The following is a 57,671-nucleotide window of genomic DNA, read 5'->3' as shown; positions in this document are numbered from 1 at the left end:
TCCTGCGACTGATGACGTCATGCTGGTCCGCTCGCGCCTGTCTCGTATCTATTACAATAAAACGTTTTTTGACTACCCGCTCAAACTCACACCAACAAATCTGGCCAAGCTTGGGTGGCGTAAAACCCTTGTTTTCGGCCTGAGTTATCTCTGGGTCCGGTTCCATAAAATTACACCTGAACTGACACTGGAAGAGTTTTTCATAAATCGGTTTGGTCGCAAACTGTACCAACAGTTTTTTAAAGATTATACAGAAAAAGTCTGGGGCGTTCCGTGCTCTAGCATTAGTGCAGACTGGGGCGCTCAGCGGGTTAAAAGCCTGTCTATTTCCAGCGCAATTCTGCATGCCTGTAAAAAAGCTCTTGGTCTGCAGAAAGACACGAGTGTTCAGACTTCCCTTATAGAGCAATTCATCTACCCCAAATATGGTCCGGGCCAGATGTGGGAAACTGTTGCGCGGCATATTACAGATATGGGAGGAACAATTCTCCTCAATCATCATGTCAATGAGATTACTTTTGAGAATAATCGCGCCGTATCCATAACTGTTACCGATCAGGATGGCGGACAAGAGCGCCAGAAGTGCGATGTTCTGGTATCAACCATGCCGATTAAAGAGCTAGTCTCTGCCAGCGGAAATTACTTTTCCCCCACGGTAAGGCAGATTGCACAAAACCTGCAATACAGGGACTTTATTACAGTTGGTCTGCTCTATAAGTCTTCGGACATAACACGCCAGTTAGAAGACAACTGGATTTATATTCAGGAACCCGGCGTCAATGTCGGACGGGTGCAGATCTTTAATAACTGGAGCCCCTATCTGGTTGCCGACCCAAAAACCACATGGCTTGGACTTGAGTTTTTCTGTTCCGAAGGAAATGAACTCTGGACTCTGAGCGAGCAGGATATGATCAAGCTCGCCTGTTTTGAAATGCAGAAAATCGGCCTTGTTTCAACGCTTAACACATTAGACAGTGTTGTGGTGCATGTGCCCAAAGCGTATCCTGGTTATTTTGGTGAGTCCTACAAAAGTTTTTCCACAGTCCGCAATGCCTTGGACACTGTGGAAAACCTCTATCTTATCGGACGGAATGGGATGCACTGTTACAATAATCAGGACCATTCCATGCTAACGGCCAAGGAAGCGGCTGACCAGATTATCTCTGGTCAGCAGGATAAGAGCAAAATCTGGGAAATTAATATTGATGATGAATACCACGAAGAAAAATCAAACTGAGGCATTTTTTCAAGGCAGGTTAGCGCCCTAACACCGCCCCCTCATGACCGCCTTATGGAAAGCTGGAATGCTTGAACGGATAGCGGTCAACCATCATGCGCAGCGGAGCAAAGTCTTTGTTGGAAAATGTTTCCGTGCGCACCCATGACCCATCGGGTGATTCCACAAAAACCGTAGCATTCCAATCGGCTGCACTAATCCCGGTCCACAGCGTTAGAGTCAGAACATCCTTGCCCTGAGCATCCTTGAGCTGCACATGCGAGTCCCCCGAAGACGGTGGCGTGCGGCTAAGTGGTCCCCAGCCGGACTTGTGGGTTGAAAGCCACTTGTTAACATCTGCCACTTCATCCGCTTCCAGCGGGCGCTGGCGGTGCATTGGCCCCACATCAATAACGCCACTGGCAACCTGCGGAAAAGAAACAGGTTTGAAATTAGGCAGGGCAAAGGTCCAGATCACAATCGTGGTGCTTATGGTCAAAACCAGAAAGCCAATAATAAACGCCGTTTCTTTCCGCATGATATATCTTTCTTACCCTCTGACTGCGGCAATCACGCGCGCTACGTTTTGGTTTGTCAGTTCCGGGTGAATGGGCAGTGCCAGAATACGCTGCGCCAGGTCTTCGGAAACAGGAAGGGCCGTACCATCATGGTGGTCACGATAGGCAGGCTGTTTATGCAGTGGCAGGGGGTAATAAATGGCCGAAGGCACCCCTTTGCCTGCCAAGCGGGCCTGTAGGCCGTCCCGCTCCGCTGTGTCTGCCAGCAATATGGCGTAAATGGCCCACGCACTGCGGCTGTCGGCCACACGTACCGGCACCTGAACACACCCGCCAAGCCCTACATCATATTGTGCAGCTATGGCATCGCGCCGGGCCAGTTCATCTTTGAAGCTTTCCAGCTTGGCCAGCAGAACTGCTGCCTGCAGGGTATCAAGCCGACCATTCATACCTGTGCGCAGGACCTCGTACCGACTTGCTCCTTCGCCATGGGTGCGTAGGGAGCGGTACAGGGCAGCGCGCTCGGGGTCGTCTGTCAGAATGGCTCCACCATCCCCATACCCACCCAGTGGTTTGGACGGGAAAAAGGACAAAGTGGTTGCCGTGGCCTCGCACCCCAATGGTTTGCCCGCCAGTTCCGCCCCAAAAGACTGGGCGCAATCCGCCATAAGGAACAGCTCTTCCGCCGCAGCAATGGCACGCAGTTCCGGCCACGGAGCGGGCTGGCCAAACAGGTCCACCCCCACAATAGCACGCGGCCGCAGCTTGCCCGCCGCCCGCACGGCCTGAATCCGGCTTTGCAGATGCGCAGGATCGATCTGGAATGTCTTGGGGTCCACATCCACAAAAACGGGCGTTGCCCCCAGCAGCAGAGGCACCTCCGCCGTGGCGGTATAGGTGAAGGCGGGTAGAAAAACCGCATCCCCCCGGCCAATACCTTCAGCCATCATGACAATCTGGAGTGCATCCGTACCGGAAGACACCCCTACGCACTCCCGCGCACCAGCCCATTCCGCCAGACGGCCTTCCAGTTCCGCAACCTCTGGCCCCATAACAAAACGGCAATGGGCCAGCACGGCATCCAGACGCTGGCGCAGCACAGGCCCCAGCCGCTTCTGCTGGGCTGCAAGGTCAAGAAATGCAATGGGCCTGCTGTCTGAACTGCTCATGGTGCCATCTGCTCCGTGCCGTCGGCCTTTATCTGCTCGTCTTTTACCGCACCATGGGATTTTGCACCAGTCGGAGCCAGTTCGCGCACATCCCCGTTAGGGTTATGGTCAAACTCGGGCACCAGCAGGCGCAGGGCCTGCAAGGTTGCAGCGACATCACCACGCCGGGCATGGGCGGTAATCTGGTCCACAGCTGCGCGCACCTCATCCATTTCCACCACACGCGGCGTTGCCATGAGCAGGCCGGGCGCATCGGTCGGCACCGAGGTCTCACGCCCATGGAACAGTTCCTCGTACAGTTTTTCCCCTGCACGCAGGCCGGTAAAATGAATGGCAATATCTTCATCCGGCTTAAGGCCCGCCAGACGGACCATCTGCCGGGCCAGATCCACAATCTTAACCGGCTCCCCCATATCCAGCACAAAAATACCGCCCTGACGGAGCAGAACCTCCATATCCGTCCCTGTTGCACAGGACATGCCGCGCACACATGCCTGCAGCACAAGCCCCACGGCCTCAGGCACGGTCATGAAGTAACGCCGCATTTCCGGGTGGGTTACGGTTAGCGGGCCGCCCCGCTCCAACTGCCGCTGGAACAGAGGAACGACAGAACCGGTGGACCCCAGCACATTGCCAAACCGCACCGTAATGCAACGCATGGCCTTAGGCCGCCCCGAAGAGCGGGCCTGCACATCCAGCGCCTGACAGTACATTTCTGCCGCCCGCTTGGTCGCCCCCATCAGATTGAAAGGATTAACTGCCTTGTCGGTGGAAATCACGATCATGGCGGCCGCCCCATGCCGGGCTGCGGCATCGGCCACCACACGCGTGCCGTGCAGGTTGGTCAGAACACCTTCCGCCGGATTGGCCTCCACAATCGGAACATGCTTGAGTGCTGCCGCATGGAACACCAGATCGGGCTTGTACTGGGCCATAATGGCGTTAATCCGCTCCGCATCCCGCACATCGGCCACAACCACCTTGCGCGTAATGCCCGGAGCACACTCCGCCAGTTCCACATCAATCTGCCACAGTGCGAACTCGCCATGGTCCAACAGAACAAGGCAGGCGGGCGCGTGACGGGCAATCTGGCGCACCAGTTCGGAACCAATAGTCCCCCCAACCCCCGTTACCAGAACCGAGCGCTGGTTGATCAGGCGATCCAGCCCGGCCTGATCCAGCGGTACCTGCGGGCGGTTCAGCAGGTCCTGCGGCTGCATTGGCTGCAAACGCACCTGTTCTGCCGGGGTCATGTCCAGCATGGCTGGCGGTCGCAGCACAGCCAGACCGTATTCTGCCGCCACATCCAGCATCTGGCTTAATGCACGGCCCCTGCAATCGGGGTCCAGCACCACCAGAGCTTCTGGCAGATGCCCCGCCGTGTTCATCTGCGCCAGCACACGGGCCAACTCTTCCCGGTGTCCCAGAATAGGCACGTTACGAATCCGGTGGCCCGTTTGTGACCGGTTCCCCCCCACCAGCCCGGCAATACGGACATTCATGTGCTTGCCGCGTTCTGCCACCTGAATAAACAGATCCGCTGCGGTATCCGACCCAATCAGCAGCACGCTTTGTCCATCGGCCCGTGGGCTGCCTGCTCTGTGCGCCAGACGGTGGAACACCCGCACCCCGCCGAGCAGGACCAGCAGCACCAGAGCGTAAATAAAGGGGAACGCAACACTGGGCAGGGGCAACCCGGCCCACACCACACCTGCAAAAAGCAGCAGAGCGCTACTGAATGATGCACCGGCAAGCCCCAGCAGGTCCGACATGCCTGCAAAGCGCCAGTATTGCTGCGGCAGCCTAAAGGGTAGCCCCCCCACCACCAGTGAGGCACCCCCTGCAAGGGCAAACCACACTGGATGAAGCTGCACCCCATAAGGGGCCGCCAGCCAGCAGGCCAGCACTGCCGCCAATGCTGCCAGCCCGCCGTCGAGCAGGATATTCAGGGCAATCCTGTTCAGCGGCCAAAATCTTGCATATTGATGCTGGAGCTGGGAACGTTGCGATACCATGATCGTGCGCTTATAGCCCAGCGCCCGACATCCTAGAAGCAGCCTAACCGGACAACCCTCTCTTTCATGTCTTTTTTTCCCGCCGTTCTGGCTTTTTCATGCCTGCCTTGCGCTGCCCTGCTGTGTGCAGCCCTTGTGCGGTGCATGATCAGGCTGGCGGTTATGGACCACCCCGACCACCGTAGCGCCCATGCCACCCCCACACCCAAGGGGGGAGGAATCGGGGTTATGGTGGCATTCGGGCTGTTTTTTCCTGTTCTGCAGGGGGTGGCAGGCCAGCCAGTTTTCTCTTTCCCATGCTTTATGGCGGCAGTGGCTCTGGTGCTTTTGTGCAGTGTCTCGTGGCTGGATGACCTGTACCAGTGGCACCCCGGCCTTAAGTTTGCAGCGCAAACCATAGCCGCCAGCCTGGTTGTAGGGGGCGGTGTGCATCTAACCGGGCCAACGCCGCTGGCGGGTGCGGCCCTGTCTGTTCTGTGGCTTGTTTTTATCACCAATGCCGTCAACTTCATGGACGGGTTAAACGGGCTTATTGCGGGGTGTCTGGCCTGTGCCGCCCTGTGCGTGGGCCTTGCTGCCCCGTTTTTTGGCGTGCCGGCGCTACAATGGCCTGCCTTGCTGCTCAGCGCCTGCCTTGTGGGTTTTCTGCCCTTTAACTTCCCCCATGCCCGGATTTTTCTGGGTGATGTTGGCAGCCAGGGTTGCGGCCTGCTGGCGGGAATAGCCAGCCTGTATATTGCCAGCCATACCACCCTGCCACGCGGAGGAATACTTGGCCCTGCCCTGTTGTTCCCACTGGTTTATGATGTGCTGTTCACGCTTATCCGCCGCCTGTACATGCGGCAGACGCTTGTGCAGGCGCACCGGGGGCACCTTTACCAGATTATCTACCGTAGCGCCGTAGCGGTGCCCGTTGTCTCTCTGCTGCAATGGGGGCTAACCCTGTGGGGTGGTGGCGTTGCCTGCCTTGTAGCGCCCACAACAGGGTTCTGGAGCGGCATGGCGGGCGCAGCCCTGCTTATATTACCCCAGCTGGCATGGACCCTTTGGGGTGTGCTGCGTGCACGCCAGCGCGCAATTGGCCCGTGGTAAGCCACACACCCCGGCAAGCGGTTATTTGAGTGTTAACGTCAGCCCCTGAGCAGAACCGGCAAGCCGCGCCCCCTGCGAGATGGTCTCGATCTTGATCCGGACGCCATTCTTGTTTTCCAGCACAGCCCCACCCAGGCCCTGACCCAGCGTGGCCTCGCCGTGGGCTGCAGCATAGGTGCCGCTAAAATCCTTCAGGCGGTGCAGGTTATAAACCGTGCCTGTTCCCTCGATCTTGGAAAAACCGACAGCGGCAATAGTCCCGCCGGTAATGGAAAAGGCATGCGTTTTGCCGCCATAGGTCAGCTTACCCTCACCCCACGTATAACCCAGCCCAATATCGGCCGATTTGGCGGTCAGGGTAATTTTGGCGGTGGGTGCGCCCATGGCATCGGCGGCGTATGCGGCAGGTACGCCCGCAACAGAGACAGCCAGAGTGGCCGCGGCAACAAAAGAAGAAAAACGCATGGAACAGCTCCCTTTACAGGCGTGTCCAGAAGACTGTTAGCAACCTGAAGGTTGAAAACATCTGACACAAGTCAGGAACAACAACGCCCTCCATGCAAAAAGGTTGCCGGTTACAGCCCCGCCCCCTTTCTGGAAGGGTACGAGGCCCGCAACACGGCAACCTTTATACGTGCGTGTATAAAACGTGCAGGCTGGCTGATCAGGCAGCCGCAACACGGCGCAGGCGACGCACTGTTGCCACTTTTTCTTCCTGCTGGGTGTTCTGGGCCACATCATGCGCGGTCGTGCCCATGATGGAGCGAATTTCCTTCAGGTAGGAAGCGCCCTTAGGGGTACGCTGCACCAGCACGGAGCGGCGGTCCAGCGGGTCCACCTTGCGGCGTGCCAGATCCAGTTCGGTCAAACGGTCGAGTGCCCGGGTAATGGCAGGCTTGGACACGTTCAGGCTTGCCGCCAGACCGCGCACCGTATGCCCGCTTTCATCCAGATAGCAGGTCAGGAACACAGCGAGCTGACGGGCGGACAGGTCCGGCCCTTCTCCGCGCACCAGTGCAACAATGGTATCCCGCAGGGTCTTGACCAGATCCTCTGCCTTTTCTGCGGCCTGTGCCATGACGTTCAACTTCCTTTTGTGCCGGGGACCAGAGCTTTGGCCCGCCCGGCTGTGTTTTTCCGGCCCATATGCAAACCGGAATGAATCTGATGCGCTTTATATAGACACCGAAACGATTTTTTAAAGCGCTGTCACAAAAAAATATTACGCCAGAGTGGTCTGTAAAAACCCTAACTCTTTTGCGCCCGATTCGTTCCACAAAGAGAACGTATTACACGAAAAAGTGCACGAATCCCGGGAGTATCCCCGCCTTCTGGCCGTCCGGGTCTGCTGGAATCATTCCAGGCATAACTATCGATATGCACCCAGCGCTGGTCTGGTTTTACAAAATGTTCCAAAAACAGCGCGGCTGTAACAGCTCCTGCCATGGGCCGGGAGGCAATATTGTTCAGGTCCGCCACCGTGCTTTTAAGCCAGCCTGCGTAACCCTGCCAGAGCGGCAGACGCCATAGAGGGTCGGCCTCGTGCTCCGCCGCCTCCGCGAACAGCATGGCCGTGGAGTCGTTATTGCAGAACAGGGCAGGCAGGTCTGGCCCCAGCGCCACGCGGGCAGCGCCTGTAAGGGTTGCCACATCCACCAGCAGGTCTGGCGCGCTCTCACCTGCCTCGTGCAGCAGGTCACTCAGCACCAGCCGCCCTTCGGCATCGGTATTGCCAATTTCCACCGTTAAGCCCGAGCGGCTCCGAATAACGTCCAGCGGGCGCATGGCATGGCCGGATACGCTGTTTTCCACACATCCCAGCCGCAGTTCCAGCCGCACGGGCAGGTCCTGCGCCATAACCAGATAAGCCAGCGCCAACACGGTCGCTGCCCCGCCCATATCCTTTTTCATGCGCAGCATGCCGCTGGAGGGTTTGATGTCATACCCCCCGCTATCAAAGCACACACCTTTACCAACGAGGGAGATCAGCGGTGCATCCTTGACAGCGTGTGTGCCGTGCCAGCGGGCCACGACCACTCTGGGCCCACGCTGCGAACCATTACCCACATGCGCCAGTAGCGGATAAGCCTCGTCCAGCGCTGTGCCCTTGATGACCTCGACCTCAGCCCCAAGCGGGCGGAGTGCCGTTTTGGCCTCCCGTGCGAGCTCGGATGGCCCCAGCAGGTTGGCAGGGGTATTGATCAGGTCACGCGCAAAGCAGATAGCCCGTGCCATCTGCGCTGCCAGCCCCTTGCGCTCGGTCGCCGTCACCACAAGCCGGGGCTGCTCACCCTGCTCTTCGGTTTTCAGGCTGTAGCGGTATGCGCCCAGACAAAAACCCAGAATAACATCATCCCGCGCCACATCATCTGGTGCCTGCACGGTCCAGTCCCCTGCGGGCAGGTCTTGTGCCAGCTTGCCGAATATAAACGGGTCGCGCGGCGTGGTCTTTTTTTCAGGCAGGCCAAAAAGCGCCTGCACCTTGCCCCCGGGACCGGGCACCAGCACAAGCTGGCCTGCCCGCGCGACAAAGCCGCAGTTTTGGGCAAAGCTGACCGCGGCCTCCCCTGCCAATGCCACCCATGTCTCTCGCTCACAGGCCCGCACGGCATAAACGGTGCACAGAGTCTTCCGCCTGCGCGCAACGCTCAGACAGTCCAGATCATGAATAGGCATGGCATTCCTCCTTCTGCCCGCACCCTGCGCCTCCCTTTTGCATGATGCAACGGGGGAGGCTGCACGCATTGCCGACTTGCTTTTCAGGCGCGGGCAGCGGACCATACACGGCATGAAGGTTCCCCCCCGCCAGATGGCTCCTGCCCTGCACGCAGCCCAGTGCGTAGATCAGGCTCCGGTCCGTGCCATTCTGGGCCCGACCAACACCGGCAAAACACATCTGGCGCTAGAGCGGATGCTGGCACACGCGTCCGGTGTCATCGGTTTTCCACTCAGGCTGCTAGCGCGCGAGAACTATGACCGCATGGTGCGGCTTAAAGGGGTTCGCTCGGTTGCGCTGATTACGGGGGAGGAGAAAATCATTCCTCCGCAGGCGCGCTGGTTCTCCTGCACGGTTGAGGCCATGCCCATGCACCGCCCGGTGGACTTTGTGGCGGTGGACGAAATCCAGCTTTGTGCCGACCCCGAGCGTGGCCATATTTTTACCGACCGCCTGCTCAACGCCCGCGGCCGGTCCGAAACCCTGTTCCTTGGGGCGGACACCATTGCCCCGCTCATGCGCAGCCTGATCCGCGACATCAGCATTGAAACCCGCCCGCGCCTGTCCAGCCTGAGCCATACTGGCCACACCCGCCTGTCGCGCCTGCCGCCCCGCACGGCCATTGTCGCTTTTTCCATGGCCGAGGTATACGCCATTGCCGAACTGATCCGGCGCAAAAGGGGTGGGTGTGCGGTGGTCATGGGCCAGCTCTCCCCCCGCACCCGCAACGCGCAGGTCGCACTGTACCAGAACCGCGAGGTGGATTATCTGGTCGCCACCGATGCCATTGGCATGGGGCTGAACATGACGATCGACCATGTTGCCTTTGCGGGCCTGTCCAAATTTGACGGACAGCGCCACCGCATGCTGGCTCCGGCGGAAATCGCCCAGATTGCCGGGCGCGCAGGCCGTGGCACGCGCGATGGCACATTTGGCACCACCGGGGAGTGCCCCCCTCTGCCAGAGGCCATGGCCGAGGCAGTGGAAACCCACAAGTTTGAGCCTCTTCCTTTTTTGTGGTGGCGTAGCAGCAAGCTCGATTTTACCTCCCCGCAAGCCCTGTATGCCAGCCTGTGCCAGAAGACCCCACACCCCAACCTGCGCCCTGCCGAACCCGCAGCCGACATGCAGACACTTAGCGCACTTATGCAAACCCCTGCCGTGCGCACACTGGCCACAACCACCGCACACACCCGCCTGCTGTGGGAAATCTGCCAGATACCGGATTTTCGCAAACTGGGACTGGACAGCCATATCCGCCTATGTGGCCAGTTGTTTAGCATTCTGGCCAAAGACGGGCAGTTGCCTTCCAGCTGGCTCAAAGGGCGGCTCGCCAGTCTGGAGCATACAGGTGGCGAGATAGAAGACCTGATGCACCGCCTGATGGGTATTCGCACATGGTCCTATGTTGCAGCGCACCCCGACTGGGTGGAAAACGCCCAGCACTGGCAGCGCCATACCCGCATGCTCGAAGACACACTCTCCGATGCCCTGCATGAGCGGCTAGCCAGCCGGTTTGTGGACAAACGCGCCGCCAGTCTGGCCCGCAGGCTGGAAGAGGCAGATGGAGCCCCCCTGCTGTGCGCCATTAACAAAGCCGGGGAAGTGCGCGTGGAAGGGCATGACGTAGGGCATATGCGCGGCTTTGCCTTTGTGCCCGACCCCGAAGCCGCACGCTCTGATCAGGCCCTTATTCTCAAAGCCGCACGGCGTGCTGCCCGGAGTGAGATCCCCCGGCTTGTTGCCCGTTTTCTGCAAGCCCCTGAGAGCGAGATCACGCTGGACAACCAGACAGGCCACATCCTGTGGCGTGAGGAGCCAATCGCCCATTTACGCAAAGGCCCTTCGGTCCTGCACCCGGTGATCCATATTGATGATGCGGAGTTTCTGGAATCCACCCATAAAGCCAGAATACGCGAGCGGCTGACACAATTTATGACCTCGGTCCTTGCCCACACCCTTGGCCCACTCTTCCGTGCGGAGCAGGCTGTGGCAGACCACCCCCTGCTCCGCGGCATTGTGCATGCTGTTACTGAAAATGGCGGCGTTGCCACCCTGCCCGCACCGCCTGTTCTTCCCCCGGCGGAAGCACTGCTGCTCCGGCGACAGGCTATTTGGCTCCATGGCCCGCTGGCTTTCTGCTCGCCATTGCTCAAGCCCCATGCCATGGCGCTCCGCAGCCTGCTGCTCCGCATCCACACGGGCCAGTCCATAACGCAGCCTTTGCCCGGTGGTGCGGTTTCCGTGCGTCTGAGCGCACCACTAGCCCCCCCGGCACAGGCACTGCTGGCCAGCCTTGGCTGGCTGCTCAGCCACAACACGCTGGTTCGACTCGATATTGCAGCCAGCCTCATGCAGGATATGCGGGTTTTGTGTGCCCGCACCCCCAAACCTTTGCCGCTCTCTCTGGCATCCCGCCTAGGGATCAGCAAAAAAGAGCTGCCCCATGTGCTCAAAGGGTTAGGAATCCGCCTGCAACCTCCCGCCCCCTTACCGCCACGTTATGCGGGGCCACCGGCACCTTTTATGGTTTTACCAACACGCCACGCAGAAAAAAGAAAACAGCGGTCCAGCCGTCCAAAACACGGGGCACATCTACAAAGTGCCCAAAATAACAGTCCTTTTGCCATTCTGCGCACGTTACGGAGCCAAATGTAGGAGCAGCCCTGCGGGCATTGAAGTGCCCCCTTTCGTCCAAGCGGGTTGCCATAGTGCAAAAAGCCCATCATATCTGCGCCATCCTTGGTGGCACGACCGGCTGGTTGGCCATCTGACCCCACGCGGCGAGCCCCACTCGACCGCCAGATAATTTCGGAGATGGCAATGACCTACGTGGTCACTGAAAACTGCATCCGCTGCAAATTCATGGACTGTGTGGAAGTCTGCCCCGTTGACTGCTTCTACGCCGGTGAAAACTTTCTGGTTATTAACCCGGATGAATGCATTGACTGCGGCGTATGCGAACCTGAATGCCCGGCCGAAGCCATTTTCCCCGACAGCGACGACCGGTCAGCAGCGTGGGCGGAAATCAACACAAAATATGCCAGCCAGTGGCCCAACATTACACGCAAGGGCACCCCACCGGCTGATGCGCAGGAATGGAAAGACAAGCCCAACAAGGCTGACCTTCTTTCCCCCGAACCGCACAAGGACTGAAACCCCACCTGACTTAAGGGGTTTTACCAACAAAAAAGGCACCGGTTTTCCGGTGCCTTTTTTGTTGGGCGCAGTACAACCTTCGCAAAAGATAACAGGCGGTGCAACGCGCAGCGCCCCAGCATTACCCGGCAACAGGCCCAATAAAAAACCCCGGAGCCTGAGCCCCGGGGTTTTTTATTGCTGACCGCCGCCCTGACCTAAGCCAGAGCAGCGAAGCGACATGATATCAGCGAGACATCATGTTCATGGACGTGTTCGCCATGACAAAGACCGTGCCGACAATAAGGATGGACACGAAAGCAACGGTGAAAACAAACGCAATGTTGTTCCAACGTGCTTCAGAACCACCACCCATGTGCAGGAAGTAGTGCAGGTGCACCAGAACCTGAACAAGTGCCAGAACAGAAAGCACCGCCAGCGTGCCGGTTGGCGCAAGGCTGTGGCTCATGACCACACCAAACGACAGAACCGTCAGGATAACAGCAAGAACAAAGCCGATAAGGTACGAAGATACGCTACCGTGGCTCTCGCCCGAGGAGGATGTGTTCGGATTGCTCATCAGATCATGCTCGCCAGATAGACATAGGTGAAAACACAGATCCAGACGATATCCAGGAAGTGCCAGAACAGGCTCAGGCAGGTGAGCTTGTTCATCATGCGTTCCGGAATTTCAGTTGTCCCCATCAGCTGAACCATCAGGGTAACAATCCAGATCAGACCACACGTCACGTGCAGACCGTGGGTGGAAACCAGCGTGAAGAACGCAGACAGGAATGCACTGCGATCGGGGCCAGCACCATCCGCGATCATGTGCGCGAATTCACGCACTTCCAGACCAACGAACCCAAGACCCAGCAGGAATGTGACGCCAAGCCACATGATAACCGAGCTGATCTGGGTCTTATGGGCGGCAATCATGCCAAACCCATAAGTAATGGAAGAGAGAAGCAGGAGGGCTGTTTCCAGCCCAAGCCCACCAAACTCGAACAGTTCGTGCGGGGTTGGCCCACCGTTGAACTGGTTACGCAGGACTGCAAACGTGGCAAACAGGGAGCCAAAGATAATGCAGTCCGTCATCAGATAGACCCAGAACCCGAACACCACCGTATTTTCGTGGTGATGTTCGTCGTGGCCTGCGGTCGGAACAGTTGTGTTCTGTGCCATTATTCTGCTGCCTGTGCCATCAGTTTACGGGTGTGCTCGTTTTCGATCCGGGCAACCTCTTCGGCAGGGATATAGTAGTCAATATCCTTGTTAGCGCTGCGTGCAATGATCGTAGCGATCACACCCACAAGGCCAATGGCTGCCAGCCACCAGATGTACCACACGGCGGCGAAACCGAAGATCAGGGCAAAAGCACCAGCCGAAATACCAGCTGCCGTGTTTTTCGGCATATGGATTGCTTCGTACTGACCGCCAGCCTGACGGGTATCAATGCCGTTTTCCTTGTCGTGCATATAAGCGTCAAGCGAGCTGACATGCGGGACAATGGCGTAGTTATACACCGGCGGAGGAGAGGAAGTGGACCATTCCAGCGTACGGCCGTTCCAAGGATCGCCCGTGAAGTCACGGTTTTCAGGCTTGTTGCAGTCGCGGATGGAGACAAAAATCTGCATCAGCTGGCAAACAACACCGAACAGGATGAGCACTGCGCCAACTTCAGCGATCAGCATCCAGGGATGCCAGGCCGGGTTGTCATAGTGGTTCATACGGCGGGTCATGCCTTCGAAGCCGAGAACATACAGCGGCATAAAGGCAAAGAAGAAGCCAACGAGCCAGAACCAGAAGGCGCGGATGCCCCAAGCTTCGTTCATTTTGAAGCCAAGAACCTTCGGAGCCCAGAAGTTCATGCCGCAGACGTAACCGAAGTACACACCACCGATAATCACGTTATGGAAGTGAGCAATCAGGAACAGACTGTTGTGCAGCACAAAGTCGGAACCGGGGATGGCCATCATAACACCGGTCATACCACCGATGGTGAACACCACCATGAAGCCAACAGCCCAATACATGCAAGCATGGTACTGGATGCGACCTTTATACATGGTGAACAGCCAGTTGAAGAGCTTAACACCGGTCGGGATGGAGATGATCATGGTTGCGATGCCGAAGAAGGCATTCACGTCCGGACCAGCGCCCATGGTGAAGAAGTGATGCACCCACACAAGGAAGGACAGCACCATGATGGAGCAGGTTGCATAGACCATGGTCTTGTAACCGAAGAGCGGCTTGCCGGAGAAGGCAGGCACCACTTCGGAGAACACACCAAAGGCAGGCAGAACAAGAATGTAAACTTCCGGATGGCCCCAAGCCCAGATCAGGTTCAGGTACAGCATCTGGTTGCCGCCACCATCATTGGTGAAGAAGTGCATACCGAAGTAACGGTCCAGACCCAGCAGGGCGACAGCAACCGTCAGCACGGGGAAGGTTGCCATGATCAGGATGGAAGAGCAGAAAGCCGTCCACGTGAACACGGGCATCTTCAGCCAGGTCATGCCTGGAGCGCGCATCTTAACAATGGTGACAAAGAAGTTCACACCGGTCAGCAGCGTGCCAACACCAGAGATCTGGATTGCCCAGATATAGTAGTCAACACCCACGCCAGGGCTGAACTGCATTTCGGACAGCGGGGGATAAGCCAGCCAGCCGCACTGCGAGAACTCACCAATGAACAGGGATATGTTCACCAGCATGAACGCAACAGCCGTCATCCAGAAGCTCAGGTTGTTCAGGAACGGGTAAGCCACGTCACGTGCGCCAATCTGCAGCGGCACAATGAAGTTGAACAGACCGGTCATGAACGCCATGGCCAGGAAGAAGATCATGATCGTCCCGTGAGCGGAGAAGATCTGGTCATAGTGATGCGGGGGCAGATAACCGGGGTTACCCGCATAAGCCAGCGCAAGCTGGGTACGCATCATGATGGCGTCCGCAAAACCGCGGGCCAGAGCAACCAGCGCCAGTACAATGTACATGACAGCCAGACGCTTGTGATCGACAGAGGTAAACCACTCTTTCCAGAGGTAGCCCCATTTGCCGTAATAGGTAATCAGTCCCAGTACCGCGACACCGACAATGAGAACGCCGATGAACGTACCTACTAGGATCGGCACATCCAACGGGATGGCCGAAAGCGATAGTCTCCCTAGCATAGATCCTATTCCTTCATATTCATGTCGGACATCGCGGACTGCTGCACCTGAATCATTTTACCAGTGCTTTTGTCCATGACCATGCCGTTGTTGTATTTGGCAACGATCGTGTTGAACATGCCGGGTTCAACATGCGCGAAATATTCGACGGGGTTCGCTTCGCTCGGTGCAGCCAGTTTAGGATAGGTCTGGCTATCCAGCTGTTCGGAAGATGCACGCACCTTTTCGACCCAAGCATTGAACTCGTCATTGCTCATGGCCAAGGCATGGAAGTGCATGTCCGAGAAACCACGCCCACTGTAGTTGGCGGATTCACCCATGTAATCGCCCGGCTCGCTTGCCAGCAGATGAAGCTGGGTCTGCATGCCTGCCATTGCATAAATCATGGAACCAAGACGCGGGATGAAGAACGAGTTCATCACGGAATCAGAGGTGATGTCGAAATCAACAGGCGTATTGACCGGCATAGCCAGCTGATTAACTGTTGCAATTCCCTGTTCGGGGTAAATGAACAGCCATTTCCAATCCTGCGCCACAACCTGAACATGCAGCGGCTTGGTATTGGCTTCTGCCTCAAGCGGCTTGTAGGGGTCCAGAGAATGACAGGTCTGGTAGGTGATCACTGCCAGAAACAGAATAATCAGAGACGGAACGCCCCAGATCACCACTTCAATCTTGTTGGAATGGCTCCATTTCGGCAGATATTCGGCACTCGTGTTGGACTGGCGATACTGCCAGGCAAACCAGAGTGTCAGAATAATGGTCGGAACCACTACGATCAGCATTGCGATCACAGAGGTGGTAATAAGAGTTTTAACCCCCTCTCCCACCGGGCCTTTCGGGTCCAGAACGTCTAGTTCGCACCCGGCAAGCAGCAACGCTGACGATAGGCCGCCCAATCGCGCCGTTCTCGCCAGTAACTTGTTTTTCATCGCACGCCTCTTGGTTCTGACATCAACTTAGCCTCACAAAGACTTTTGCCCTGCTGCCACAGAAGCCTGACAACAGCAAGAAAAACCGCGTCCCGGCATGGGGAGCCCTTTCTGTTCCGCACCAGCAACACATTCTGGCCATCCAAGATGAATACCCCGAATATGTTGCTTACGGCGCAGCCCCCCATGCACGGCGGAAACGCATTGCGCCTACTTTATTCCTTACGCGGGGATTCTCAAACGTCAGAAAAGTTCCATCTGCCTTTCGTCACAATCAGTTAGCCGCTGTGAGCATGGCTTTTGCCTACTTTTGAGGCGGCTGGATGACCCAAATAGCATATCACGGAATGTTTCGTAATATTTCAAAAAATTCAATAATGGCAAAATTTAGTCTGAAATTTCATATTGTTAGAGAGCACACAAAATCTCACATCCCTGTTACAACTTAAAGAATTGAAATCAGGACCATTTTTGCACCCATTCTTGATTTTCATGCCATCATTCGGACCAAGCATAACTGCCCATACAAAAAAACCCGGCCATACCTGGCCGGGCTTTCCTCTGGCAGGACCAAGAGTGCTGCTCTGGAGCTCTCAGTCGCTGGAATTGCGGACACCCATGAACTGCAGCAGGAACTGAAAGAGGTTGATGAAGTTCAGGTACAGGCTCAGCGCATCATAAACACTGCGCTTGGCGGTCATTTCCGGGCCTTCGTATGCGGCAAACTGCGGGTAGGTAACCCGAATCCGCTGGGCATCAAACGCGCTGAACGCCGTGAAAACGAGCACACCCGCAATGCTGTAGAGGTAATACACAGTCGGGCTTTTGAGGAAGAGGTTGACCAGAGCGGCAATGACCAGCCCGAACAGCCCCATCATCAGGAACGACCCGAACTGCATGAGGTTAGCCTTGGTCACGTAACCCCAGAGGGAGGTCGCACCAAACATGCACGCCGTTACCAGAAACACGCGGACAATGGAGGTCCCGGTATAAATAACGAACACGCTGGCCAGACTGGCCCCCATAGCCGTACAGAACGCCCAGAACAGCGCCTGCGCCCCCTGAAGAGACAGCCGGTTGATCCCGAACGACATGACCAGCACAAACGCCAGCGGGGAGAGCATGGCCAGATCACCCAGCAGAGTGGGGCGCGGCAATGGACCCGCAGCAGTCAGGTAGATCTGAAAAAACAGGTCGCTCAGACCGGTATTGGCAATGACGTACGCCACAATCCCGGTCAGCAGAAGGCCAGATGCCATCCAGTTATAAACACGCAGCATATAGCTACGCAGACCAGCGTCCAGACTGGCCTGATCGTTCCAGCCTGACGCTGATGCGGGGGAACGGTAGTCGTTACTAAACGACATGGTTTTCTACACTCCTTACCCAGACAAGCTGGCTTTGCTTTATACTTGTGGCTGCCCTGCCTTTCCGTCAAGGGTATCACACGTCATATAATATAAGGCCGGCCGACAATCTGCTCGGGTCACGGCCTGCTTCCTCCCCCACCCTGTCACAAGGCCCGGATATGCACCTTATTGCCGGTCTTCCGCTCCCGGTGGAGATGCGCCTTTTCCTCCATGGTTTTCAGGACTTCTTTCCCTCCCGGGAATGGAAGGCCATGCCACTGCTTTACCTGCCCCTTGTGTCCTTCGGGCGCATGCAGCCGCAGGTCTGGGAGGAACTGGACCAGACCCTGTACACGCTCCACCTGCCTGCCCCGGCAACGCTCCGGCATACGGGTTTTGACGTGAGTCTGAAACGGAACCGAATCATGCTGGAGGCCACTGTAGAAGCCTCTGTTATAGATCACCTTTCCGTGAAAATCAGGAACCAGGCGCGGCTGGCTGGCGTCTCCTCGACACACTCCCTCCTCCCCTCGGGCGTTGCCCTGGCAGACATTACCGATGTGGACCCGAATGTGTGCAATTTATGGCTTGCAACCCACCGCCATCTCTTTGCCCAGACAGAAGAAGTTTGCGAATTCACCGTGTTCAAGACTGGAAAAAACCGTGAAAACCCTTTTTGGGAGGTGATGGCGGAATACCAGTTTGCTGATGGCTTCCCACACACCTCCAATTTGTTATAACATGATCTTTCCGCAGTTCCGTTCCCGCTCCTGCATGCGCCGGAACCGACCTTTTGCACCCCTGATCTCTACAAGGAACGAATACGTGGGGATGCAGCTATTCTCTTGGCGTGATTGACATACAGCGCCCGCCTTGGCTGATGTGTGAGAAACCGGATTTCCGGCTCTATTTTTCCTCATCTTGATACACAGTCGAGGACATGAACGCATGACCCGCCCCGCCTCCGCCAAGAGACGTTCGCTGCTAGGAATTCTCGCGGCTGGAACAATCTGTGCCGCTGCCCTACCTTACGCAGCAGCCCCTGCCCGCGCCGACAGTCAGGGTGACACGGGACAAGCCATCATCCATGCCGATGAGCACCCCGAGAACTGGCTGTCCTATGGACGCACCTACTCTGAACAGCGCTACAGCCCGCTGGATCAGATCAACCGCTCCAACGTTGGTAACCTGAAGCTGGCCTGGTACTACAATCTGGACAGCAACCGCGGTCAGGAAGGCACGCCTCTGATTGTGGACGGCATTATGTATGCCACGACCAACTGGTCCAAAATGAAAGCCCTTGATGCGGCAACCGGCAAGCTGCTGTGGGAATACGACCCCAAGGTGCCCGGCAACATTGCCGACAAGGGCTGCTGTGACACGGTTAACCGTGGCGCTGGCTACTGGAACGGCAAGGTCTATTTTGGCACGTTCGATGGCCGCCTGATCGCGCTGGATGCCAAAACCGGCAAAAAAGCGTGGGAAATCAACACCATTCCTGCCGATGCCTCTCTGGGCAAGCAGCGCTCCTATACGGTTGACGGCGCTGTGCGCATTGCCAAGGGCCTTGTCCTTATCGGCAACGGTGGCGCAGAATTTGGTGCCCGCGGCTTTGTCTCCGCTTTTGATGCGGAAACCGGCAAGCTGAAATGGCGCTTCTACACGGTTCCGAACAACAAGAACGAACCCGACCACGCTGCGTCGGATAATGTTCTGATGACCAAAGCCTACCGGACATGGGGCCCCAACGGGGCGTGGGTCCGTCAGGGCGGTGGTGGCACCGTGTGGGACTCCATTGTGTATGACCCCGTGTCCGATCTGGTCTATCTGGCTGTCGGTAACGGTTCCCCCTGGAACTACAAATACCGCTCCGAAGGTGTTGGCAACAACCTGTTCCTTGGCAGCATTGTCGCCGTCAAGCCAGAAACGGGTGAATATGTCTGGCACTTCCAGGCCACCACCATGGACCAGTGGGACTACACCTCTGTCCAGCAGGTCATGACCCTTGATGTGCCGATCAATGGTGAAATGCGCCACGTTGTGGTGCAGGCTCCCAAAAACGGCTTCTTCTACATGCTCGATGCCAAGACGGGTGAATTCCTGGCTGGCAAGAACTACGTGTACGAAAACTGGGCCAGTGGTCTGGACCCGCTGACGGGCCGCCCGATCTACAAGCCTGAAGGCCTGTGGACCCTGAACGGCAACTTCTGGTACGGTATTCCCGGCCCGCTGGGTGCCCATAACTTCATGGCCATGGCGTACAGCCCTAAGACCCACCTGGTCTATCTGCCTGCACACCAGATTCCATTTGGTTACCAGAACCAGGCTGGCGGCTTCAAACCCCACCCCGATGCCTGGAACCTTGGCCTGGACATGACCAAAACCGGTCTGCCTGACTCGGCCGATGCCCGCTCCGCTTACCTGAAGGACCTCAAGGGCGAGCTGCTGGCATGGGATCCCGTGAAAATGGAAACCGTGTGGAAGATCGACCACAAAGGCCCATGGAACGGTGGCGTTCTGGCAACGGGCGGTGATCTGCTGTTCCAGGGCCTGGCCAACGGTGAATTCCACGCCTACGACGCAACCAACGGTGCCGACCTTTACAAGTTTGACGCACAGAGCGGCATTATTGCTCCGCCCGTGACCTACAGCGTAAACGGCAAGCAGTATGTTGCAGTTGAAGTGGGCTGGGGTGGCATCTACCCGATCTCCATGGGTGCCATGGGCCGTACGTCGGGCTGGACCGTCAACCACTCCTACGTGGCCGTGTTCTCGCTCGATGGCAAAGCCCAGCTGCCTGCCATGAACGAACTGGGCTTCCTGCCCGTCAAGCCGCCTGCGGAATATGACACCAAGGAAGCTGCCAAGGGCTACTTCCAGTACCAGACCTACTGCCAGACCTGCCACGGCGACAACGGCGAAGGTTCGGGCGTGCTCCCTGACCTGCGTTGGTCCGGTGCCATCCGCCATGACGATGCGTTCTACAACGTTGTGGGCCGTGGTGCGCTGACCGCTTACGGCATGGACCGTTTTGACACGAGCATGAAGCCTGAAGAAATCGAATCCATTCGTCAGTACCTCATCAAGAGGGCGAACGAGACCTATCAGCGCGAAGTGGATGCCCGAAAGAACGCTCAGGGAGTTCCTCAGACCCCTGTCGTGGGCATTACGCCCCAATAAAGCGGCAGTCATAACGTCATTCGGTACACAAGCGATACAGTGGTAAAAATGATGATGAACAGACTAAAAGCCGCTCTTGGAGCGGTCACTGTCGGGCTTCTGGCAGGAACCTCCCTGGCACATGCGCAGGGAGCGGATGAAGACCTGATCAAAAAGGGCGAATATGTCGCCCGTCTTGGTGACTGTGTGGCTTGCCACACAGCACTGAATGGTCAGAAATTTGCAGGTGGGCTGGCAATCAAAACCCCCATCGGCATGATCTACTCGACCAACATCACGCCAGACCCCACCTACGGGATTGGCACCTACACGTTGCAGGAGTTCGATGAAGCCGTGCGCCATGGCATCCGCAAGGATGGCAGCACGCTTTATCCGGCCATGCCTTACCCGGCCTTCTCCCGCATGACGCAGGACGATGTGAAGTCGCTCTACGCCTACTTCATGCACGGCGTGCAGCCTGTTGCCCAGAAGAACCGCGAGGCAGGCATTAGCTGGCCTCTGTCCATGCGCTGGCCGCTGGCCATCTGGCGCTCCATGTTTGCCCCCACACCCAAGGACTTTACGCCTGCTCCGGGCACGGATGCAGACATCGCCCGTGGTGAATACCTGGTAACGGGTGCAGGGCATTGCGGCATGTGCCATACGCCGCGTGGCTTTGCCATGCAGGAAAAGGCTCTGGATGCCTCCGGTGGTCCGGACTTCCTTGGCGGTGGCGCTCCGATCGACAACTGGATTGCGCCCACACTGCGCAACGACCCGGTTGTGGGTCTGGGTCGCTGGTCTGAAGAGGACATCTTCCAGTTCCTCAAATCCGGTCGTACCGACCACTCCGCAGTCTTTGGCGGCATGGCCGACGTGGTTGGCTGGAGCACCCAGTACTTCACGGACTCCGACCTGCACGCCATTGCAAAATACCTGAAGGCCCTACCTCCGGTTCCGCCGTCACGGGGGGATTACACGTACGATCCGTCCACGGCTCAGGCTCTGGATTCTGGCAACACGGCCAACAACCCGGGTGCACGGGTTTATGTTGAGCAGTGCGCAGCCTGCCATCGTAACGATGGTGGTGGTGTAGCCCGGATGTTCCCGCCGCTGGCTGGCAACCCGGTTGTTGTTGGGGATGACCCGACCTCCATTGCCCATATTGTTATGGCTGGTGGTGTTCTGCCGCCCACCAACTGGGCACCTTCCGCCGTTGCCATGCCGGACTACAAGAGCGTTCTGTCCGACCAGCAGATGGCTGATGTGGTCAACTTTGTCCGCTCCGCCTGGGGCAACAAGGCCCCGGCTAACGTGACGGCTGCTGATGTTCAGAAACTCCGTCTGGACCACGCTCCGATCCCGACCACCGGCTGGGCTGACCCCACGTCCGCTACGGCAACCTGGGGCCTGTTCATGCCGCAGCCCTACGGCGCTGGCTGGACCTTTGCTCCGCAGACCCATAACGGGGTGGACGCAGAACAGTAAGGTCTAACCAACCTTACCTCTGCCCCTCACCAGATGGGCTGGATTACAAAAAACACCGCAGTGGCAACGCTGCGGTGTTTTTTTATGGCGTAAAGCCAACATTACCAAACTGCCCGTCAGCCACCTGCCACAACATACGGCAGAACGGCTTGGCTCTTTCTCCTATGCCCTTGCAGGTCTGCCGTCAGATGTACGGAGTAAAGCACCAAGCCCCAAGCAGGGTTGTTACAGCCACACTGACACTGGCACTGGCACTGGCACTGGCACTGGCACTGGCACTGGCACTGGCACTGCTCAGACCTATCGCGTGGTTCTGCCCAGCATTTATACAAACAACCATAAAGCAACAGACTTCCATTCTACCCCTTATGGCATCGCCTATATCCAGCAGAACTACACACACCCCTGTTTGCCTGACATCCAAACGGGCGGGTTAAAGCGAGCACAAACACGCTGGAGCAAAGGGAAAGAGAATGGGAGAAAGAGGTCAAAGACCATCTTGCATCAGATATATGCTGCACTGTACAGCATGTATCTGGATAAGGCAGCGCGTCACCCACCATGCATCAGGCGCGGCAATGCCATAAAGATTTAAAATATAAAAAATTCAGGAATGATCATCTTATATGAGGATCATTACCCCCACGCGAAGGATCCAGACCTCTTCCTTCATACGATTATTCTTATGGCTCCCCAGATCAGGAAGGCCATAGATACTCCACGCATGGAGTGAATGAAAAATTATTTCTAAAAACTATTATTTTATCAAAGAGTTTTTCGGTCCACTCCAAGAGTGTCACACACCTAAAGTGGACCGGAAAAACTCCAAGTGTTCTTTTAACCAGCTTTATCCTGCTTGAAATGCGACGGGAAAACCAGAGGGTCCTGATGCAGGACATGCTTGCCAATTACGCGACGGGCCAATACTTCCGGGTCATGGGAAGACAGGGTTCTGACATCCCGCCAGTACTGGTCAAAATCTGCTTCCCGTGCGGTTGAACGCCCCCCCAGCAACTCAAAAACACGCGGTGTAATATGCAAAGCCGTGCGTGCGGCAAAAGTGCGGAGCGAGAGCGTTTCCAGCGCAATAGCGCCATAGTCTTCTTCCGTCAGGGAGAAGCGCCTGTCCCATTGTTCCTGCACAAAAGCAATGGTTCTCTCAAAATACGCCTGAGCCGCCTGTACCTGCACCCAGTATTCAGCAAATTCGGCCTGAATGAACGGGTCATCCGCCGAAATACTGACACCCCCAAAGCTGCCCTGCCTGCGCCCTTGCAGCACCCACTTGCGCGCATGCTCCAAAGCCCCCAGCGTGCGGCCGATGAACACAGCCGTATAAAAAATGGCACCAAAGCTGGCCCACAAGGGCAAGGGGCCTGTCTGAGCCGGGCTATGGCCCCAATGCAGGACGTCTTCTGGCAAAATCCGCACATTATGGAAGGTAATGGTGCCTGAATCCGTGCCACGCAAACCAATCGGGTCCCAGTCATTATGGAACTCCAACCCCTCACGCGCTGTAGGAATTACAGCGTAAATGTAGTGATCTCGATCGGGGTGAATGGCCAGCACTGTTGTAATTTCTGCCAGTGGCGCACCCGTGTTCCACTTTTTGGTCCCGGTAATTGTAAATCCGCCATCCGGGTGGTGTTCGGCCACAAACTCCTTATTTACATACTGTGTGACATTACCCCAGAAAAACCGGTTATTCGCGGCATGGCGCACAACATCATCATTCGCACCGGTGTAGTCCGTTAGCAGCGGCACAAGGGAGTTATAGTAATTAAACCCAAGCAGCGCTGCGGTGGAACCATCCACCTTGGCAATTTCCAGCACACTTTGCGCGGCATCGCGGAGCGAACCTCCACCGCCCCCAAGATTTTTGGGGTATAGCAGGCTGACAAGCCCGCTTTCGCGCAGGCGGCGGATCTGCTCAACGGGCCTTGCGCCATCCAGATCACGCTGAACAGCACCTTCGGCAAATTCATGCGCAAGTTTTTGTGCAGCATCTACCCAGTCCTGTGGGTAAGGCGCCACTGCCTGCGGGCGCGTGGCACGCACAAGATCATTACGAGGAGCAGGAAAGCTTGTGTTTTTTTCGATGAAAGTCATGAGATCAATCTTTCTTTGAGTCGTTTTTGGCGTGAACTGCCAGCCAGATCCAGAAGATGGATGATGCTGCATAAAAAGCCGGTCCAATAAGAATGGCCTGTGCCAGACCCGCATGATCGGAAATCAGACCCAGAAGCCATGGGGCAAAAAGCCCTGATGCTCCACCGGCAACCATCGCGCCAAACGAACCGGAAATAGTGCGCAAAGTCGGAGGCACAGTTTCAACCAGCAGCGTGGTCAGGCTCCCTGCCGTGGCACCAAAGGATGCAATGGCCAGCAGGGAAAAAACCTCGCAGACGCGTAGGGAAGATGCCGTAAAACCAATGGTGAACAAAACCGAAGCCAAAAGCGCGCTGACAGCAAGGGATGCGGCAATGGCCCCCGTGCGCCCGGCCAGATAACGCCCCGTCAACCACCCACCCACCGGCCCCGCCGGAAGGGTGAGCATAAGGGCTGAGAACGCAAAGCCCGTGGCATGCAGGTTATCCAGACCATGCACCCGGTGCAAAAACGCGGGAAGCCACATCTGCGCGGTAATTGTGCCGGAAAAAAACAGGCTTAGAGCGATCAGATGTGTGGTGTAGGGAACAATACGAAAAACAGAAAACTGTTGTTTCCAGCTGACCTTGTTCTCCACGGCATGTACGTGGCCATCCGACTGGCCCGGAACCGGCTCAGGCACAAACAGTAACAGAAAACCCAGAACAAGGCCCGGCAGACCAGTGAGAAAAAATGCCTGATGCCAGTTGGAGTGAGCTGCAATCCACCCCCCAACACCAAAAGCCAGCGCAGACCCGAGCTTGTTACGCAACATGAAAAGAGAAAAAACGAAGTTCCGCTCTTTCCTGTTATAAAGGTCAGCCAGCCAGCCCGGCACAATGCCCTGATAGGCAGCCATGCCAAAACTGGTAAGTGTGCGCCACAAAACCAGTGTTGCCAGACCAGTAGAAAGCGCACTACCCGCCGATGCCAGACTCCACAGCACAATAGACCCGACCAGCACGGAACGGCGACTAAACCGTGCTGCCAGCACTGCAAAAAGTGGTGCACCCAGAATACCCGCCAGTGTGGAGGCGGAGGATACACTCCCAAAAGCAGCATCCGAAAGATGGAGATCCGCCTTGATTGGTGTCAACAATCCGGAAAGAACCATATTATCCATGGCGCAAACCGTACCCGTTGCCAACAGCAGCACCAGCGCTGGATGGCGTGACAATGCCGTGCCGGCCACAGATGGCTGATTTGTCATGTGCGGGGTAACTGAAGAGAGTGTGGTTGCAGTGGAAGACATGGCTGTATCCTCATACCGGTTGAGGGTGCGTCTGTTCGAAAACCGCAGCATTTTGGGGGGCTCGCTGCGCAAGGGCCGTGGCATCTGCCAGAATTGAACGGTCAATCCAGCTTTCCAGATCAAAGTCTTTTTTGATCAGCCCCTGACGCAGCAAAAAGGTTTTTTGTGCATCCAGCGTCGCAACATAATCATCATTCAGGTCCAGCCGGATACCCTGCGCGATGTTCTCATACACTGCGGCAAGGTTTTCTGGTGCCTGCCCCAGATCGGTTGCCAGAGCCCGCAGGGCATCCAGCGGCTGGGTTGCCGCCCGCTCTGCCGTGCGCACAAGCGTTGCCACAATGCGCACCAGCAGGTCTCGCTGCTCTTCAATCAACGCCGTGCTGACTACCAGACCACGCAGCACGGAAGGATGCACACGCGAGATAAGGTCCGGGGCAAGCCGGGTGTCGTACACCACATTCAGGCGTGAGTAGAGGCCACCATCGGGGGGGATGGATGCGGCCACCGCATCCACAATACCATCCTCCAATGCGGCCAGAGCAGACTGAAAACCCGCGAGCAGAAAGCTCTGCCGCTCCCCGCGTGGTGGAAAAGTGCGTGGAATACGCACCAGTTCCACATCATCAAGACCCAGCCCGGCAGTGGCCAGAGTGGTCTGATAAATCTTGAGCTGTTGTGCAATCATCAGGTCAAACGGGCTATCGGGGTTATAAAACACCGCAAGCCGCTTGCCTTTAAGGGCCGCGGGCTGTGCAAGCCCGGAAGAATGGAGGCTCAACACCGGGTAGCGGCCATCCAGAAAAGCAAGACCCACAACCTTGCAGTCCACGCCATGGCTTTTTTTCCATATGGCTGGTGCATGCCCGGCATTGCGGAGCCAGAACCGATCTTTGTGATCGTATTCTGTTTTGGGTGAAAACCCTACGGACTGAAAAACAATGTCAACATCGTGCTCTTCTGCAAATTCAGCCCGCAGCGTGCCCCAAGCTTCTGCCAGTGCGCTAATGGTCGGCACAGACGGGCAACGAGTGTAATGAATAACCGGACGGGTCATGGCTTTTTACTCCTGTGGGGCAACCTGCACGCCATGGCGTGCCAAAAGCTGCTGTGCATTCCAAAAAAGAACTGATTTCTGTCCATCGGGGTCGGTTGCCGTTGCCGCGCGCACACGCTCAAGCGTAGGCCCAATATCTGGCACCGGGGCATAGTCCGAGCCAAAGACAATGCGCTCAGACCCCAGAACCCGCACGGCTGCGGCAACAGCAGCCGTTCCACTGCCTGCTGCCCCCGTATCCAGCCATATCTGCTTAAAGTGCTCATGCAGCGGGCCAGCCTGCACACGGGGGGAGACTACGGCCTGTTCGGCCGCCAGCGCCCCCAGTGCCGTGCCACCCAGCATGGCTATCTGGATTGTCACATCGGGGAATGGGGCCAGAAAATCCGTAAACGCCAGCGTTGCAACGGCAGATGCAAAGCAGAACCCGTTGTCTATGACCCAGCGCAGGGCTTCGTTGTCATCATGTAGAATATCGGGGGGCTGGCCATGAACCTTGGGGCTGGCAAACCCCGTATGCAGGTAAATATGGCTGCGATGCGCTTGAGCCACTTCGAATATCCCCCGAAAGGCCTCTGCCGAGCGACGGGAGAAAAACCCGTTAACAGGCAACACACCCCCGATCAGGCCCAGTTGCTCATGCCCGCGTTCCAGCTCTTTGGCAGACCAGGCCAGATTATCCGTGCTGAGCGCCGCCACGGCGCTAAAGCGGTCCGGGTGCTGGGCCACAAGAGCGGCGGTATCGTTATTCCACTGCGTCCACAGGTCCTGCGTATCAGCAAAGGGGAGTGCGGCATCTACCCCCAGTGTTGTTGGCCAGGATAAAAGCTGGTGCGCAATCCCTACATGATCCAGATGAGTCAGTCGGGTTTGCAAATCGTGCCATTGCGCACCAAGGGGGAATGCTCCCCCCTTGCCTGCCCCCGCCCCCGTGCGCCAGATGGCAAGTTCATCTCCCTGGCGGCCAATACGCGGTGCCTCCGCACGGCGCCCAAGAATATCCAATGTGGAAGGTGCAAACCAGTGGGAGTGCAGGTCGATTACAGTCTTATGGGTTGTCATGACGTGCTCTCCTCAGAAAAAGTCCACACGGGCCGAAAGCAGGAACATGCGGGGATTGCTGTACTGGTAAGTAAATGTCTGGCTTGTTGCGGAATACGGCAGCACCTGCACCAGATAACGGTTACCGGTAATATTGTTGACAATCCCGCTGATTTCCCACCGGCTGTTCCCCGGACGGAAGGAGGCATGAACATCCCCCAGCCAGACAGATGATTGCTGAAGGGCAGATGCTTTTTCGTTGGAGACGAGGTAGTAATAATGCCCGGTATAGTTCCAGTGCGTGCCAACGCTGCCGTTGCCAATACCGGTACGGAAGTTCCAGTCCACCGAAATATTGGCTGTCTGGTGTGGCGCACGGGCGAACTCGTTACCCTTCAGGCTGGTTGCACCGGTGGGGGCAGTAAAGTCCGTAAACTTTGTTCTGAGAACACCCACATTTCCAGATATTGTCAGGTCATCAATCGGGCGGGCCTGAAAGGAGAACTCACCCCCCAAAGTGCGCCCGGATGCGGCATTGGTAAGAGAAATAATGGTCGATTTTGTTGCAGCATCCGTTGCGGTCCAGGAGGTCTGGATATTGTCGTATTTTGAGTAAAAACCATCAGCACTCAGGGTCAGGCGGTGATTAAACCAGCTTCCTTTGTAACCGGCTTCGTAGGATGTCAGGGTTTCGGGGTTAACCGGCCGCGCTGTCTGCAACGGCGTGCCCCCCCTGTTAACCGGGTTGGGAGTAATCTGGGTATTGAACACGCCTGAGCGATAACCATCGGCAATACGCACGTAGAGCATCTGATTTTTTCCGATCAGGAACTGTGGCTCCACATCAAAGCTGACATTCGACCAGCTTTTGCCTCCATGGTAACTATCAATCCCCGTTATGGGTGAAAGAACGTTCTGGGCATTCCACCAGTTTGTCGCATTCCCCGCGAACGAAACCGGAGACCTTGCTTGAACACTGTCCAGATCAAGGCGCAGGTGGTCGTGCGTCCACCTTACCCCACCAGCAACCTGAAACCACGGCACAACATGGATGGTTGTATTGCCAAAAATAGCAAAACTATCTGTGGTTTGCCGGTATTGTGTGGATGTAAAGGCAGGCTGGCCAATAATGGCGGGCGTTGTAGGCGCACCGGGGGGGAGCGTTGCGGTCGCGTAGTGGTCGTTCAGGGTTTCATGAAAATAATAAGCGCCTGCAATCCACGCGATCCGCTGGTGTGGGTCTGATGCAAGGCGAAACTCCTGACTGACCTGCACAGGGTGCAGTTTGTCATAAGACCTGCTGTATTCAAGGGGTGTGTAATCTCCATCCCCAGTCTGGCGGCGCTGTGCGTTTTCAAACGCGGTAATGGAGGTAAAGGTCAGCCCATGCCCCGGATGCCACGTTGTGTGCAGGGATACCCCCTCCGACACAAGGGCCTGACGCCCGTTGACGTTGGAATTGGTCCAGTCCCGGCTTGATGTTTTAAGCGGTGAATATACCGACGTACCCGAAGCGCTATAGTAAGGCACGTTGGAACTCTGCATGTCACGCACATGCGTATTCAGCAGAAACTCCAGATCATCCGATGGCCGCCAGAGCGTTTGAAAGCGGGCGGCAAAGTCACCAAAATTACCGACATCCTTGCCTGTGCTGGCATTTTTTGCCCAGCCATCCGAATTTTCCTGCCGAACAGACAGGCGGGTGGTCAACGTATTGGCGGTAATGGGAGTGTTGATAACAAACTCACCCCGTTTTTGACCATAATCGCCAAAATCGACCTGTGCGTGACCCTCTTTTTTAAATTCGGGACGGCGGGAGGTAAACTGTATGGCCCCTGCCGTTGCATTCTTGCCCCACAGGGTGCCCTGCGGACCGTTAAGAATGGCAACCTGCGCCTGATCAAACAGCGGGAAGCCCTGAAAGCTCAGGCTGTTCAGATACACATCATCCGCATAAACCGCCACCGCACCAATGGCGTTATTGGCCACATTCCCGTTGCCAACACCACGGATGTAATACCGGGGGCGCAAGCGACCATCAAAATTATACCCCAGCACGTTAGGGGCAAAAGCGGCCACATCGGCTGCACTATCCAGATGCTGCCGGGCAATGGTGGTTGCACTGATTGCCGTAACGGTGGCCGCAACCTTTTGAATATCCTGCGTACGTCGGTTGGCTGTGACCATAACGGTCTCCAGCCCGCCTGATGCAGCAGGAGAAGCCACCTTGCCCACTTTGCTGGCCTTGCCGCCCTTGGCCGGAGCCGGGGCGGTTTTGGCACCTGAAGGTTTGCCCTGTGTTTCGGCTTTGGCGGAAGATGTGGCGGACGCCACAAGACCCGATGCAAGGATCAGGGATGGCAAAGCGGCGCAAGCAAGCCGGTTCCGCCTGGACAGGCAGGCCATAGCCCGCCCCGAAAGGGAGAGGAAGGACCGGGGAGCCGAGAGTGAGGAAGGGTAAATCATGTTCCACGCCGCGTTGTTTTTAACCATTTACTATTTTGATTAGTATTAATTCGTTGCATTTTACGACAGTGACGGCTTTTATAATTTTTATGGGTACGGTTTAAACGATATTAAATAGTGCAATATGCGCATGAAAGTAGGCCCGCATGTTTGTGCCCCAGCTTGACCGCAATGCCCGCGAAGGGCTGCAAAAACAGATTATGCGGCAGATTATTGCCGCTATTGCCTCTGGCATGCTGCGCCCTAACACCCCTCTGCCGGGCATAAGGGAGGCATCCGTACGCTGGGGCGTGTCACGCAATACGGTCGTGCTTGTTTTTGAACATCTGGAAACGGAAGGGTATTTGCAGACGCGCCCTTCACGCGGGACATTCATCCACCCCACACCACCATGCAGCACCAGCTCCGTTGCGCAGCTGGGGAACGAACGCGGTGCCGCGGCCGCATCCCTTGGGGAGCCATCATGGCCCGGTCAGGCTTTTATTGGAGACCCGGCACAGGAACGCCAAACACCCGATGGAGTCTTTAACCTCGGTTTTGGCAGCAACATGCCACTTTATCGTTTTCCCGCATGGCAAAAAACCATCGAACGCCTGCTGCTGCGCGATAACTGGAAACGGGGGGGCGAGTTCCAGCCCAATGCCGGGCTGCCCTTCCTGCGTTCAACGCTGGCCCGGTGGCTGCATTTACGCCACGGCGTCACCATTGACCCGCAGCAAATCATTATTGTTACGGGGCTACAGCAAGCGCATTCCATTATCGCACATGCCCTGCTTAAAACCGGCGACCATGTGATTCTTGAAGACCCATGCTACCCGGGAAAACGCCAGTTATACGAAAAACTGGGCATGCACGTGATTAACGGCGCAATTGACCGCAAGGGGATCAAGCTGGCTGATCTGGCCCCCGAGCAGGCACGCCTTTTATGCGTTAATCCGGGGTGCCACATCCCGACCAATGTCACGCTTTCGCTGCCGCGTCGCAAACATATTGCAGCACTGGCCATGCAGGACCGCTGCCTTGTGTTTGAAGAAGCGATGTATGACCTGCTCTCGTTTGAAAAAAAACCGATCCCATCCCTTCTCTCCCTTACAGGGGGGCGCAACCTGCTCCATGCGGGCCTGTTTGCTCCCTGCCTTGGTGGCGGGCTGATGCTTGGGTATCTGGTCGTCCCCTGGTCCTTCCTGCCAGCCGTGCTGGAGGCCAAGCTGCTTACGGGGAACGGTCTGCCCTGGCTGGAGCAGGAAGCTCTGGCCCGCATGCTGGACTCGGGCGAGCTGGACAATGCCCTGCGCCGTACACGGGTGGTTATGATGCGCCGCAGAGAGGTTTTTATGGCCGCATTGGAACGGTTTTTTGGCCGTATGGAATTCTGCGGCACAGAGCATGCCCCCCGCCTGAGCTGGTTCCTGCCCGGTGGGTTCGGCAAGGTGCAGCCTTTCCTGACCGAGGCGGAAAAAGCAGGAATCCGCTTCCCCGGTAATTATGCCGCAGCCAGCAGCCGCTCCCACCCGGGCCTGCCGGACCTGCCTAACCTTGTGTCCCATGGTTATGGAGAAATATCGGAAGAAGACATTCCAGCCCTTTTTTCCAGACTTTCCAACCACACATAAAAAGCACCCACCCATTCCGGGACAAAGGGATACCCCACCCCGGAACCAGCAGGAGCCCAGATTCTGGCGCACACAGAAACGGACCACCAGTTACACGCACTGCTCAAGCAGGTCCGCGCCTGCTCGGCCTGTGCCCATGCCCTGCCACTTGGGCCACGCCCGGTGCTCCATATCTCCCCCCGCGCACGGTTGCTGATTGCGGGGCAGGCTCCCGGCACCAAGGTCCATGAAACGGGAATCCCCTTTAACGATGCCTCGGGCGATCGCCTGCGGGCGTGGCTGGGCATGGACCGCAGCCTTTTTTACGATACGGAAAAAGTCGCCATTGTACCCATGGGGCTATGCTACCCCGGCGTGCTGCCAAAAGGGGGAGACCGCCCCCCAAGGCCGGAATGTGCGCCTTTATGGCGCAAACGCATTCTGGAACATCTGCCCAATATCCGGCTGACCCTGCTGGTAGGCTCCTATGCGCAGAATTATGTGCTGGGCAAAGGCGGGGTGTTTGACCGGGTTATGCGGTTTGAAGAGTTTTTGCCTACCTACTTCCCCCTCCCCCATCCATCATGGCGCACAGGGGCGTGGGAGCGGCGCACACCTGCATTCGGGGCAACCGTTCTTCCCGCCCTGCGCCGCGAGGTCGCCCGCGCATTGCAGGACTAAGCCCGGATTTTTCAGGTAATCAGGAGCAGGCGGATATCATTGACATTGGTCAGCGTTGGCCCGGTCATGAGCAGATCATCCACCGCCTTGAAAAAACTGTAGCTGTCATGGTTCCGCAGGAATGGCTCAGGCATGCAGCCCGCCTGCGCTGCACGGGCTAGTGTATCGGGGGCAAAAATGGCACCGGCGGCATCTTCCGTGCCGTCTATGCCATCACTATCGCCTGCCAGCCCCCAGATACCACTCTCCCCACCCAGAAAATGCGCGCAGGAGAGCAGGAACTCCGTATTCCGCCCGCCTTTGCCAGTCCCTTCCCCCGCGCGGATGGTCACGGTTGTTTCCCCCCCGCTTAACAACACCGCAGGCGAGGGAACGGGCAGACCATGCGCATGCACGGAACGTGCCATGCCACCCAGCAGAATACCGGCAACCTGACTTTCCCCCTCCAGTGCATCACCCAGCATAAGCGGGGTCACGCCCTGCTGCCGCGCAACATCTGCTGCGGCCATAAGCGCCATAAGCGGAGTGGCAATCAGCACTACACGGTTGCGCGGGTCCGCTACAGGTTTATGGTCCTGCTGGTTTGCCACAGCCTGCTCCAGCACCCCCCGCACAGTGGGGGAAAGGTCCAGCCCATACCGCTCCACAATCCGCAGCGCATCCGCCGCCGTGCCTGATGGCGGCACGGTTGGCCCGCTGGCAATCACCGATGGATCATCCCCCGGCACGTCACTGATCACCAGTGTCAGCACCTGTGCAGGGCTGGCAGCCTGTGCCAGCCGCCCCCCTTTGATGGCGGACAGGTAGCGCCGCACGGTGTTCATTTCCGTAATGGTCGCGCCAGAATGCAGCAGTTGCCGCCCGACAAGGCGCTTATCTTCCAGCGTCAGCCCCGGCGCGGGCAACGCCAGAAGGGACGACCCCCCGCCCGATACAAGGGCAATCACCAGATCATCCGGCCCAAGCCCCGTTACGGCATGCATAATGGCGCGGGCGGCTGCCTCGCTCCGGGCATCGGGGACAGGGTGGGAGGCTTCCAGAATACGCACATGCCGGGTCGGGGCGGCATGCCCGTCACGCGTGACCACCACACCCTCAAGCGGCACATCGGGCCAGGCGGCTTCCAGGGCTGCGGCCATTGCCGCCGAGGCCTTGCCAGCCCCCACCACAATACAGCGCCCTTTGGGTTTGGGGGGCAGGTGTTTGGCCAGCACCACAAACGGGTCTGCACTGGCTACGGCGGCATCAAACATGGAGCGCAGCAGGGTTCTGGCCCGCGCGTTATCCCATGCAACTCCTGCATCTGGCATGATGTTTCTCCCTTATGACCGGCTCCGCCGTAACTGGCCTACCTTGCGTTCAGGTAAACGCCTTGTCCAGATAAGGGGAGGATGCGTCAAAGAACGCCTGATTTTCTTTAAGTTCCGTTGCAATCACATGCAGGCTGGCCAGCACACGCAGCATTTCCTCGCGCACGGACAGGTTGGTTTCGGCCTGCTCCATGCGCGAGAGGTATTCCACCGCCAGAGCCGCTGCCCGTGCTGTGCGGCCATACTGCCCACCATACCGGCCAGAAAACTGCTGCATGCGGTTCATCATGGCCTGTGTGGCGTGCCGGGCATCAGCTGGCAGAATATTGCGCCCCAGAATAACGCGCAGGCGCAAAAGGTTAAGCTCTATGGTCATGCCCGAGAGCACACCGCTTACATACCGGTCACGCACGTAGGTGTTGCCATCATCTGTTGTCATGGATGCCAGCCGGACAAAGCCATCCACCCCGCGGCCGATCACTTCGGTCATGGGGGGGGCGGCACGGTGCTGGGCCAGCCTGCGCAGGCGGCGCAGAATACTCACGCGCAGATCCCACCGCAGGCCATCCGGGTCAAACGGCAGGAAGAGCCGGTACATCCACATGGAAAAAACCATGGCCAGAAACAGCGGCAGCGCGGTGTTGAAAAACAGGATTTCGTCCATCCGGCCCTGATTCATCGGGCCGATAAGAATGGGCAGGAACAGGTTATACGCAACTGCCGCCAGTATGAGCGGGGGCCACGCAAAGGCCAGCCCCCCCACCAGCATGGGCACGGCCAGACACAGGGCCAGTGTTTCGTAGATTGTTGGCTGGGCGATGACCCACAGATCAAGCAGCCCGCTCATGCCCACAACAAAAATCGTGCCGTGCAAAAACGCCTGCGTGGCCAGTGCAGGCTGCTCCAGCGTGGAGAACAGGGCACAGACAATGGAGACAAACATCATGAATGTCAGCCCGTCGGTCCAGCCCGTTGTAATCCAGATCAGCCCCGAAGCAAAAATAGTGACCGAGGCCCGCAGGCTGTTGGTAAAGGCCATGCGCCAATCCCGGTAACTGCGCATGGGGTACCTGAAGTGGTCATGCGGCGTCGGGTTGCGGCTCATCTCGAACTGTTCAATGGCCTGTTGCAACTCATCCAGAATGGCACCCAGCTTGTGGAGCAGCTGCCCCTCGCGCGAGAGGCTACTCTCCTGTGCCACATCAATAGGCGGGTTGGTGGCCGCTATCATCTCCTGCTCAAGGCAGGTCGCCGCAAGCTGGGTACAGGTGGCGCGCAGAGCGGTCAGATCCCGCAGGACCGGGGCCACAGGCGACTCATCCGTCAGGCGCTGGGGAATGGTCTTTAAAAACCCGGCCACCTGCTGTGCAACCTGCAAATACTCCTTACCCTGACTTTCAGGCATGGAGAGCAGGGCACCAAGGTCCAGCCCACGGGACATAAGCACGGCTATGGCGGCAAGGGCAGCACGGGCATGGTCGCCCTCGTGCTGGTGCTCGCCCATTTCCACTTCCGCAAACTCGACCTGATCGCTCAGGCCAACAATGGTGGTGAACACGTCGGGGGAATTGGCAACCGCGCGGCGGTCCCCCCCAAGCAGGCGCACAAGTGCTGGCACGGCACCATCAAGTGCCTGCACAAAATTGGTGGCAAGTCTGTTTCTGGCCCGCAGGCCAAGCCGGTACTGGAACAGGGAGGATATGGTGGTTTCCACCACAATGCCCAGTGTAATATACGTGGCGCGCGCCATGGCGATATGGAAAATCTGGTCCGGGGCAGCTGCCCCATCAAGCGCGATAATGGCGTAGGTAAAACCCGAGGCCCGCATGCCATGAATACGGTAATTGGTCATGCTGGCAGGGCCGGGCAGCAGGGTGCCCACAAAGCAGAACCCGCCAATACCCACCGCAAGCCAGAAAATATAGAGCAGCGGGGACTGCGGCATGCTCCCGACAAGGATAAGCGCACACAATGTGCCCACCACCATGCCAAACATATGCCACCGCGCCTTGGCAATGGACTTGCCGCGCGTGCCCTGTGCCACCATCCACACGGTCAGGGCGGCCCATTGCGGGCTCCCCAACTCCCACCACAGGGCAATGCCAAGAGCTATAAGGGACGATATGGTGGTCCGGAGCGCATACCCGAAAGACAGCAGGTTAGGGGCAAACAGCCAGCGCAGCCTGCTCAGGTCACGCGGGGGGCCTCCCCCCTCGAGCGCCTGCCGGACAATGGTTTTGAAGGCCTGACAGAACTGGCCAAATGAAAACGCCGCAGCCTTCATGCCGCGTTCTGCCGGTCAGGACTGATCAGAGAGACTGCCATCTGCTTCTTCTTACCCCAAAGAAGCCCAAAAGCGTATTCACACCTCGTATGCCCTGTCCTGCACCCAGCGTTACGCACAGGACATGGCATACAAAAAAACGTCGTCCGCTTTTAGTCTTCGTAGGACAGCAGGCTTGTTACAGTCGTGTCCAGCTTGTCGCGGCCGCCAAGGCCTGTCAGTTCAACCAGCACGGATGCGCCAACAACCTCGGCCCCGGCTTTACGCAGCAGGTCGATGGAGGCAGCGAGCGTGCCACCGGTTGCCAGCAGGTCATCCATGACCACAACGCGCTGACCGGGCTTGACGGCATCAGCCTGAATTTCAAGCGTGTCGGAGCCATATTCCAGCTCATAGGTGTGCGAGATTGTCTTGCCCGGCAGTTTGCCGCTTTTACGCAGCATGAGCATGCCGCAGCCCATGCGGTCGGCAATCGGGGCGGCGGTCAGGAACCCGCGGGATTCCACTGCGGCCAGCAGGTCGGGCTGCAAGGGAGCAATCTGGCGCGTCAGGCGGCCCATGGCAATCTGCCATGCGTCGGGGTTCCGCATCAGGGTTGAAATATCGTAGAACAAAATACCCGGCTTGGGAAAATCGGGAATGTGACGGATGTAATCCTTAAGGTCGATATCCTGACGTCCCGTCATGGTATTTGACAATCCTTCATCCATGCGCCCAGCGTTGTGGAAGCGCGTTTTCCATCCTGCCTTATTCCCATAGGTCAAGCACCGCCGGCGAACAGTTCTGAGGCAACCGGCCCCGCTCTATCCCGCACGGGAGCGTTCCGCAAGGAAATATCCGGCTGGTCAGACCCCCGCGCGCGCACCCAGTGCCGCGGTTACAGCTTCCATCAGCCCATCGCGGCGGAAAGGTTTGGCCAGTAGGCGCACATTGGGCACGCTCCCCTCCGGCGGGGGGGAATCGGCTGTCAGGTCGCCCGACATATACACCACGGCCAGAGCAGGGTAGCGCTCCACCAGCACGCGCGAGAGGGTAACCCCGTCAAGCGGGCCGGGGAGCTGAATATCGGTCACCAGCAGGTCAAGCGTACCTTCCACCCCGGCGGCTGTATCAAACGCCTGTTCGCCGTCCCCCGCCTCCAGCACCTTGTGGCCTGCCATGCTCAGAATGGTCACGACAATATCGCGTATGGCAGCATCATCCTCCACCACAAGCACCTGCAGGCTGCGTGCCTGCGCCTGCGGGGTCGGGCTGGCGGGTCTGGCCAAAGCGGGCACGGCCTCGGCTGACGTGGCCTCCGCCCCGGCACTGGCCGTTATGGCGCGTGGCAGCCACAACGAAACCTCGGTCCCGCTGCCACGCCCCGTTGCCACAACAACCCGGCCATTCACCTGCTGGGAAAAAGCCAGAACCATGGCCATGCCAAGGCCGGTACCCGCTCCCTCGCGCTTGGTGGTAAAGAACGGTTCGAACAGGCGGTCCATGACCTCCCGCGTCATGCCAAAACCGCTATCCACCACATCCAGCCGGACCCAGTCCCCCGCAGGCAGGGGGGAGGCATCGGAAACAACACGGATACTGCGCCCTTCCTCCACCGGCAGGCCCATCAGGTCAGCATTGACCGAGAACGTGACATTCCGCGCCGTAATGCGCAGCCGCCCGCCAGAAGGCATGGCATCCCGCGCATTGATGGCCAGATTAAGCACGGCACTTTCCAGCTGGGCGGGGTCTGCGCGGACAGGCCACACATCGGCCACAACACCGCACTCCACCACAATGCGCGGGCCGATGACACGCCCAAGCAACCCACCCAGAAAGGAGAACAGGTCCGATAGCCGCAACGAATCCGGTGCCCCACGCTGCCTGCGCATGAAGGAGAGGAGCTGCCCGGTCAGCGCTTCGGAACGATGCCCGGCATGTGTGGCCGCGGACAGGTATTCCTGCCGCTGCTCCACCTGATCCGGCTGATCATATTCCGCCGCGAGCTCCAGATTACCCAGAATAACTGTGAGCAGGTTTTTAAAGTCGTGGGCAATGCCTGCGGTCAACTGGCCAAGGGCACGCAGCTTCTGTGCCTCGCCCAGAGCGCGCTCACTGCGCAGGCGCATGGTAATATCTGCCGCAGTCAGCACAAACCCGCGCCGTTCGGCTGCACCATCGGGGGCAAAGAACAGCGTGCGGCACAGTTCCAGATCCGCACCATTGCCGCCCTTGCATTCCACCACAACCGGCGGTGCCAGCTCCCCTTTGGACAGGCTGCTCTCAATATGTTCAAACGGTTCCAGCAGGGGCACGCCATCCACGACCAGCATGCCGCTCAGGGCATTGTAGGACAGGCCCGTGCGCAAAAAATCCTTGCCCAGACCAAGCACCGTGGCCAGTTGCTCGTTCCAGTGCCATAGCCGCCCATCCGCACCAAACACCGCAACGCCAAGGCTCAGACTGTCCAGCGTGGCGCGCAGCCGCAACGCCAGATCACGCGAGGATGCCTCGGCCCGTGCGGCAGCAAGAGAGGAGCGGTCCAGCACCCAGCCTGCCGAGATCATGCTCAGCACACCAGTCAGAATACCCAGAACAGCCAGCCTGCGCTGCCAGCTTGTATTGCGCAGCATATTGGCAACCCGGTCCGCCTGATCAAGCGTACTGGCGCGGCTGAGCACGGACAGGTTCTGGTCCAGTGTGGCCAGCAGGGCAGCCCCGCCCTGCGGCATGGCCTCGGCCGATCGGGGCCATGCGCTAATGGTCTGGAGCTGTTTTTCCACCACCCCCAGCACTTCCTTGCGCCCGCTTCCTTCACGCAGCTGCACGGAGCGGAAGCCGTCAAACCCTGCTCGGGCATCGGAAAGCTGGGTAATGGCCTGTAGGTAACATTCGCCATCAGCCGGGTTATGTTCGGCCTCAAAGGCATAATGGCAGATACGGGCATTGCTGGTGGCGTGGTGCACACCGCGCAAATAACTACCTGCGGCCGTGCTCTGGCGGTCCAGGTTGCCATGGCGGGCCATGTCGTTCCCGAGTTCTATGCCAATGCCACCAAAGGTCACAATCAGCACACCAGCCCCGATAAGAGCCAGAATATGAGCCCGTCTTGCTGGATGCCGTAGCATGTCAGGCATGCCCCCCATTATTTGTGTCCTGCCATCCCCGTGGGCATGACAGCTTGATCTTAACCGGGCAAGGCATGGCTGCCCATGCAGGATCAGGCAACATCATGCAAAGCGGGGCGGAATGTATGCATACACAGCATCATAAGCGCACCAAAGCCCATACAGCCAGCCATTGGTAACGAAGATGTGGCGGCAAACTGACCCACCAGCACCCCGGCCAGTGCGCCAAGCACGTACTGCAACGTGCCTGCAAGGGCGGATGCCGCCCCCGCCTGAGCCGGATGGTCGGCCAGAGCCATCATCATCGCATTGGGGAAAATAATACCCGTTGGTGCAAGGGCTATGACCATGGTCCCAATAACCAGCCACACCTCATACGGCCGGTACGCCACAGGCGCGTACCAACAACCCCACACGCTAACGCCCACCATCAGCACCGTGCCCAGAACCGACAGGGCCACAGCACCATGCAAAAGACGGGCCGGGTCCACCCGCCCGACCAGCAGGCCATTCACCTGTGATGCCCCGATCATGAACACGGACATGACCCCGAACAGCATGGAAAAATGCAATGGCGAAAAGTGGAAAAGCTGCACAAAAACAAACGGCGCTGCGGTCAGGTAACTGAAGGTCATAAATGTCGAAAACGCCGTGATCAGGGCGTAAATGCTGTAGCCCCTGTCCCCCAGCAGGCCCACGTAGCGGGTCAGCAGGGTCATGGGGGAAAGGCTCTGGCGCTTCTGGTAAGGCAGTGTTTCAGGCAGGACCCACAGCACAAGCCCCACACAGACCAGCCCGTACACCGCCGAAGCCCAGAAAATAATCCGCCACGACACAAACTCCACCACCAGACCACCCAGCATGGGCGCCAGAATAGGCACCACCCCCATGACCATGATCAGGCGGGACATCATGCGTGCCCCTGCCGCCCGGTCGGACACCACATCACGCACACACGCGGTGGGCACAACCAGACTGGCCGATGCACCAATAGACGCCACAAACCGGGCAGCGGAAAACAGCGTAATATCCGGTGCAAAAGCACAAACGGCAGACGCCGCCGCATACAGCACGTTCCCCACCAGCAGGGGCATGCGCCGGCCATACCGGTCTGCCAGCGGCCCCACACTCAACTGCCCTATGGCAAGCCCCACAAACCAGATGGCCAGCGTAAACTGCACATTGCCCGCACTGGTATGAAAACTCTGCTCTATGGCCGGGAAGGCGGGCAGATAAATATCGGTAGAAATAGGCCCAACAGCAGTCAGGAACCCAAGCAGGAGGGACAGCCAGCCCGGCACGCCCTGTGCAAAAGCCGGCCCCGGCGTACCCTGCGCCGTAGGGGATGAGGAAGAAGACGTCATACCCGACCCTCCGGGTGTGCCGAATGAGATAAGTGCCGCAAAAAATTCATCCCATAATGGAAAAACTATTGAGGAACAGGGCCGTGTTCACAACAGGCAGATACTGGTGGCCTGCCTGCACACAACGCTCCGGGCCTAGCCCTGCGCACTGGCCCGGGCAATACGGGCGTGCCGCCACAGCCACCAGCCCAGCACGGCAGAAAAGGCAAACAGACCGGCCCCCGCGCCATACTGCCAGGCCGCCCCCACCTGCACACCAGCCCCAAGCAGCACCGCAACGGCGTTCTGGGGCAGCGCACCCAGCAGGGTTGCCGCAAAGAATGGCCATACAGCCATACCGGACACACCTCCGAGCAGGTTGAGCAGCAGGGCTGACCCAACAGGCAGCAGGCGCAATGTCAGAATACTCAGGAAGGGCTTATGGGTTAAAAACGCGTCCAGCTTTTCAAACCGTGGTCCAAGGCGAGCCTGCGCCCATGAACGACCACCCCAGCGGGCCCATAAAAAACCGGCCACACACCCTAATGTAGAAGCTATGGTGATCATGGCAAGCCCTTCGGCCACACCGTAGGTCAGCCCTGCGGCAAAGCCGGCAACCTGCCGGGGCAGCCCAAAAGCACACCAGACCGTTGCCCCCGCCACAAACACCAGCCGGCCGCCCACGCCCGCGCGCAGCATATCCGTACTGCCCAGCACCTGCTCCAGGGCAGGCACATGCCGCAACCCGATTGCCCCCACCACCAGAATAAGCAGCATTAGCAAAGGTTTGAACACGACCCTGGCGGGCTGCTCCGGTGCAGGAGTGGCTGGTTCCATCCCTTGGGCGCTAGCATCTTCTTGCCGCGGCCCGCAAGCTGGCTGTAAACCCTAGCCATAAAGTTTAACCCAAGCGCAAAAGAGTGCCATGCCCACCACGCCCCAGCGCCAGCAAGACATGACGCCTGCCCACCGCCGCCTGATTTCGGGCTGGCTGTTCCTTCTGTGTTTCATGTTGCTGGGCATGATCGCCATTGGCGGCGTGACCCGCCTGACCGGCTCTGGCCTGTCCATTATGGACTGGCAGCCCGTGAGCGGCATGATCCCGCCCCTGTCCCACGCGGAGTGGGAGCGGCTGTTTGCGCTGTACCAGACCATTCCCCAGTACCACCTCCAGCATGAAGGGTTCGGGCTGGAAGGATTCCAGAAAATATTCTGGGCCGAATGGATTCACCGCTTCTGGGGCCGCCTTATGGGGCTGGTGCTGCTGGCACCACTGGTCTGGTTTGTTATCCGGGGCATGATCACCCGCCGCCTTGCCGTGCGCCTGTTCGTGTTTTTCATTCTCGGAGCGCTTCAGGGCGCCATTGGCTGGTTTATGGTGGCCTCGGGCTTCCGGGCCAACAGCACGGCGGTTGAGCCGGTACGACTCGTGCTGCATCTGAGTGCCGCTCTGCTGCTGTATGGGGCCATTCTGTGGACTGCGTTTTCCATCCGCTGGCCCCAGCCTGAACCCACGCCCTTTACGCCCGGTGTCAAACTCACCCGGCGTCTGGCGTGCCTGAGCATCGGACTGCTGTGCATCACCATTATTGCGGGCGGCTTTACGGCGGGCACCCATGCGGGCTTTTTATTCAACACCTTCCCGCTCATGGACGGGCACCTTGTTCCGGCTGACTACGCCCAGCTTTCCCCCCTGTGGATGAACTGGATCGTCAACAAGGCCGCCATCCAGTTTGACCACCGCCTGCTGGCCACCCTGACCGCGCTGAGCATTGGCGCAGTGCTGCTGGCCGGGCTGCGGCGGGGAGCAGGGCTTGGCCCACAGGCGCAAAACGGCATTATTCTGCTCGGCTGGGCCGTGCTGGTGCAGTATGCGCTGGGGGTTACCACCCTGCTGCTGGTTGTGCCGGTATGGGCCGGGGCCGTACACCAGACCTTTGCCGCCGTGCTGCTGGGGGTCATGCTGTATGTGCTGCACACCCTGCGCCGTGGCAGGCCGCAGGGCTGAAGCAGAGCCCAATGATTTCCCACGCCGGTCATTTTCCTGTTGCGCTGACAAAACAGGACGGTATTCTACCGGGCATGATCTCCGACCGGTTCATGTCCGATTCCCTCAAGACCCGCGTAACAGCGGCTCAGGGCGGCGTGGCTTTTCGTCTGGACCTTCTCCTTCGACTTATCAGCCCCTGAGCGATCCGGGTGGCCATGTGCTGCCGCGCCCAGGGGATTTTGCAAGTGAGAGCGCCTGTGTGCAGCACAGGCAAACATAAGGCGTGACAAGCCTTTGGCAGCGCCAGACCAAAGTCAATTCAGGAACATTTTTCATGTCTGCTGATCAGTCCAGCTTCAATCACCCATCCTTTGGCCGCATGACGGCTGAGCGTGTCATTATTTTTGACACCACCTTGCGTGACGGCGAACAGTCCCCCGGTTTTTCCATGAACCTGGCCGAAAAGCTGCGCATGGCCGAAGCTCTGGCAACATTGGGTGTGGATGTGATCGAGGCGGGTTTTCCCGTTGCCTCCAAGGGTGACTTTGAATCCGTGAACGAAATTGCCCGCCACACCAAGGGGGCCGTTATCTGCGCGCTCGCACGCAGTGGGGGAGCAAAGGATATTGCCGCCGCGGGCGAGGCACTGGCACCGGCAGAGCGCAAGCGTATCCACAACTTTATTTCCACCTCCCCGCTGCACATGAAGTACAAACTGCGCATGGAGCCGGAAACCGTTCTGGACCTGATTACCACCGGCAACACCGCCGCACGCAACCTGACAGATGACGTGGAATGGTCCGCCGAGGATGGTTCCCGCACCGACCCGGATTTTCTGTGCCGCTGCGTGGAAGCCGCGATCAAGGCCGGGGCTACCACCATCAACGTGCCCGATACGGTCGGATACGCGACCCCCGAAGACATGGAAAAAATCTTTTCCATGCTGCGCGAACGTGTGCCGGGTGCGGATCAGGTCATTTTTTCTGCCCATAACCATAACGACCTGGGCTTGGGCGTTGCCAATACACTGGCCTCCCTGCGCGGTGGCGCACGGCAGGTGGAATGCACCATTAACGGCATTGGGGAACGCGCAGGGAACGCCGCACTGGAAGAAATTGTGATGGCACTGCGCACACGCCACGACCAGTACCCCTACACCACCAACATCCAGACCACCGACCTGCTCAAGGTCTCCCGCATGCTGGCCACCATTACCAGCTTTGACGTGCAGCCCAACAAGGCCATTGTGGGCCGCAACGCCTTTGCACATGAAAGTGGCATTCATCAGGACGGGGTGCTGAAAAACGCCGCGACCTATGAAATCATGACCCCCGAAAGCGTGGGCTGGAGCCGCTCTTCTCTGGTTATGGGCAAGCATTCAGGCCGTGCCGCCTTCCGCGACAAGCTCAAGGCGCTGGGCTATGCGGACATGGATGACACCCGCCTGAACGAAGCGTTCTCCCGCTTCAAGGATCTGGCTGACCGCAAGAAGGTCGTTTACGACGATGACATTGTCGCACTGGTTGATGATGAAGCCCGTGACCACGACCATATCCGCTTTGCAGCCCTGAGCCTGACATCCACCTCGGGCAAACCTTCCGAAGTGGACCTGACCATTCAGGTCGATGGCAAGGACGTGCAGACCAATGCCAGCGGCAACGGGCCGGTGGACGCCGCCTTTAACGCGCTGCGTCTGGCCTTCCCGCATGAGGCCCGTCTGGCGCTGTTCAGCGTTGGTGCGGTAACGGAAGGCACGGATGCACAGGCCCGCACCACAGTCCGGCTGGAAGAAGACGGCAAGCTGGTTGATGGCCAGGGTGCGGATGCAGATACCGTTGTGTCCGCCGTGCGCGCTTACGTGCATGCCCTGAACAAGCTGCTGGTCAAACGTGCGCGCACCGCGCCCGAAGCCCTGACCGCCTGAGCAGCGCCCATTGGGGGCCCGCGCCCCCATATAACGAGGCAGATACCCCGCCGCATAAGAAAATTATGCGGAAGTTTATGAACTGAGGGCTTGTCTGCCTCGCTATGCCCCGTTAATCCGTGCAAATATATTGACCAAAGCGACCGTTGGGGTCCCTTTTGTTTGCCTGCCCCTTCCGCACAGTCGCGTAGTGCCGCCTCAACCAGGAGTCCTGGATGTTCTCTCGTCTGCTCGGTCTTATGTCTGCGGACATGGCCATTGATCTCGGTACTGCCAATACCCTTGTGTATGTCAAAGGGCGTGGCATTGTACTGAACGAACCCTCGGTCGTGGCGATTGCAGACATACGTGGCAAAAAGCAGCTTCTGGCTGTGGGGGAAGAAGCCAAGCAGATGGTCGGGCGCACGCCGGGCAACATTGCCGCCATCCGCCCCATGCGCGACGGGGTGATTGCCGACTTTGATGTTGCGGAAGAAATGATCAAACATTTCATTCGCAAGGTGCATAACCGCCGGGCCTTTGCCAGCCCGCAGATTATTGTGTGCGTGCCCTCCGGCTCCACAGCCGTTGAGCGCCGCGCCATTCAGGAAAGTGCCGAAAGCGCCGGTGCACGCCGGGTCTTCCTGATTGAAGAACCCATGGCCGCCGCCATTGGTGCGGGCCTGCCCGTAACCGAGCCTTCTGGCAGCATGATTGTGGATATTGGCGGTGGCACTACGGAAGTGGCCGTTATATCCCTTGGCGGCATTGTCTATGCCCGCTCGGTCCGCGTTGGCGGGGATAAAATGGATGAAGCCATTATCTCCTACATCCGCCGGGCCTATAACCTGCTGATCGGTGAAAGCTCGGCAGAGCGGATTAAAATCAACCTTGGTGCGGCTCTCCCCCCCGATGACCCGGAAGACAGCGGCCCCTGGCTGGACGTAAAGGGCCGGGACCTGATCAACGGTGTCCCGCGCGAGGTTCAGGTCTCTCAGGCCCAGATTGCCGAAAGCCTGATGGAGCCGATCAGCCAGATTGTGGATGCGGTCAAAACCGCGCTGGAAAACACCCCGCCCGAACTGGCGGCAGATATTGTGGACAAGGGCATTGTCCTGACCGGTGGCGGCGCATTGCTGTACCGCATGGCCGATGTGCTGCGTCTGGCAACCGGGCTGCCGGTCACCGTGGCAGAAGACGCCCTTTCCTGCGTGGCGCTGGGTACGGGCCGTGCACTGGAAGAAATGAAGCGTCTGCGCAATGTGCTGACCACCATGTACTAACGTCCCGGTTCAGCCACCCCGGCCACTTTGCGGTGCGTGGCTGAATCTGGTTCTTTATGCCGTCAGATATAAGGGCATCCGGTTTTCCATGGTCCCGGTTTCCATTCAGGTAAGGCAGGCATTGAGCAAACTGGTTCTGCCAGTTCTGCTGCTCATGTCTGTCGGGATCATTATTGCCGGGCAGGCCGACCGCCCTTTGGCAGACAAGGCACGCATGCGTGTGGCCGACGTGCTGGCCCCCCTGTGGAGCCTGCTCTCACGCACCCAGACCGACAGCGAACGCTTTGTGCACGGGATACAGGAAGCCCGTAATCTGGCGGAAGAAAACCACCGCCTGAGCGCTGAAAACGCCAACCTGCGGCGCTGGTACGAAGTTGCCGTCTCCCTCGCACGGGAGAATGATACCCTCAAAACCGAACTGCACTGGGTGCCCGAACCCACACCCGCATTTGTAACCGGCCGGGTAGTGGCCGACAGCGGGGGGATTTACGCCCGCGCCGTACTGCTGGTGGCAGGAACAACCAGTGGCGTACAGGTTGGCAACATAGCACTGGCCTCCAGCGGACTGGCCGGGCGGGTTACGGAAGTTGGCGCGCATGCCGCACGCATCCTGCTGATTACCGACATTGCCAGCCGCCTGCCAGTGGAGCTGGAATCCAGCCATGCCGCGGCCATTATGGTGGGAGACAACTCCCCCCTGCCCCGCCTGCTCTATTATTCGCAGGATACCCGCCCCATAGAGGGTGAGCGGGTTGTGACCTCCGATCAGGCTGGGGCTTTTCCCTCTGGCATTCCCATTGGCAGCGTGCATTACCTGCACCCCGGCCAGCCCGTGGTGCAGCCTTTTGCCCGGCTGGACAGGCTGACCATGCTGCGCGTGTTTGACTTCGGGCAATCCGAGATAGAACCGCCCGAAGCCCCCGGCCATGTGCCGCTAACCCGCCCGCACCGTGCCCTTACGCTGCCATTTAAAACCCTGCTTGGTCCGGGGCAGGAGGGATAACGGCATGTCTGACCCCCACCAGCCCCGCTGGGAACATGATACCGAAACCCAGCTGACATCCCGTCAGCGACTCGACCGTACGGCGCGGCATCTTCTGCCGTCCGTTTTTACGGCGCTGGTCATTATTTTTTTCTCGGCCCCCCTGACTGTTCCCGGAGCGGCGGAGTTGCTCCCGGCCATTGTTATCAACACGATTTTTTTCTGGTCCGTGTGGCGGCCCTCCGGCATGCCCTCGCTGGCCGTGTTCCTGCTTGGGCTTTTTATGGACCTTGTGGGGTTTACACCGCTGGGGGTGAGCGCCTTTATTCTATTACTGGTGCATGGCATTGGCAGTTATGCCCGTTTTGGTCTCATGCGGATGAATTTTTTAGTGGTGTGGTGCCTGTTTGGACTGGTAGGAGCGGCTGCAGCGGCATTGCAGTGGGCGCTGGCCTGCCTGTTCCGGCTCCATCTGCTTGATCCCGCACCCGCCTTTTTTGAAGCCTTGCTCTGCATAGGGGTCTATCCGTTGCTTTCCGCCACTTTCTCGTGGTTCCTGCATATTCTGGACGAGAAGGACACGCCATGACCGCATGGGAGGTGCTCCCATGTGGCTAAAGCGGCGTAAACGCGAGAACCGCCGCTTGATGCCGATCCGGGATCAGAAGGACCCGGCACGCGGCGTATTTACCCGCCGCGCCCTGCTGTGCATGGCGGTGCAGGCCGGGGCCATGGGCGAGCTTGCGCGCCGCCTGTACCATATCCAGATCAATGATGGTGACCACTATGCCCGCATGGCGGCCAACAACCGCGTAAGCAAGCGCCTGCTGGCCCCACCGCGTGGGCGCATTGTGGACCGCTACGGCATTGCCCTTGCCAACAACAAGGAAAACTGGCGCGCACTCCTGATGCCGGAGGAAACAACCGATGTTGCCGGCACCATAGAGCGCTTTTCCACCCTGATCCCGCTTGATGAGCGTGACCGCAACCGCATTGCGCGCGAGATGCGCCACCAGCGCCGGTTTGTGCCTGTGATGCTGCGGGACTTCCTCTCCTGGGATGAAATGGCGCGGATCGAGCTCAACGCGCCCTCTCTGCCGGGTGTGCTGATAGATGTGGGCACACGCCGCGTGTACCCAGAAGGGGAGCTGCTGGCCCATATTATCGGCTATGTTGCTCCCCCTAACGAGAACGACGTGGCACATTCCACCCTGCTGGCCCTGCCAGGCATGCGGGTTGGCCGCGCGGGCATAGAACAGAATCAGGACGAGAAACTGCGCGGCACCGCAGGTTCGGTGGAAATGGAGGTTAACGCCGTTGGCCGCGTAATTTCCGAGCTGAACCGTGAAGAAGGCGTGCCGGGGGAAGAAATCTCCCTGACCATAGACCGCGGACTGCAACAAAGGGTGCTCAACCACATAGGGGACCAGACCGCCTCCGCCGTGGTGCTGGACTGCCATAATGGCGAGGTGCTGGCCATGGTCAGCACGCCCTCGTTCGATCCATCCCTATTTGATAGCGGTGTCAGCCACGCACAGTGGATTGAATGGACCAACAACCAGCACACCCCACTTATTAACAAGGCGGTGGCGGGCGTTTACCCACCGGGTTCCACCTTCAAACCCGCTGTGGCCATGGCTGCACTGGAGTCGGGGCTGATCTCCCCCACCGACCGGGTTTTCTGCCCCGGTCATCTGGATGTAGGGGGCACGCGCTTCCACTGCTGGTCACGCTGGGGGCATGGGTCGGTTGACCTGCATCTGGCGCTCAAATACTCCTGCGACGTCTATTTTTACGAAATTGCCCGCCGGATCGGCATGGACCGTATTGCCGAAACCGCACACCGCATGGGCCTTGGCGTACCGCTGGATATTGAACTCCCCCATACCCGCACGGGCCTCATCCCCACCCCCGCATGGCGTCAGGCCCACCACCACCACTGGAATGGGGGGGATACCATTGTCAGCGGGATCGGGCAGGGGTTCATACAGGTTACTCCCCTGCAACTGGCCACCTACACCGCCCGCATGGCCACCGGCCGGGCCGTGCAGCCCCACCTGATGCGCGCCATTAATGGCGAGATCAGCCCGATGGCCAGCCCCGAGCACTGGCCCAGCCTGAACATGCCCGAAAAATATCTGGAAGCCCTGCGGGCAGGCATGTTTGCCGTGGTGAACGAACCCCACGGCACGGCCCCCAAGGCCCAGCTTGACCTGCCGGGCATTACCATGGCGGGTAAAACGGGTTCGGCTCAGGTGCGCCACGTCTCCCGCGCATTGCGTGAGAGCGGGCACTTCAACTCCGCCAACCTGCCGTGGGAATACCGCCCCCACGCGCTGTTCATCTGCTTTGCCCCGTATGATGCACCCCGCTACGCCGTATCGGTCGTGATTGAGCACGGCAACGCAGGGGCAGACGCCGCCGCACCATTGGCGCGCAACATCATGCGCGACACACTCCTGCGCGACCCTTCCAACCACACCACACCCCCGCCAGAAAGCGTGGCCGCTGTGGATGACAGCTTTGAATAACCCCATCCGATTCCACAAGCGCCTGTTACGGGCCGAACCCAGCTTCCGCCTGATGGCCAAGCTGTGGCGGATAAGCTGGCTTTATGTTCTGCTGATCTGTGCACTGGCCGGTGTTGGCTACGTTACCCTCTACTCTGCCGCAGGCGGTGTGCCTTACCCGTTTGCAGCCCCGCAGGCCGCACGTTTTGCCGTGGGCCTTGTGCTGATGGTGACCATTGCCATGCTGCCCCCCCGCCTGCTTATGCGGGCATCATGGGGGATGTATGCGCTCTCGCTCGTGCTGCTGGCGGCGGTCCTGCACATGGGCCATGTTGGCAAAGGGGCCGAACGCTGGCTCATGATCGGGGGGCTTCAGGTTCAGCCGTCCGAATTTGCCAAGATCGCCCTTGTGGCGGTGCTGGCCACATGGTTTTCGCGCATGGATTATGCCCGCATGGGCAACCCGCTCTGGCTTATTCCGCCTGCCTTTATGGTGCTGGTGCCAGTTGGGCTGGTGCTCAAGGAACCCAATCTGGGCACGGCGGTCATTATCGGGGGTATTGGCGCATCCCTGTTTTTTACGGCTGGCATGCGGCTCTGGCAGATTATTCTGCTTGTTCTGCCACTGCCCTCCCTTGTGCAGTTTGCCTACGGGCACCTGCATGACTACCAGAAGGCGCGCATTACCACCTTCCTCCACCCCGAAAATGACCCGCTTGGAGCAGGCTACAACATTATCCAGTCCAAGATTGCCCTTGGGTCCGGGGGCATGTGGGGGCAGGGTTACCTGCACGGCTCGCAGGGGCAGCTGAACTTTCTGCCCGAAAAGCAGACAGACTTCATTTTCACCATGATTGCCGAAGAATGGGGCTTTATCGGTGCGGCCACCGTCATTGCCCTGCTGGTGCTGCTGATTATGGGCGGCATGATCATGGCCATACGCTGCCGCAACCGTTTTGGCCGGCTGATTGCGCTTGGCATCAGCATGAACTTTTTCTTTTACTGTCTGGTCAACCTCTCCATGGTCATGGGGGCAATTCCGGTTGGGGGGGTGCCTCTGCCGCTGGTTTCCTACGGTGGATCGGCCATGCTGAATGTTATGCTGGGGTTTGGGCTTCTGCTTTCAACATGGGTCCATCGGGACACACGGCTGGACGAAAGCAACGGCCGCACAGCCTGACACCCGCAATAAAGCTTGTGTTTTTGGTTTGATCTGCTCTTGACTTGGTAGGGTTGCACTTTTAGCTTGCACGTTAAAGGTAACACTTAGTACTGTTTTTTCACCTTCATTTATCCACTCTGTTTTCTCCACAAAGCGGCCTGCGGCTCAAGCTCCCATCAGGGCAGGAAATGGCTTATTTCCCGGCTCCTGCACTGCCTGACCAAGCCTGAAATGTGCGGAAAACCTTTCAACACACAGGGCCACACCAAAGTGACAACACACACTTTTTCTCTTCGTCCGGTCCTGCTCTGCACGGTTGCCCTGCTTGCGCTGGAAGGCTGTAAACGCCAGCAGAGCGCACCGCAGGTGCCACCGCAGGCGGTGGGCGTTGTAACCATGCAACCCCAGCCCGTAAGTGTGCATACCAGCCTGCCCGGCCGTACGGATGCGTTTGAAATTGCTCAGGTCCGCCCTCAGGTCACGGGCGTTGTGCTCAAACGCCTGTTTATTGAAGGCTCGGACGTTGTCGCTGGCCAGCAGCTCTACCAGATTGACCCCGCCCGCTACAAAGCCGTGTACGACACCGCCCGTGGCCAGCTGGCTCAGGCCATGGCGCTGGATGGCACAGCCAAGGCCAAGGTCCGCCGCTACAAGAAGCTGGTACGTGAGCACGCCGTAAGCCAGCAGGATTATGATGACGCCGTAGCCGCAGAAAAGCAGGCGCAGGGCCAGATACAGAGCGCTCAGGGGCAGGTGGAAAGTGCTCAGGTCAACCTTGGTTACACCAAGATGTATGCCCCGATCTCCGGGCGGATCGGCCGCACACTGATTACGGTGGGCGCGCTTGTTACTGCCGAGCAGACCTCCAACACAGCCATTATCACCCGGCTGGACCCCATTTATGTGGACGTTAACCTGCCCGCCATTACCCTTTTGCGCCTCAAGCGTGAACTGGCGGAAGGCCGTATCAAACGTCAGGCCAATGGCGAGGTCCCCGTGGTTCTGACACTCGAAGACGGCTCACCTTACGAGTTCAAGGGCCACATGGCGCTGGCCGAAGTGAACGTGGATACAACAACCTCCACCGTTATCGTGCGTGCGATCATGCCCAACCCGCAAAAGCTGCTGCTGCCGGGCATGTATGTCCACGCCCAGCTTGACGAGGGGATTGACCCCAACGCCCTGCTGGTCCCCCAGGAAGCCGTCAGCCGCAACACCCACGGCGACCCACAGGTATGGATTGTGCAGCCCGACAACACCGTGGCCCTGCGCCAGATCCAGATCGGCATGGCCATAGGCACCAACTGGCTGGTGACAGACGGGCTCAAGGCCGGTGAGCGCGTGGTGGTCAGCGGCACGCAAAAAATAACCCCCGGAGCCAAGGTCTCGGTGCAGGAAAGCAAGCCCAAGACCGACACCGCACCCGGTGCTGCGGCACAGCCTGCACAAAAAGGGCAGTAAATCCATGTCGCTTTCGCGGTTCTTTATCAACCGACCCATTTTTGCGTGGGTGATCAGCCTGATCATCATGCTGTTTGGCGGCTTGTCCATCCTGCGGCTGCCTGTTGCCCAGTACCCCAGCATTGCCCCGCCCCAGATCGCCATTACCGTAACCTACCCCGGCGCCTCCGCCGATACGGTGAACGATACGGTCGTGCGCCCCATACTCCAGCAGATGTTCGGGCTGGATCATCTGGAATACATCTCTGCCCAGTCCTACGCTTCGGGGCAGATGGAAATTGACCTCACCTTTGAGCAGGGCACCAACCCCGACATTGCTCAGGTGCAGGTGCAGAACAAGCTCCAGCTTGCCCAGCCCAAACTGCCACAGGAAGTGACCGCCCAGGGGCTGAGCATTACCAAGGCCGTCAAGAACTTCATGCTGGTGCTGGCCTTTATTTCCACCAACAATTCCATGACCGGCTCGGACATTGCCGATTATGTGGCCTCCAACATTTCTGACCCGCTCAGCCGCGTAACCGGCGTTGGTGACCACACACTCTTCGGGTCCGAATATGCCATGCGCATCTGGCTGGACCCCAACAAGCTGTTCAACTACGGCCTGACCGTGCGGGATGTTGAAACCGCTATCCAGACCCAGAACATTCAGGTTTCATCGGGTGAGCTCGGTGGCCTGCCTGCCCGCAAGGACATCCGTCTGGATGCCACGATCATTGGCCCGACCCGCCTGACATCGGCTGGCGAGTTTGAGAAAATCCTGCTCCGGGTCCAGCCCGATGGCTCGCAGGTCCGCATCAAGGATGTGGCGCGGGTGGAACTGGGTCCGCAGACCTACAACACATCCTCTTACTACAACAATCACCCGGCATCGGGCATGGCGCTCAAGCTCGCCCCCGGCGCCAACCAGATTTCGACCGAAGCGGCAGTCCGCGCCAAGATTGACGAACTGGAAAAGTTCTTCCCGCCGGGCCTGAAAACCGTTTACCCGCTGGATACGGAACCCTTCATCACCCTCTCCATCGAGGAAGTGATCATCACCCTGCTTGAAGCCATCGGACTGGTCTTTCTGGTCATGCTGGTGTTTTTGCAGAACTTCCGCGCAACGCTTATCCCCACTATTGCCGTGCCGGTTGTGCTGCTGGGCACTTTTGGCCTGCTCAACATCTTTGGTTTTTCCATCAACACGCTTACCATGCTGGCCATGGTGCTGGCCGTAGGCCTGCTGGTGGATGACGCCATTGTGGTGGTGGAAAACGTGGAACGCGTGATGTCGGAGAAAAAACTCTCCCCCATCGAAGCGGCCCGCGTTTCCATGGACGAAATTTCAGGCGCGCTGATCGGCATTGTGCTGGTGCTGACCGCCGTGTTCTTGCCCATGGCGGCCTTTTCCGGCTCGGTCGGGGTTATTTACCGGCAGTTTTCCATTACCATTGTCTCTGCCATGTGGTTGTCCGTGCTGGTGGCCATGGTGCTTACGCCTGCTTTGTGCGCCACCATGCTCAAACCCGGCACGCATGTTAAAACAACCGGCCCTGCCGGCTGGTTCAACCGCAACTTTGAGCGCCTGACCAATGGTTACCTCAAGGGGGTGCGCAAGCTTATTTCCTCCACTGCGCTGTCCATTACCTGCTTCCTGCTGATCAGCGCGCTGGCGGGCTATCTGTTTACCCGCCTGCCCAGCGGCTTTTTGCCGGACGAGGATCAGGGGCTTATTTTCGGGCAGGTTACTCTGCCCCCCAATACGCCCATGGAGCAGACCACACAGCTCAACCGCGAAATTACGGATTATATCCTGAAGTCGGAAAGCGGGCTTGTGGAATCCGTTTACGCCATCAGCGGGTTTAACTTTGCCGGGCAGGGCCAGAACTCGGGTGCATTCTTTATCCGCCTGACAGACTGGAAAAACCGCCCCCTTGCAAGCCAGACATCAGCCGCCATCGCAAAGCGGATCATGATGCATTACTGGTTTGACCCGCGCGCCCAGATCTTTGCCATCAACCCGCCTGCCGTGCTCGAACTGGGCAACGCCACGGGGTTTGACCTTGAACTGGAAGACCGTGGGCACCTTGGCCACCAAAAGCTGCTGGCGGCGCGTAACATGGTGCTCGGCCTTGCCAGCAAGGACCACCGCCTGCTTGCGGTGCGCCCCAACGGTATGGAAGACGCATCACAATATCATCTGGATATTGACCGCGAAAAGGCCAACGCGCTGGGCATTACGATTGATGACATCAACACAACAATCGAAGGGGCGCTGGGGTCGATCTACGTTAACCAGTTCACCCGCAATGACCGCGTAAAACAGGTTTATATTCAAGGCGACATGGATTCTCGCATGCTGCCGCAGGACCTGAACAAATGGTACATCCGCACCAACACCAACACGCTGGCTCCACTGGATACCTTTATTCGCGGATACTGGCTGACCGGCCCGCAAAAGGTTGAGGATTACAACGGCTTTAACGCCTTTGAAATTCTGGGCCAGCCCGCAGCCGGTTACAGTTCGGGTGATTCCCTTGATGCCATCAAGGATATTCTGAAAAAACTGCCGGAAGGCATAGGCTACGAATGGACCGGCCTCTCGTTTGAGGAAATTTCCTCCGGCTCCTCCACCGGACCGCTCTATGCACTCGCCAGTCTGGTTATTCTGTTGTGCCTTGCAGCACTTTACGAAAGCTGGGCCATTCCGTTTGCGGTCATGCTGGTTATTCCTCTGGGTATTCTTGGCTCCATTGCCGCCACCTTGTGGCGGGACATGAACAATGACGTGTATTTTCAGGTCGGGCTGCTGACCACCGTTGGGCTGGCTGTTAAAAACGCCATTCTTATTGTGGAGTTTGCCAAAGCAGCCTTTGAGCGTGGGGAATCTCTGGAGGACGCGGTTATTACCGCATCGCGCGAACGCCTGCGCCCCATTCTCATGACCTCAATCGCCTTTGTTGTGGGTGTGTTCCCGCTTGCCCTTGCTGCCGGGGCTGGCTCCGCATCCCGCGAGGCCATTGGTACCGCAGTGGTTGGGGGCATGGCCACTGCAACACTTCTGGCCGTTTACTTTGTGCCGGTCTTTTTTGTTCTGGTGTTGCGTGTGTTTAAGGTCAAACGCATCAGCGAACGTAAACAGGCCACCATCCCCGTCCAGACCGCAACAGGGAACGAATAAGATATGGCTCCTCAGTCCTTTTTCCGTCGCTCCCTGCGGCTCCGTGCGGTTGTCATGGCCGTTGCAACAACACAGGCACTCTCCGCGTGTACCATGATCCCCAAATACACGCGGCCCACGCCCCCGCTGGCCACAACATGGCCAGACTATGCCCAGACCGGGGATAAGCTGTTACCCAAAGTGGCAGCCGATATTGGCTGGCGCGAGTTTTTTGTAGACCCGCGCCTGCAAGCCCTGATCACCATTGCCCTGCGTGAAAACCGGGACCTGCGCACATCCGCCTCCAATATCGCCACGGCACAGGGCGAATATGACGTGCAGCATGCGGGCCTGTTCCCCACCATTTCCGCCACGGGCGGGCCTATGTATCAGGCACCATCCGATGCGGCAGGGCTGAGCTTTGCACCAGGGCTGGATACCGACAAAACAGGCGGCGGCATGGCCCGCAACCCGTTCCGCTACTATTCCGGCGGGATTGGTTTTTCCTCCTACGAGATTGACCTGTTCGGGCGTATCCGCTCCCTGACCAAAGAAGCCGCCGAACGTGCCCTGTCCCAGCAGGAAAACATGCGCGGCATGGTTATCAGCGTCGTCTCGCAGGTGGCCATGGCCTATATTACATGGCTGGGCGACCGGGACACGCAAGCTCTTGCTGCAAGCACGCTGGCCAGCCAGCAGAACAGCCTGAAGCTGACACAGGACAAATACGCCCACGGTGAAGAAAACCTGCTGACCGTGCGGCAGCTGGAAACACAGGTACAGCAAAGTGCGACCCTGCTCACCGATGCACGCCGCAAAGTGGAACAGGACGAAAACCTGATAACCCTGCTAATTGGCGCGCCCATCCCGCAAAACCTGCCAGCCCCCCTGCCTTTGGGCAAACAGTCCATTCTGGCCGACCTGCCCGCTGGCCTGCCATCGGACCTGCTGACCCGCAGACCCGATATTACAGCGGCAGAACATGACCTTCTAGCCTCTCAGGCCAGTATTGGGGCAGCACGCGCCGCGTTCTTCCCCCGTCTGACACTCACAGCAACGGATGGTGTTTCCAGCTTGCAGTTCCACAAGCTGTTTACGGCGGCAGCCACCACATGGGGCCTGAACCCCAGCCTCCAGATTCCACTTTGGACATGGGGCATGAACAGCGGCAACCTCAAGGTGGCCAAGGCAACCCGTAACGGCAAAATTGCCGCTTACGAAAAAACGGTGCAAAGCGCATTCCGCGAAGTCGCCGATGCCCTTGCCGCCCGCAAAGCCTATCTGGACGAAAAAAAGCAGATGGATAGTCTGGTTTCGGCCTCGGGCGATGCCTACCGTCTGGCAAAACTGCGTTATGAAACCGGGACAGATTCCTACCTGACCACACTGGATTCACAGCGCTACTACCTACAGGCCCAGCAGTCCCAGATTACGGTTGCTGTTGCAAAATACCAGAACCTTGTCACCATTTACCGCGCAATGGGTGGCGGCTGGCAGGCAACCTCCACTCCCCCCCGCACAGCACAACAGCCTGCTGCGCAGTCTGGCACCCCAAAAGCAGGGTAAGCCAGACCACACCCGATCCAATAAAAAAGGCCGCTCTTGAGCGGCCTTTTTTACAAACTCTACCTTGCCCGCATTTAGTGCTTGGCAGGTGCCTGCCCCAGCCGGAGCACCCAGAGCTGGGCAATGTCATAGGCACCATTATCCCCGGCAACGCTCTTGAGGGTCTGTATGGCTTCAGCCTTGTTGCCTGCCTGCATCTGGGCAAGGCCAAGGTGCAAGCAGGCAATATTGGGGTCTGTTACGCCTTTGGTTATGGCCTGCTGCATCAGTGCCAGCCCTTTGGCGGCCTGCCCGAACGTGACGTAATTATACCCCACATTCAGCAGTTCATTGCCCGATGTCTGGGCAAGGGCGGCTTTTTCATCCGCTTCGATGGATTCCTTTTTGGCAGCAACAGTTTTTTCCACCATTGCCTTCAGGCGTGCCTGCCGGGGCGCTTCTGCACCTTGGCCCAGCACACCCTGCTGGTATCCCTGATTCATCAGGTCCAGCGCAAGCTGGGGCATATGGCCCTGCATGGCAATTTCGGTCATTTCCATAAAATCACGTGCGGTGGAAATATCCCCTACCGCCAGACGAATACGGTACACATCCAACTGCAGGGAGGCCGGGATTTTTGTATTCACGACCAGTTCGTGCAGCAGCAGCGCCCAGTATTCCTTTTTGGGGTAATAGGTTGCCAGCAGAACATAGGCGTGTGTCGCTGTCGTGGAATCCTTAAGCGCCGTGGCACTTGCTGCAAGCATCTGCAACTGCGATTCCACGGGCTTCTGCCCGGCCTTGACCGTTCTGGACACAATTGGCGTTAGAACGCTGAGTGTATTGGCATAGTCTTTTTGCAGATAATAAGACTGTGCCAGCAATGTTTCCATTGCCGGGTTGGGCCCCGCTTCCTTGAGGTAACGCTGGATAGCCGCAGCAGCCCTAGGGTAGTCCTTGGCGTTATACGCCATGCTCCCTTCGGACATCAGCATCTGGTTTTTCAGGTTACGTGGTGTACGGGGGGAGGCGATCAGTTTTTCATACGCGGCGGTTGCCTGAGCCACATTACCCGCCTGCGAAGCCACAGCAGCCCGCATTTGCGCAATAGTGTAGTCCTCATATGCGCTTTTACCCGCGACCGCATCTGCCTCGTTCACAGCATCCATGGCCTTGGCGTAGTTATGCGCAGCAAGAGCGCTCTGGGCCTGCTGCAATGCCACGCCAACGGGCTGGCTTAGTGTATCCGCCGCCTGCACGGCCGGAATGGCAAAAGAGACAACAGCCGCGGAACACAACAGGCTCCGCACAAAACGCATGGTCATGATCTTCTTCACTCCCTTACTGATCGACGAACTGTTCCTGCCCGACGATGCCCATCTGGGTGACCCCGAGCCTCTGGGCGTCGGCCATGACATGGACGACAGTCTTGTAATCAGCCAGCCGG

44 protein-coding genes and 1 pseudogene (1 of these 45 running past the window's edge) are annotated in these 57,671 nt (G+C 58.3%); 20 read left to right on the top strand and 25 right to left on the bottom strand.

All coding sequences use genetic code 11. From position 1 onward, the window contains the following. On the top strand, positions 1-1,237 hold the 3' portion of the coding sequence (locus GOB83_RS09555) for an NAD(P)/FAD-dependent oxidoreductase (protein WP_165925893.1). Its footprint begins 308 nt before the window's first position; 1,237 of the gene's 1,545 nt are visible here — the last part of the coding sequence; its start codon lies off the left edge, out of view; the stop codon is at positions 1,235-1,237. Between the two features lie 52 nt (positions 1,238-1,289). Here the strand turns inward: GOB83_RS09555 and GOB83_RS09550 are convergent, their stop codons facing one another. Genes GOB83_RS09550 through GOB83_RS09540 form a run of 3 tightly spaced genes read right to left on the bottom strand, consistent with a single transcriptional unit; the run spans position 1,290 to position 4,918 of the window. After that, the gene (locus GOB83_RS09550) at positions 1,290-1,754 is read right to left on the bottom strand and encodes a hypothetical protein (RefSeq protein ID WP_086645077.1); all 465 of its coding nucleotides are present in this window, start codon (positions 1,752-1,754) and stop codon (positions 1,290-1,292) included. Between the two features lie 12 nt (positions 1,755-1,766). After that, positions 1,767-2,903, bottom strand: coding sequence for a DegT/DnrJ/EryC1/StrS family aminotransferase (locus tag GOB83_RS09545; RefSeq protein WP_165925892.1), 1,137 nt, complete (start codon positions 2,901-2,903; stop codon positions 1,767-1,769). Then, positions 2,900-4,918: a polysaccharide biosynthesis protein gene (locus GOB83_RS09540; RefSeq protein ID WP_165925891.1), complete on the bottom strand. Its 2,019-nt coding sequence runs from the start codon at positions 4,916-4,918 to the stop codon at positions 2,900-2,902. Before GOB83_RS09540 ends, GOB83_RS09545 begins: the two co-directional genes overlap by 4 nt. Before the next feature lie 66 nt (positions 4,919-4,984). Between GOB83_RS09540 and GOB83_RS09535 the strand changes: the two genes are divergently transcribed. Further along, positions 4,985-6,010, top strand: a complete 1,026-nt coding sequence (locus GOB83_RS09535; RefSeq protein WP_165925890.1) for an MraY family glycosyltransferase — start codon at positions 4,985-4,987, stop codon at positions 6,008-6,010. Between the two features lie 21 nt (positions 6,011-6,031). Here the strand turns inward: GOB83_RS09535 and GOB83_RS09530 are convergent, their stop codons facing one another. The 3 genes from GOB83_RS09530 to GOB83_RS09520 all read right to left on the bottom strand — a co-directional run bounded on the left by GOB83_RS09530 (position 6,032) and on the right by GOB83_RS09520 (position 8,686). Further along, positions 6,032-6,475 (bottom strand): hypothetical protein, encoded by a 444-nt coding sequence (locus GOB83_RS09530; RefSeq protein ID WP_086645073.1) that lies wholly within the window; start codon positions 6,473-6,475, stop codon positions 6,032-6,034. Positions 6,476-6,674: 199 nt separating this feature from the next. Further along, the gene (locus tag GOB83_RS09525; protein WP_086645072.1) at positions 6,675-7,088 is read right to left on the bottom strand and encodes a MarR family transcriptional regulator; all 414 of its coding nucleotides are present in this window, start codon (positions 7,086-7,088) and stop codon (positions 6,675-6,677) included. Between the two features lie 170 nt (positions 7,089-7,258). Next, positions 7,259-8,686, bottom strand: a complete 1,428-nt coding sequence (locus tag GOB83_RS09520) for a leucyl aminopeptidase family protein (RefSeq protein ID WP_165925889.1) — start codon at positions 8,684-8,686, stop codon at positions 7,259-7,261. A 112-nt stretch (positions 8,687-8,798) separates the two neighbouring features. Here GOB83_RS09520 and GOB83_RS09515 point away from each other — a divergent pair, with 112 nt between their 5' ends. Next, a complete protein-coding gene (locus GOB83_RS09515; protein WP_165925930.1) occupies positions 8,799-11,384 on the top strand; it encodes a helicase-related protein in 2,586 nt (861 codons plus the stop codon). A 165-nt stretch (positions 11,385-11,549) separates the two neighbouring features. Further along, positions 11,550-11,882 carry a ferredoxin FdxA gene (gene fdxA / locus GOB83_RS09510; RefSeq protein ID WP_086645070.1) on the top strand — a complete coding sequence of 111 codons (333 nt, stop codon included), beginning with the start codon at positions 11,550-11,552 and terminating at the stop codon, positions 11,880-11,882. 229 nt (positions 11,883-12,111) lie between these two features. On the opposite strand, the gene cyoD is transcribed toward fdxA, so the two are convergent. From cyoD to GOB83_RS09485, 5 genes are all read right to left on the bottom strand, one after another. Next, the gene (gene cyoD, locus GOB83_RS09505; protein WP_086645069.1) at positions 12,112-12,444 is read right to left on the bottom strand and encodes a cytochrome o ubiquinol oxidase subunit IV; all 333 of its coding nucleotides are present in this window, start codon (positions 12,442-12,444) and stop codon (positions 12,112-12,114) included. After that, positions 12,444-13,049, bottom strand: a complete 606-nt coding sequence (gene cyoC / locus GOB83_RS09500) for a cytochrome o ubiquinol oxidase subunit III (RefSeq protein WP_086645068.1) — start codon at positions 13,047-13,049, stop codon at positions 12,444-12,446. Before cyoC ends, cyoD begins: the two co-directional genes overlap by 1 nt. After that, positions 13,049-15,040, bottom strand: a complete 1,992-nt coding sequence (gene cyoB / locus GOB83_RS09495; protein WP_086645067.1) for a cytochrome o ubiquinol oxidase subunit I — start codon at positions 15,038-15,040, stop codon at positions 13,049-13,051. The genes cyoC and cyoB overlap by 1 nt, the downstream gene beginning before the upstream one ends. A gap of 5 nt (positions 15,041-15,045) precedes the next feature. Further along, positions 15,046-15,972, bottom strand: a complete 927-nt coding sequence (cyoA, locus tag GOB83_RS09490) for a ubiquinol oxidase subunit II (protein WP_086645066.1) — start codon at positions 15,970-15,972, stop codon at positions 15,046-15,048. A 593-nt stretch (positions 15,973-16,565) separates the two neighbouring features. Further along, complete coding sequence (locus tag GOB83_RS09485; protein WP_086645065.1) at positions 16,566-17,339, bottom strand: Bax inhibitor-1/YccA family protein; 774 nt, start codon at positions 17,337-17,339, stop codon at positions 16,566-16,568. 254 nt (positions 17,340-17,593) lie between these two features. Between GOB83_RS09485 and GOB83_RS09480 the strand changes: the two genes are divergently transcribed. The 3 genes from GOB83_RS09480 (at position 17,594) to GOB83_RS09470 (ending at position 21,968) form a co-directional block, all read left to right on the top strand. After that, complete coding sequence (locus tag GOB83_RS09480; protein ID WP_143221935.1) at positions 17,594-18,061, top strand: hypothetical protein; 468 nt, start codon at positions 17,594-17,596, stop codon at positions 18,059-18,061. Between the two features lie 208 nt (positions 18,062-18,269). After that, complete coding sequence (locus GOB83_RS09475; RefSeq protein ID WP_086645063.1) at positions 18,270-20,501, top strand: PQQ-dependent dehydrogenase, methanol/ethanol family; 2,232 nt, start codon at positions 18,270-18,272, stop codon at positions 20,499-20,501. Between the two features lie 48 nt (positions 20,502-20,549). Then, positions 20,550-21,968, top strand: coding sequence for a c-type cytochrome (locus GOB83_RS09470; RefSeq protein WP_095350261.1), 1,419 nt, complete (start codon positions 20,550-20,552; stop codon positions 21,966-21,968). Positions 21,969-22,152: 184 nt separating this feature from the next. Here GOB83_RS09470 and GOB83_RS09465 read toward each other — a convergent pair whose 3' ends face one another. The 6 genes from GOB83_RS09465 to GOB83_RS09440 form a co-directional block, all read right to left on the bottom strand. Beyond that, on the bottom strand, positions 22,153-22,308 hold the full coding sequence (locus tag GOB83_RS09465) for a hypothetical protein (protein ID WP_165925888.1): 156 nt from the start codon (positions 22,306-22,308) through the stop codon (positions 22,153-22,155). A 497-nt stretch (positions 22,309-22,805) separates the two neighbouring features. After that, the gene (locus tag GOB83_RS09460) at positions 22,806-24,077 is read right to left on the bottom strand and encodes an acyl-CoA dehydrogenase family protein (protein ID WP_165925887.1); all 1,272 of its coding nucleotides are present in this window, start codon (positions 24,075-24,077) and stop codon (positions 22,806-22,808) included. A 4-nt stretch (positions 24,078-24,081) separates the two neighbouring features. Then, on the bottom strand, positions 24,082-25,368 hold the full coding sequence (locus GOB83_RS09455; protein WP_165925886.1) for an MFS transporter: 1,287 nt from the start codon (positions 25,366-25,368) through the stop codon (positions 24,082-24,084). Between the two features lie 10 nt (positions 25,369-25,378). Further along, complete coding sequence (locus GOB83_RS09450; protein ID WP_165925885.1) at positions 25,379-26,425, bottom strand: ABC transporter substrate-binding protein; 1,047 nt, start codon at positions 26,423-26,425, stop codon at positions 25,379-25,381. A 6-nt stretch (positions 26,426-26,431) separates the two neighbouring features. Further along, complete coding sequence (locus tag GOB83_RS09445) at positions 26,432-27,487, bottom strand: amidohydrolase family protein (RefSeq protein WP_165925884.1); 1,056 nt, start codon at positions 27,485-27,487, stop codon at positions 26,432-26,434. A 12-nt stretch (positions 27,488-27,499) separates the two neighbouring features. Beyond that, positions 27,500-29,932 carry a TonB-dependent receptor gene (locus GOB83_RS09440; protein ID WP_158093056.1) on the bottom strand — a complete coding sequence of 811 codons (2,433 nt, stop codon included), beginning with the start codon at positions 29,930-29,932 and terminating at the stop codon, positions 27,500-27,502. Positions 29,933-30,078: 146 nt separating this feature from the next. Between GOB83_RS09440 and GOB83_RS09435 the strand changes: the two genes are divergently transcribed. Both GOB83_RS09435 and GOB83_RS09430 read left to right on the top strand, forming a co-directional pair. Continuing rightward, positions 30,079-31,545, top strand: coding sequence for an aminotransferase-like domain-containing protein (locus GOB83_RS09435; RefSeq protein ID WP_095350069.1), 1,467 nt, complete (start codon positions 30,079-30,081; stop codon positions 31,543-31,545). Positions 31,546-31,608: 63 nt separating this feature from the next. Beyond that, positions 31,609-32,205, top strand: coding sequence for a uracil-DNA glycosylase family protein (locus GOB83_RS09430; RefSeq protein WP_165925929.1), 597 nt, complete (start codon positions 31,609-31,611; stop codon positions 32,203-32,205). 11 nt (positions 32,206-32,216) lie between these two features. Here GOB83_RS09430 and GOB83_RS09425 read toward each other — a convergent pair whose 3' ends face one another. The 6 genes from GOB83_RS09425 to GOB83_RS09400 form a co-directional block, all read right to left on the bottom strand. Beyond that, a complete protein-coding gene (locus GOB83_RS09425) occupies positions 32,217-33,515 on the bottom strand; it encodes a glycerate kinase type-2 family protein (protein ID WP_165925883.1) in 1,299 nt (432 codons plus the stop codon). A 49-nt stretch (positions 33,516-33,564) separates the two neighbouring features. Further along, the gene (locus GOB83_RS09420; protein WP_086646964.1) at positions 33,565-35,799 is read right to left on the bottom strand and encodes an FUSC family protein; all 2,235 of its coding nucleotides are present in this window, start codon (positions 35,797-35,799) and stop codon (positions 33,565-33,567) included. 152 nt (positions 35,800-35,951) lie between these two features. Further along, entirely contained in the window at positions 35,952-36,485 is a 534-nt protein-coding gene (locus tag GOB83_RS09415; protein ID WP_086646965.1) for an adenine phosphoribosyltransferase, read from the bottom strand. A gap of 159 nt (positions 36,486-36,644) precedes the next feature. Beyond that, the gene (locus GOB83_RS09410) at positions 36,645-38,906 is read right to left on the bottom strand and encodes an ATP-binding protein (protein WP_165925928.1); all 2,262 of its coding nucleotides are present in this window, start codon (positions 38,904-38,906) and stop codon (positions 36,645-36,647) included. A gap of 92 nt (positions 38,907-38,998) precedes the next feature. Then, complete coding sequence (locus GOB83_RS09405) at positions 38,999-40,270, bottom strand: multidrug effflux MFS transporter (RefSeq protein ID WP_165925882.1); 1,272 nt, start codon at positions 40,268-40,270, stop codon at positions 38,999-39,001. 135 nt (positions 40,271-40,405) lie between these two features. Beyond that, a complete protein-coding gene (locus GOB83_RS09400) occupies positions 40,406-41,086 on the bottom strand; it encodes a TVP38/TMEM64 family protein (protein ID WP_242005809.1) in 681 nt (226 codons plus the stop codon). A gap of 118 nt (positions 41,087-41,204) precedes the next feature. Here GOB83_RS09400 and GOB83_RS09395 point away from each other — a divergent pair, with 118 nt between their 5' ends. From GOB83_RS09395 to GOB83_RS09345, 11 genes are all read left to right on the top strand, one after another. Beyond that, the gene (locus GOB83_RS09395; protein ID WP_194301368.1) at positions 41,205-42,257 is read left to right on the top strand and encodes a COX15/CtaA family protein; all 1,053 of its coding nucleotides are present in this window, start codon (positions 41,205-41,207) and stop codon (positions 42,255-42,257) included. 11 nt (positions 42,258-42,268) lie between these two features. Further along, complete coding sequence (locus GOB83_RS09390; protein ID WP_158093057.1) at positions 42,269-42,439, top strand: hypothetical protein; 171 nt, start codon at positions 42,269-42,271, stop codon at positions 42,437-42,439. Between the two features lie 134 nt (positions 42,440-42,573). After that, positions 42,574-44,163 (top strand): 2-isopropylmalate synthase, encoded by a 1,590-nt coding sequence (locus GOB83_RS09385; RefSeq protein ID WP_165925880.1) that lies wholly within the window; start codon positions 42,574-42,576, stop codon positions 44,161-44,163. 215 nt (positions 44,164-44,378) lie between these two features. After that, positions 44,379-45,425 (top strand): rod shape-determining protein, encoded by a 1,047-nt coding sequence (locus tag GOB83_RS09380; RefSeq protein ID WP_095350065.1) that lies wholly within the window; start codon positions 44,379-44,381, stop codon positions 45,423-45,425. 88 nt (positions 45,426-45,513) lie between these two features. Continuing rightward, entirely contained in the window at positions 45,514-46,428 is a 915-nt protein-coding gene (gene mreC / locus GOB83_RS09375) for a rod shape-determining protein MreC (protein ID WP_086646970.1), read from the top strand. Positions 46,429-46,432: 4 nt separating this feature from the next. Continuing rightward, positions 46,433-46,996 carry a rod shape-determining protein MreD gene (locus GOB83_RS09370; RefSeq protein ID WP_086646971.1) on the top strand — a complete coding sequence of 188 codons (564 nt, stop codon included), beginning with the start codon at positions 46,433-46,435 and terminating at the stop codon, positions 46,994-46,996. A gap of 19 nt (positions 46,997-47,015) precedes the next feature. Beyond that, positions 47,016-48,938, top strand: a complete 1,923-nt coding sequence (gene mrdA / locus GOB83_RS09365) for a penicillin-binding protein 2 (protein ID WP_086646977.1) — start codon at positions 47,016-47,018, stop codon at positions 48,936-48,938. Positions 48,939-48,942: 4 nt separating this feature from the next. Further along, complete coding sequence (rodA, locus tag GOB83_RS09360; protein ID WP_086646976.1) at positions 48,943-50,097, top strand: rod shape-determining protein RodA; 1,155 nt, start codon at positions 48,943-48,945, stop codon at positions 50,095-50,097. A 252-nt stretch (positions 50,098-50,349) separates the two neighbouring features. Then, positions 50,350-51,540, top strand: a complete 1,191-nt coding sequence (locus GOB83_RS09355; RefSeq protein ID WP_233129175.1) for an efflux RND transporter periplasmic adaptor subunit — start codon at positions 50,350-50,352, stop codon at positions 51,538-51,540. Between the two features lie 4 nt (positions 51,541-51,544). After that, positions 51,545-54,700 (top strand): efflux RND transporter permease subunit, encoded by a 3,156-nt coding sequence (locus GOB83_RS09350; protein WP_165925879.1) that lies wholly within the window; start codon positions 51,545-51,547, stop codon positions 54,698-54,700. A 54-nt stretch (positions 54,701-54,754) separates the two neighbouring features. Beyond that, complete coding sequence (locus tag GOB83_RS09345) at positions 54,755-56,245, top strand: efflux transporter outer membrane subunit (RefSeq protein ID WP_242005814.1); 1,491 nt, start codon at positions 54,755-54,757, stop codon at positions 56,243-56,245. Positions 56,246-56,319: 74 nt separating this feature from the next. On the opposite strand, the gene GOB83_RS09340 is transcribed toward GOB83_RS09345, so the two are convergent. Together GOB83_RS09340 and GOB83_RS09335 are read right to left on the bottom strand one after the other, a co-directional pair. Next, complete coding sequence (locus GOB83_RS09340; RefSeq protein ID WP_165925877.1) at positions 56,320-57,549, bottom strand: tetratricopeptide repeat protein; 1,230 nt, start codon at positions 57,547-57,549, stop codon at positions 56,320-56,322. A gap of 16 nt (positions 57,550-57,565) precedes the next feature. Beyond that, positions 57,566-57,671 (bottom strand): annotated as a pseudogene (locus GOB83_RS09335) (biopolymer transporter ExbD); the annotation flags it as partial.

This window comes from Acetobacter fabarum (assembly GCF_011516925.1).
Classification (GTDB): domain Bacteria; phylum Pseudomonadota; class Alphaproteobacteria; order Acetobacterales; family Acetobacteraceae; genus Acetobacter; species Acetobacter fabarum.
Note: the sequence above shows the minus strand (reverse complement) of the source record. Positions and strands in the feature narration are given on the sequence as shown.

What these genes read in the sequence shown, in the direction of transcription:
- mreC (WP_086646970.1), top strand. Translation starts at nt 45,514, where the DNA reads ATGGTCCCGGTTTCCATTCAGGTAAGGCAGGCATTGAGCAAACTGGTT.
- GOB83_RS09540 (WP_165925891.1), bottom strand. Translation starts at nt 4,918, where the DNA reads ATGGTATCGCAACGTTCCCAGCTCCAGCATCAATATGCAAGATTTTGG.
- GOB83_RS09370 (WP_086646971.1), top strand. Translation starts at nt 46,433, where the DNA reads ATGTCTGACCCCCACCAGCCCCGCTGGGAACATGATACCGAAACCCAG.
- GOB83_RS09390 (WP_158093057.1), top strand. Translation starts at nt 42,269, where the DNA reads ATGATTTCCCACGCCGGTCATTTTCCTGTTGCGCTGACAAAACAGGAC.
- GOB83_RS09415 (WP_086646965.1), bottom strand. Translation starts at nt 36,485, where the DNA reads ATGACGGGACGTCAGGATATCGACCTTAAGGATTACATCCGTCACATT.
- cyoB (WP_086645067.1), bottom strand. Translation starts at nt 15,040, where the DNA reads ATGCTAGGGAGACTATCGCTTTCGGCCATCCCGTTGGATGTGCCGATC.
- cyoD (WP_086645069.1), bottom strand. Translation starts at nt 12,444, where the DNA reads ATGAGCAATCCGAACACATCCTCCTCGGGCGAGAGCCACGGTAGCGTA.
- cyoC (WP_086645068.1), bottom strand. Translation starts at nt 13,049, where the DNA reads ATGGCACAGAACACAACTGTTCCGACCGCAGGCCACGACGAACATCAC.
- GOB83_RS09445 (WP_165925884.1), bottom strand. Translation starts at nt 27,487, where the DNA reads ATGACAACCCATAAGACTGTAATCGACCTGCACTCCCACTGGTTTGCA.
- GOB83_RS09465 (WP_165925888.1), bottom strand. Translation starts at nt 22,308, where the DNA reads ATGGTTGTTTGTATAAATGCTGGGCAGAACCACGCGATAGGTCTGAGC.
- GOB83_RS09530 (WP_086645073.1), bottom strand. Translation starts at nt 6,475, where the DNA reads ATGCGTTTTTCTTCTTTTGTTGCCGCGGCCACTCTGGCTGTCTCTGTT.
- GOB83_RS09480 (WP_143221935.1), top strand. Translation starts at nt 17,594, where the DNA reads ATGCCACTGCTTTACCTGCCCCTTGTGTCCTTCGGGCGCATGCAGCCG.
- GOB83_RS09345 (WP_242005814.1), top strand. Translation starts at nt 54,755, where the DNA reads ATGGCCGTTGCAACAACACAGGCACTCTCCGCGTGTACCATGATCCCC.
- GOB83_RS09450 (WP_165925885.1), bottom strand. Translation starts at nt 26,425, where the DNA reads ATGACCCGTCCGGTTATTCATTACACTCGTTGCCCGTCTGTGCCGACC.
- cyoA (WP_086645066.1), bottom strand. Translation starts at nt 15,972, where the DNA reads ATGAAAAACAAGTTACTGGCGAGAACGGCGCGATTGGGCGGCCTATCG.
- GOB83_RS09405 (WP_165925882.1), bottom strand. Translation starts at nt 40,270, where the DNA reads ATGACGTCTTCTTCCTCATCCCCTACGGCGCAGGGTACGCCGGGGCCG.
- GOB83_RS09460 (WP_165925887.1), bottom strand. Translation starts at nt 24,077, where the DNA reads ATGACTTTCATCGAAAAAAACACAAGCTTTCCTGCTCCTCGTAATGAT.
- mrdA (WP_086646977.1), top strand. Translation starts at nt 47,016, where the DNA reads ATGTGGCTAAAGCGGCGTAAACGCGAGAACCGCCGCTTGATGCCGATC.
- GOB83_RS09475 (WP_086645063.1), top strand. Translation starts at nt 18,270, where the DNA reads ATGACCCGCCCCGCCTCCGCCAAGAGACGTTCGCTGCTAGGAATTCTC.
- GOB83_RS09425 (WP_165925883.1), bottom strand. Translation starts at nt 33,515, where the DNA reads ATGCCAGATGCAGGAGTTGCATGGGATAACGCGCGGGCCAGAACCCTG.
- GOB83_RS09550 (WP_086645077.1), bottom strand. Translation starts at nt 1,754, where the DNA reads ATGCGGAAAGAAACGGCGTTTATTATTGGCTTTCTGGTTTTGACCATA.
- GOB83_RS09400 (WP_242005809.1), bottom strand. Translation starts at nt 41,086, where the DNA reads ATGGAACCAGCCACTCCTGCACCGGAGCAGCCCGCCAGGGTCGTGTTC.
- GOB83_RS09470 (WP_095350261.1), top strand. Translation starts at nt 20,550, where the DNA reads ATGATGATGAACAGACTAAAAGCCGCTCTTGGAGCGGTCACTGTCGGG.
- GOB83_RS09410 (WP_165925928.1), bottom strand. Translation starts at nt 38,906, where the DNA reads ATGCTACGGCATCCAGCAAGACGGGCTCATATTCTGGCTCTTATCGGG.
- GOB83_RS09385 (WP_165925880.1), top strand. Translation starts at nt 42,574, where the DNA reads ATGTCTGCTGATCAGTCCAGCTTCAATCACCCATCCTTTGGCCGCATG.
- GOB83_RS09515 (WP_165925930.1), top strand. Translation starts at nt 8,799, where the DNA reads ATGAAGGTTCCCCCCCGCCAGATGGCTCCTGCCCTGCACGCAGCCCAG.
- GOB83_RS09535 (WP_165925890.1), top strand. Translation starts at nt 4,985, where the DNA reads ATGTCTTTTTTTCCCGCCGTTCTGGCTTTTTCATGCCTGCCTTGCGCT.
- GOB83_RS09380 (WP_095350065.1), top strand. Translation starts at nt 44,379, where the DNA reads ATGTTCTCTCGTCTGCTCGGTCTTATGTCTGCGGACATGGCCATTGAT.
- GOB83_RS09440 (WP_158093056.1), bottom strand. Translation starts at nt 29,932, where the DNA reads ATGATTTACCCTTCCTCACTCTCGGCTCCCCGGTCCTTCCTCTCCCTT.
- GOB83_RS09435 (WP_095350069.1), top strand. Translation starts at nt 30,079, where the DNA reads ATGTTTGTGCCCCAGCTTGACCGCAATGCCCGCGAAGGGCTGCAAAAA.
- GOB83_RS09420 (WP_086646964.1), bottom strand. Translation starts at nt 35,799, where the DNA reads ATGAAGGCTGCGGCGTTTTCATTTGGCCAGTTCTGTCAGGCCTTCAAA.
- GOB83_RS09350 (WP_165925879.1), top strand. Translation starts at nt 51,545, where the DNA reads ATGTCGCTTTCGCGGTTCTTTATCAACCGACCCATTTTTGCGTGGGTG.
- GOB83_RS09545 (WP_165925892.1), bottom strand. Translation starts at nt 2,903, where the DNA reads ATGAGCAGTTCAGACAGCAGGCCCATTGCATTTCTTGACCTTGCAGCC.
- GOB83_RS09520 (WP_165925889.1), bottom strand. Translation starts at nt 8,686, where the DNA reads ATGCCTATTCATGATCTGGACTGTCTGAGCGTTGCGCGCAGGCGGAAG.
- GOB83_RS09455 (WP_165925886.1), bottom strand. Translation starts at nt 25,368, where the DNA reads ATGTCTTCCACTGCAACCACACTCTCTTCAGTTACCCCGCACATGACA.
- GOB83_RS09485 (WP_086645065.1), bottom strand. Translation starts at nt 17,339, where the DNA reads ATGTCGTTTAGTAACGACTACCGTTCCCCCGCATCAGCGTCAGGCTGG.
- GOB83_RS09395 (WP_194301368.1), top strand. Translation starts at nt 41,205, where the DNA reads ATGACGCCTGCCCACCGCCGCCTGATTTCGGGCTGGCTGTTCCTTCTG.
- GOB83_RS09340 (WP_165925877.1), bottom strand. Translation starts at nt 57,549, where the DNA reads ATGACCATGCGTTTTGTGCGGAGCCTGTTGTGTTCCGCGGCTGTTGTC.
- fdxA (WP_086645070.1), top strand. Translation starts at nt 11,550, where the DNA reads ATGACCTACGTGGTCACTGAAAACTGCATCCGCTGCAAATTCATGGAC.
- GOB83_RS09525 (WP_086645072.1), bottom strand. Translation starts at nt 7,088, where the DNA reads ATGGCACAGGCCGCAGAAAAGGCAGAGGATCTGGTCAAGACCCTGCGG.